This is a genomic window from Akkermansia sp. N21169 (genome assembly GCF_029854675.1).
Lineage (GTDB): Bacteria > Verrucomicrobiota > Verrucomicrobiia > Verrucomicrobiales > Akkermansiaceae > Akkermansia.
Genome location: NZ_JARWNC010000034.1, coordinates 1 through 57,671, shown reverse-complemented (window position 1 = coordinate 57,671; position 57,671 = coordinate 1). Strand labels below are relative to the sequence as shown.

Sequence of the window (57,671 nt, the reverse complement as noted above, 5' to 3'; positions counted from 1 at the left end):
GAAGCCCAACGCCGGGCCCAAAGCGGTGCCCAACGCCGGCTGAATTCCGAAAGCAACAGACAACCTTACGTTCCCATTTCTCCTGCCTCAGCCGAAGTCGCAGGATCAAGCTATGAGAGGCTGGAACATGAGAACATGCGTCTCAAGCTTGAAAATGAAGCCCTTATTAATGCTCTCAAGGAAACGAAGCAGGAACTCCTGATCGCCACCAAGCAGAAAGTCCTAGCCGAAGCCGGAGAAAAGGCGCTGCAGGAACGCTACAACGAACTGGAAGCCCAACTCAAACAGGAACGCAATTTTAACAACGAACTCGTGCGTTCTCTGACCAAGCAACTGGACTCGACCAAAAAGGAACTCGAAGAATCCAAAACAGCTCGCCAAAAGGCGGAAGACCAGGTCGCCCATCTCACCCAGCAGCTTGAACAAAGCCAGGAAATGCTGGCGGAAGTCACTCAGGATCGAGATGCCCTGCGCAAGGAAAGGGACCAGCTCGCGGCCATTATTGAACTCAATAGCCCGGAAAAAACAAAGAATCTCCTTGATACCAACCTTTCCCTCGCCGCACGTCTCAAAGAAGCCGAAGCCAAAATCGCCCAGTTGGAAAACGAAAAACAACAAAGCGAAGATATGCGAGCCGTCAATCTCAAAGAACTGGAAGCGACGCGTGCCGAAGTGGCACAGCTGAAAGTACGCCTCGCAGCTATGTTTGACGAGAACATCGGCTATCGCAGACGCATCTCGGAGTTGAACACTAAACTTGTCAACACGGAAGCCGAACTGGAAAAACTGGCAGCCTCTCCCAAAGCAGACCCTCTCGACATCGAAGAAAACCGGATCCTGCGTTCCGCCGTCAACAAACAAATGCGCCTGCTTGCCACCCAGGTCAAGAGCCGGGAACTTCTCATCGAATCCTATACTCGTCTCAAACTCAAAGATCCCAAGATGGCGGAAGCTCTCACTATGCTCAATGACGAGAGCAAGTTGAAACTGACGCCCGAAGAAGAAGAGCTCCTCGCCACTATTGACAAACGCAACAAGGAACAGCGTCGGGAAGAAGAGGCGGAAGCTCTCAAACTCGCCTCAGACCAAGACAGATTGCGCCAGGAAACCGAACTGGCAATCAAGCGCCAGTACGAAATGGAAGCCATGGGACAAGCCGCGGAAAAAGCCTTTAACAAAGGCCGTTACGCAGCGGCCGAACAACTTTACAAAACACTGCTCGACAGCAAGCCTGATCACTTTGCCGGGCGTGTCAACCTGGGAGCCATCCTGCTGAAACGCCGTCTTGTCGATGAAGCGATCATCCACCTCAAACGCGCTGTGGAAATCGACAAGGATTCCGCTCCGGCCCAGTTCCTGCTAGGCATCGCCCGGTACAGTTCCGGCCGCTACAAGGAAGCGACGGAATCCTTTACGGAAACCGTTCGGATCGAACCGGACAACGCAACGGCCCTGCTCTATCTCGGTAATATCGAAAGTCTCTACAACAACACCGACAAAGCCGTCTCCTACTACGAACAGGCTGTCAAGGTCAACCCGGCCTTTGCGGATGCCTATTTCAACATGGCTGCGACACTTGCCAAAGGCGGCAAATTCAAAGAAGCGCGAGTTTCCTACGACAAAGCCATCAATGCAGGGGCCCTGCCCGATCCCGAACTGCAGAAAGCTCTGGCAGAAGGAACAGCTCTGCCGGTTATCCAACCAGTCATCGCCAATACTCCGGAACCGGAGGCAGACGGTTCTTCTCAACCGAGCGGAGATGGTCTCCAGGTAACCAACCCTGTTACCCACAATCAGCCCGTTGCAGCCATCCAGTCTCCTCAGCCTGCGGCACAGGCAGTCGCCCCGCAGGAACCGGATCCCTCCAAGAATCAAGACGATAAAAAAGAGGACGCCACGCCAGATGTCCCCCAACCGGAATCCAAGCAGGAAGCCAAACCCAAACCGGAATCCAAGCAAGAAGAACAAAAACAAGAAGCCAAACCTGCTTCCCGTGAATCTTCCGGTAAAAAAGAAGAACAACCGGTTAAACCCAAAACCACCTCATCGTCATCTCCGAAGAACTCCGGTAAATCGACTGAGTCCAAAAATTCCTCTTCAAGTTCAACATCCACCGGCAGCAAAACTTCAGGCCACTCCGGCACCTCCGGCAAAAAGTCCTCACCCTCGACAGAAAAAGCGGTTCCTCAACCCGCCCCCGCGACAAAGAATAACGACCCTTTTGTCAACAGAAAACGCCGTGGCAGATTCTTTTGATCTTCCCTATCCCGTTCCGAGTAAAAAAGCGTGAAACTCTAGCGTGAAACGGCTAGAATCATTACATGAGCGACATTGCAATTCTCGGACTCGGAATCATCGGCTCCGGCGTAGCCGGAAGGCTTGCTTCACTCGGTCTTGACGTCACCGTCTGGAACCGTACTCCCAAAAGTACCCACATCGGAGCCGTTTCGTCCCCAGCGGAAGCCGCCGGACAGACACGTATCATCAGCCTGTATCTCAAAGACCGTCAGGCATGCATGGAAGTTTTTGAAGCACTGGCTCCGGCATTGACGCACGACCATATCATCCTCAACCACTCCACCATTGACCTGGAAACAGTCCATATTCTTGCAGAACGTTGCAAACAAATAGGTTGCAGCTATCTAGACTGTCCTTTCACCGGCTCGCGCATACCGGCCACCAACGGTACTCTGGCCTATTACGTGTCCGGCGACAAAAAGGTATTGGAACAGGTACGTCCCCTGCTGGAAAAATCCTCCAAGGCCATCATCTATACGGGGAAAATGGGCAACGGCACAGTCCTCAAACTCGTCACCAATCTCCTTTCCGCCACCATGGTGCAGGGACTTTCAGAGGCTCTCGCCATTACGAAAGCACACGGCATGACGGCAGAAAACCTGCTGGAAGCCATGACCCAGAACGTCGTCGCATCCCCCCTCGCCTCCTTCAAGGTACCCTATATGGATGCAGCGGATTTCTCCACCCATTTCTCCCTGGACAACATGCGGAAGGACAGTACCTACGCCATCGAACTGGCACGGGAAAAAGGCATTGATCCGCCACAGATCGGCTTGGTTTCCTCCATCATGGCGCGCCTCTGTGAGGAAGGACATGCCGAGGAGGATTTCTGTGTCCTGGCCTCTCAATTCAACCAATAATCAGAGGTCCCCTTGCTCGCCCATGAGCAAATGACAGACGGTTCCAAGAGATCAACTCCGGAACCGTCTGTTGTATGATCTATAAGGATTCGGAACAAGGGGAAGGAAAAAGCCTCTGTCCTACTTCTCTTCCGTGTAAAAGAATTTGTAGTATTTCAGTCCGTATTCCTTGTCAAAACCCTTCTGCATGAAGTTTCCGCTGCCGTGGACGTAGATGCTGAAGTCCTTGTCCAGCTTGATAACCTTCTTGAGAAACTTTGTGGACTTCTTCACTCCTTCTTCGGAAATAGGGAATTGATTCCAATCGTCCAGACCATCATTGCGGCAGGAAAGGAACTCCGAAAATTCCCGGCGTGTTTCGTCATCGGCAAAAACGGTTTCTTCATATTCACGACGGTCGAATCGTTCCTTGTCGCGGAAATATTCCATCGTCTTGTCCATCACGGATAATTCTTCATCTTTGGAAACCTCCTTCTTTTTGGGCAGTTCCTTGGTGATGAATTCCTTAACGCTTTTCACCGTGTTTTCCGTATAGAACTTGCTGTCGCGCTGAAGCCTGGCATCCAGAAAGTCTTCGATCCAGAAAGCGGCCTTGCGTCCCTTGCCCGTTGTATCGAACACACTCAAGATGAACCCTTTGTCTCGTTCCGCGTTACAGATCAGGCATCCCTTGTCCATCTTGTTGACACTAAATCCTTCTCCGCGTTCGATATGGAAACCTCTGTCGTCCTCCACCAAATGGATGAAGGTCTCTTTCACCTCGGACTTGAAGAGCCCCAGGGAATCCACTTCCGTACCATCGACTCGGCACCCGGAAAAACGAACGACATAGAGGTCTCCGTCCTTCACCTGGGGATGCTTCGCGACGTCATGCAGAATCTCCGCTATAGAAACGGATGTTTGCATGAATTCGGCTTCGCCGTCGAAAAGAGCCCGGGCACATGAACATACGGATTCCGGCTCCTCCATGGCACCGGCATAAAAATTGTAAATTTCTCCCGGATTCAGGGATGAAAAGAAGAAACGCATCAGTAACTCCTTCATCTCCGAGGACAGAGTCACCTCTTCATTGGCAAATTTATTGCTTTGGTCACTGGCTTGGTTAACCACGCGGTGAATAACCAAAGATTCGATCCTGGCTTCAGATACATCTATCATCATGTTGGCGGGATTATGCCGAGATCATCTCCGGAGGCAAGGAGGAATCGTATCCGTCATGTCCGGCATGACAGGCGTTCTATCTCTGGAACAAGCACCCGGGCAATTTCCCGATATCCGTCCCGGGTAGGATGGAGTCCGTCGCGCGTCAGTCCCGGTTTCAAGTGACCCGATGCATCCGCCAGCACAGAACCGATGTCTGCATAATACAAGCGGGACATCGCGGAAGATTCTACGGCATAACGGATTAAATTGTTGGTTGCGATCAATTTTCCATGCATCTGTTCCCCTTGGTCATCCCGAGGATAGATTCCCTGTAGCAGAATGGAACAAGCGGGCAGACATTCCCTGACAGAAGCACACAAGGCCATGAGACCGGCAGAGATATCCTCCGGCGACGAAGCAGGCAGATTGTTCGTTCCCAGAAGGACGACGCAAAGGGAGTCCGGTGCGGCTCCGTCCAGTTCTCCGTGTTCCACTCGCCACAAGGCATTCTCCACCCTGTCATTGCCGAATCCGAGATTGACGGGCTTAAACCCCTCCAAGTACTCCGTCCACAAGGCAGGAGCCGTCGCCACATAATCCAAGGGAGAATCGTCATAGGGTTCCCCTCCCCAGAAATGAGTAATGGAATCCCCCAACATCAGGAGACGGGGAGAGAGCTTCCGCACGGCACGGCACACCGCCCCATGGCGTATAGCCCAGTCGTAGGCCATAAAGTCCCTGTTCTGCGTCCTCCTCACCAGGATTTCCGGAGTCGGCAATGACGGAGGCATCCCCGGACGGGTGAAGGCCTGGACCTCTGAAATTCCCTTGCGTCCCAGAAAGATTCTGGCCCGGATTTCCGTCCCCGGATCGCATGCGACGGGAGCCAGGTACTGCCCCTGCAAAAACAATAAACGGGGACCGTCCCAAGGGAAACAGTAGCGGATCACCGCCCCTTCGGGTACATTGCCGGCAAGCGAAAGCTCTAATTCTCCGGTTTCCGTCCAAAGCCCATGTATCGTTGCATGATGTTCTCTCATCGCCGGCATTCCTTCGTTCGTCCAACAGGATTCAGAGTTTAAGAGATATCCCTCATATGATCGCGCATCTGCTGGCGCGATACGGAATCAGGCTGAGTTCCCTCACGATCTCCATAATTGATACCCCGGCTGATACCGGCGCCGTGGGGTGCTCCGAGGCGCACATCCGCTTCGCTCGGCAGCAAGTGAACAGGGCGCTTGCTCCTAAACCAGAAATATCCCGTTGCAAAAAGGATCACCCCCACCAGTCCGATGAGCAGCAAATCCCGGTACGCCAGCATTTCCTCCTCCCATACCTTCACCAGAGCCCCAATGGAATTCTTTTTGACGCCCTCAGGTTCCGTAATTTCTACATTGACAGAAGGAATATTGGTTCCGGACAAGGAGATACCAGGTTTGGTCTGCGTCATGGCCTCCCGGCTTTCCTCCCGCGCATAATGGGCCATAGCCGCCATCGCTTCCAGCAATTGATCCATGGGATCGGTAAACACGGAAGCATTTTCCTTGATGTGGTGAAGGACAATGCGCCTGCGACGATCCCCCATCGCATCGTTCATTTCCTGATCGGCCGCAATCTGCATGGACTGGACATCGCCCAGATGTACGTGAAGCAACATGCTGCGTTCCCCCGGTTGAAACACCTGGCGAGCAAGCGTTGGAGCATTGACTTCCGGCGGCACTGACTGCCCCTTGGCAAAGATGCTTACATACACATGAATGCCAAACTGCTCCTGAAGCCTGGCCATCAGGAGCAGGACGTCATCGCGTTCAACCTCCGTCAACAGTTTTTGCGGATCAATTAATCCGATACCGGATGGACGGATATACTGCGGCAGGAACTGTTCGTCCACTCTCTCGAAATTTTCCGGGAAAGGATCCACGGGACTTGTCTCGGATGCCGATACGGCGGGAATGGGAGCATCTTTCTCATCATCCGAAGGAACACCCGGCAACAAGGAAGAGACAGAATCCCACCATTTGCCCAGAAGAACAGATTTTTGATCCTTCTCCGTCCATTCCGGCATCGAACTCCCTTCCGGCCGATCTTGAGGATCGGAAGGTTCCGGTTCCCCCGGAGCAACAACCGCCCCCATCAACAATACGGCGGCTAACATGCCGGGCAGCCACCGACCATAGGATCTTACAATTCCCATTTTCTCTTTCCCGCCTCCTTATCCGGAATTTTCCCCTCATTCCTAAAAGAGATTTTCGTTTCCTTCCCTTCGATGAAAGGCATTTCTTCTTTTTTGAAAACCACATTGTATTTGCCGGGATGGCGCAACACAGGCCCCGCTTGTGAGACCACATGACGAACTGCATCTTTCATCACTTTCCTGATGCCGGCCATCAACAGCCCGTCGCGCAGAAGAAGTCGCGACTTCACGATACTGGCATTAATCCGTTCGATATGAATATAGGGATCAAGCTGGTAACCCCAGATGAAACAGGCCGTGGCCGTCCTCACATCAATCACCAATACCAGAAGCCACTGGGGATCCACCCCGAGTTTTTCCCCACGTTCTCCAAACCCGGCCACTTGGATATCCATGTGATTAAACATCCAAAACGTATGACGCATCAAGCTGAACGGCTCCGTAATATTCGGAAAATAAACAGCCAGTGCCGCCGGAAGAATACGCCGTTCATATTTTTCAAGATCCCGCGCCAGCCGAATGCGGTCATGATGCCTCAGCGCCCCTGCATGATCGCAAATGCGACGAAAGGGCACCTTAGACTTCCCATACTGCTGGTTGACAGTGTCCAAAGAAAACCCGCAACGCGGACAAATAGAGTCCGCCCCACGGTGAAACGCTTGAAGACATTTAGGACACGTCGGCACGTGCTTTATGATAGACTTTCCAAGCCATTCTGGAAAGTATTTATTAAAACATATATTGCAGTTCCGTCACAAGTTATCCGTCCATTCCGGAATCAGATTTTCGGAATGGACAGCTACTCAAAAAGAAAAGGATCCGCACTCTGTCCACCAACGGTACCCATCTGTAAAAAAGATTGCAGACGTCAATCGGAAAACAGGATTTCAGCAGAGGTTTATTCCCCGTCTTTCTTCTCAATCATGTCGCGGGTGACAGGATAAACGGCCCCGCATCTCGGGCAGGTGACTTCAAAAGATTTCTCCCCGGCAAACAACTCGTCAAGTTTGTCTTCCATCGCCTTCAGCGTCGGCAGAATACGCCCTATATTACAGCCGCAATTGAATTTGAACTTCCGCGTTTCCAAAAGCTTGGTTTCTTCGACGGAATCAATTTCCTTCATCATGTCCACCGTCAGCGAGCCAAGCCACTCCTCATCGGCGTCCGGCTGGGCAGTCACCATGGTAAAGCACTCATCGGGCAGTTCCAGGCAGCGAGCCAGCCTCTGCTCGCTCTGCTGGTAGAATTCCTCCACCCACTCTGCGGGAGTATCTCCTTTGATATCGATGACCGATGAACGGATTTCCCTGCCGTCCTTGTACATCTGGGCATAAAACAGATTATTTTCCGGAATGCGGATATCATTGACGAAAGCCCGTCCGACCACGGATTCCGTCAGGGATGATCCCGTGACGAATAGATTGGCGGGACCGGGCGATTTGAGGTTCACCGTCCAGGCATGTTGTTCCGCCCATGGCCGGGCCACCAGATACAGAGTGAAATACGCCAGCAAATCCTTCAGCATGCTGTCGCACGGTTCCTCGTTCCTCAGGCCGTACTGCATCAGGTGCAGGTAATAATCCGTGTACATGGGGGAAAAATGCGCACGGAGCAGATGGCAGTTGCGATGCCTCACGAAGATGGATTCCACCTTTACGAATTCGTCAACAAATTCTTCGCTCATGGTGACAGTTTCCATCTGGGCGAGCCAAAGACAATACCTTCCCCCGTCATCGGCATTCCGCAATCCGAACTTTACCCGTCATCGCTCCCTATCTATGATCCCCGCATGGCTACAGACAAAAACATCACCATCAAAACCTCCAAGGGCGATATCAAACTGACCGTATTCGCCTCCCAGACTCCCGTCACGGCGGCATCCTTCCTGAACCTGGCCTCCCAAGGCTTCTATGACGGTATTACCTTCCACCGCGTCATCCCCGACTTCATGATTCAGGGCGGCGACCCGACCGGTACAGGCATGGGTGGCCCCGGCTACAAGTTTGAAGACGAATTCCGCAGCGACCTCCTCCACGACGGAGCCGGCATTCTTTCCATGGCTAATGCCGGAGCCGGCACCAACGGATCCCAGTTCTTTATTACCCATACCGCCACTCCCTGGCTGAACGGTAAACACACCGTGTTCGGCAAAGTGACGGAAGGACAGGATGTTGTCGATGCCATCGCCAAGGGCGACACGATCAACAGCATCGAAATCCATGACGACACCGCCGACCTGTTCGCCGAACAGGCCGACAGAATCGCCGTGTGGAACAAGGCTCTGGCGAAGTAATTCCCAACCAGGTACTTCTCAACAATCCTTGGAGGATGTTTCTCCGGATCGTACAATCCGGACGACAACATCCTCCTTTTTTCTGCCCCGTTCGACGGGATATCCCCATCAGGAGGCAACTACATCCGTAATCTTCCGGAAGCGGTACATGAATGTTACCAGACAGGCAAACAAAACGATACTCAGGAGACTCAATCCTGCAGCTCCCCACATATAAGGAACCACGACATGCAAGACTTTCTCATTCAATTGTTGTGAAGAAATCCCTTGTGCACCGATCCCTACAACAGAGGATACGATCGACATGAGTAAAAAGCATAACTGGGACAGGATCGTAATGGAGGCAAACCCTGCACCCATCCACCGGGCTATACGAAAATCATCCTCAATCCCCCGTCTCGACAGAAATATCCGAGCATATTTCCATAACGAACAGTACGATACAAAATTCCAATACCAGTTGAATAAAGGAATAAACTGAAACCACACGGCCACGCCTGCATCGGGCATATCCATGCACCTAGACGGATCTTCTTTCTTCAATACCTGAAGACGCTTCCAAACACGGTATTGGAGCATCCATGCAAAAATACAGCCAACAAACCCTACGAAGGAAACCAAAATCGACACCAAGGCTACCATCAATACGAATATGATATCGCTCTTCCCCTGTAATTGCTCAAGCGCCTGCCAGAATTGCATGACGGAACCAAGAATGCCGAAGGGAATACCCAGGAAAAAGAAAAGATAGTAAAGAGTCTTGTCCTTCATAACTACTATGCCCCGTACTCCAAAATTCTAACGATATCAAGATCTATCCGTTTGTAAATTCATCTTTTGAGACAAAAGCCACCCTTGAAATCCAGAGAAACATCCCCTATCCTCGCGCGCCCATGGTTCTGTCCGTCCAAAACCTGAAAGTCCAATTCGCCGCCCGGGTTCTCTTCAAGGAACTCTCGTTTACCGTCGAAGCCGGGGAAAGAATTGCCCTCGCCGGTCACAATGGCGCCGGCAAATCGACGTTGATGAAGTGCATCGCCGGAATTCAGGAACAAGACGAAGGAGAAATCATCCTGCCGAAGCATTTCCAAGTCGGCTATCTGCCGCAGGAAGGCATCCACATCTCCGGTATCTCCCTGATAGACGAAGCTCTTTCCGCATTCTCCGACCTCTGGGAACTGCAGAGGGAAATCGACGAAATGACGGAAGCCCTCCAAGAATTGGATCCGCGCTCCTCAACCTACTCCGACCTGCTCGACAAGATCGGCGCCCGCGAGCTCGTCCTCCACAACCACGACCTTGCACGCCTGAAACCCAAGACAGAATCCATCCTGCGCGGCCTCGGCTTCAAGGACTCCGATTTCACTCGCGATTGCGGAGAATTTTCAGGAGGCTGGCAAATGCGCATCGCTCTGGCAAAGCTTCTGCTGCGCGAGCCGGAAATCCTGATGCTGGACGAACCGACCAACCATCTGGATATCCAGTCCCAGCGATGGATGGAACAGTATCTTCACAATTACAGGGGGGCGATCATCATTATCTCCCACGATATCTCCCTGCTTGATGCCCTTGTCACACGCACGATCGCTTTCTACCATGGCCGCGCTGAAGAATATTCCGGCAATTTCTCTTTCTTCCTCAAGGAAAGCGCCGCCCGCAAGGAAATCCTCCTGCGCCAGAAAAAAAACCAGGAACGCGAAATCGCCAAAACCAAACAATTCATCGACCGCTTCCGTTCCAAATCATCCAAGGCAACACTCGTCCAATCGCGTATCAAGATGCTGGATAAGGTGGAACTCATCGAAATTGAAGACGATGACGCCATCATGAATTTCCGCTTCCCGGAACCTCCCCAAGGCGCACATTCCGTCGTCAAGCTGGAGAATGTCTCGAAAAACTACGGTCCTATTTCCATCCTCGACCACTACAACCTGGAAATTACCAAAGGAGACCGCATTGCCATCGTCGGTGTCAACGGTGCCGGCAAATCGACCTTCTCCCGCCTTATTTCCGGCACAGAGGAACCCTCCGACGGCAAAGTTGTGATGGGATACCACACGCACATCGCATTCTTCTCCCAGACACACGCCGATGACCTGGATCCCGACCAGACGGTTCTCGAAAGCGTTGAAGCCGCCGCCTCCAGAGAAACTGCCCCCATCGTCCGCAATCTTCTGGGATGCTTCCTGTTCCGAGGCGACGACGTGTTCAAAAAAGTAGGAATCCTCTCCGGGGGCGAACGTTCGCGAGTAGCTCTTGTGCGCATGTTGTTACATCCCGCCAACTTCCTGATCCTCGACGAACCGACCAATCACCTCGACTTTCAATCCCAGCAGGTCCTTCAACGGGCACTGCTGGAATACCCCGGTTCCTACTGCATCGTCTCCCACAACAGAAGCTTTCTGGATCCCATCGTGACAAAGGTCATCGAATTCCGTCCGGGATGCCCGCCCAGAACGTTTATCGGCAATGTCTCGGACTATATCGCCAAAACCGAAGAAGAAAACACCATCAAAGCTCGCCTGACAATCCTGCCCGACTCCGCCTCTTCCGCAACTCGTGGTACTATCGTTCCACCGGTTGCCGATCGCAAGGTTCAAAAGCGGATAGAGGCTGAACTGCGCCAGTTGAAAGCGCGCTACCTGCGCCCCCTTCAGCAAAAACTCGAAGAGTTGGAAGAGGCCATCGCCCGGCACGAACAGAGTAAGGAAGAAATTGCCGCCGCATTGTCCGAGCCGGACATAGCTTCCGATTCCGACAAGATTCTGGAACTGACACGCCAATTTCAGGATGCCGACCGCGCCCTGGAAAACGCCTACACCCAATGGGCAGATGTTTCCGAACAAATAGAACACAAGGAACGGGAATTAGAAAACTCCGTTCAATCCTGACGCCCCGTCCCCTCCGCTAGATCAAAACCAGAGCCATTACCAGCATGCCGAGGATGATGCCGTAGATGGACAAGTGGTGGTGCCCCCACTTCTCCGCCATTGGCAGGAGTTCATCGAACGAAATGTACACCATAATCCCCGACACGCTCGCAAAAAGCACTGCCAGAAGAGTCGGCGACAGGAAGGGGAAAATCACCAGCATCGCCAGGATAGCCCCCACCGGTTCGGCAAGCCCCGACAGAAAGGAATAAACCACGGCTTTCTTCCGGCTACCGGTACCATAATACAAGGGAACCGCTACAATCATGCCCTCCGGAATATTATGGACGGCCACAGCCAGAGCAATGGAAGCTCCCATGGAAATCGAATTCATCCCTGCAGCAAACGTCGCAATGCCTTCCGGAAAATTGTGGATGCCGATGGCCAGCGCAAACAGGAATCCCGAACGCTTGATGCTCCCCGGAGGCGGCACGGAGGACGGCAGAGAGTTCAACTGTGACACATCCGGAAACTCGTGAGGGTTCTCGTCCGCCGGAACGCATTTGTCAATCAAGGCGGCAATGCCGATCCCTCCGAAAAATGAAATCAATGCCCAGACGGCCCCCATGCGGTCACCATAGATCCCCATCAAATCCTGCCGAGCTATGCCCAATAGTTCTACGAGCGATATGTACACCATCACACCTCCGGAAAATCCCAGGGAAAAGGTCAGCAACTTTGTGTCCGTCCGTTTCATGAAAAAAATAACGAATCCGCCGATCCCGGTTGCCAGACCGGCCAAAGTCGTCATCAGAAGAACATGAAGAATATAGGAAGAGTTGTAATCCATTTGATAATGATTCTTAAACATACACACAAACCCATGTCGATGCAAAAGTACGGCACGCCTAACAAGATACCGGACTTCCGAGAAATTAATGTGCCCTACGGACAGGAATTCCATTGACTTGCAGGCCGGATCAGGTGTTCTTGATGGACGAAATGACGATCACGATCCCCACTCCTGACCGGGAAGCCGCAGAACGCACCCGGGAACGCCTCAACCAATTGGCCAAAGTACCGGGAAGTCTCGGAAAACTGGAAACCCTGGCTATCCGCTTGGCCGCCATGACCGGAAATTCCGCCCCGGTTTTTCCCCGCAAGGAAGTAATCGTCTTCGCAGGAGACCACGACATCGCCCTGCAAGGAGTCAGTGCCACCGGGCAGGAAATCACCACAGGGCAAGTGCGCAACTTCGTCCGGGGCGGAGGAACCATCAATGCCTTTTCACGCAACGCGGGAGCCACCGTTACCGTTGTCGATGTCGCCGTCAAGGATGACATCAACAACTTGCCGGGACTCGTCAACCGCAAGATCATGAACTCTGTCCATGATTTCAGCAAAGGTCCGGCCATGACGCGGGTACAGGCGGAACAGTCCGTCCAGACAGGTATCGACATGGCTCGCGACGCGTCCTCCCGGGGTATCACCCTGTTGGCTGCCGGGGAAATGGGAATCGGCAATACGTCCCCGTCCTCTGCCATCGCCGCCGTCCTGATGGGCATTCCCGTCTCCTCCGTGACGGGAATCGGTTCCGGAATCAATACTGAAACCGTCCGTAAAAAAATCTCCCTGATCGAACAGGGTATCCGGTTAAACCAGCCCGATCCCGGCGACACCCTGGATGTGCTTGCCAAAGTCGGCGGAGCGGAAATAGGTGCCATGGCCGGTCTGATGCTGGGAGGAGCCTCGCTTCGCATACCTGTCGTCGTAGACGGTTTCATCGCTGGAGCCGCCGCCGCCATTGCACGAGGTATCAACCCGGAAGTGTCACACTACCTGGTCGGCTCCCATGTTTCCGTCGAGCCCGGTCATCAAATGCTGATGGATTACATCGGGGTGGAACCCTTTTTCGATTTCGGCTTGCGCCTGGGCGAAGGTACGGGAGCCGCCCTTCTCTTCCCCATCATCGATGCCTCCGTCAGGATTCTGACAGAGATGATCCTTTTCCGCGACATGGACTTCTAACCCGCTATTTCTCCTTGACTGCCATGCAAACCATCCGCGCTGCCTTCGGATTTTTCACCCGCATTCCCGTCGGATCACGGCCTCTGCCGGATAATTTCCGGGGCGTCCTTGCCTGGATTCCCCTCGTTGGGCTCGTCGTCGGTTGTCTGGCAGGCGGAATTGTCTGGGCAGCATCGCTAATCCTGCCTTCCCTCCTCTGCGGAGTCATCGGCTGTCTTGCGTGGGAAGCCATCACCGGAGGTCTGCACCTTGATGGAGTAGCCGACTGCGGTGACGGACTCATCGTCGAAGCTCCTCCGGAACGACGACTTGAAATTATGAAGGATTCCCGTCTCGGCACCTTCGGAGGAGCCGTCCTCTTCCTGACACTGATGATGAAAATCGCCGCCATTGCCTCCCTCGTGCAAACCGGCAACCCTTTCATCCTCCTGCCGGCATTCGCCATGGCCGGCCTGCTTTCCCGCAGCTGCATGTTCCTCTCTCTGCGCTACAGTACCGCACGACCGGGAGGCTTGGGAGAAGCCATCCGCCAAGGAGTCACTCCTTCTCACGCTCTCCCCGCCATCTTCCTCGTCACAGTGGGATGCGCCCTCTCCGGCCTTCACGGCCTTGTGGCTCTCGTCGCTGCCATTCTGGTGGCAGAATGCCTATTATCCATTGCTTCCAAGCGTCTTGGCGGTGTTACAGGCGATGTTTTCGGTTGCATGATTGAAACAATCGAATGGATCGTCCTGCTTACCTTCTGCCTCCGGTTCTGACTCCCATGACATCCCCGCCAGTTTCCTTCACACTGCCCGGTTTAACGCTCGGTTGTACTTCCTTTCTGGTGTACGAGCCGTACATTTCCGCATTCCGATATTCCGCATCAGTCTGCCGGGACGTCTCTCTCCTCCTCAATGAACCCGGACAAGACAACGAGTTCCTCATCACCGAGGAAGAAGTCCGTGAAATCGGCATCATCGCAGCCGGCGAAGGCACCGGTATCAATATTCACCTCCCATCCGACGGAAACTTCGACACCCGGGAAAACGCCCGGCTCTTCACCCGGCGCATTTGCCAGGCCATTAAACGCGCTCTCCCCCTGAATCCTCATTCCTGGGTACTCCACATTCCCGTCATGGCCTGTTCCGGCAACGGGCAAATGCCCACCGACGACTGCAACGTATGGACGCGGGAATGCCTGGAGGAAATTGCCGCCCACCTCCCCTCCCCGGATATGCTTTGCTTGGAAAACCTGGAAACATTCCGTACCGATATTTTGAATCCTTTGCTGGATGACACACCCTATTCACGCTGCATGGATATAGGACATGTCTGGAAAGACGGACTCGACCCCGTACCGCTTCTCCGGGAATGGTACCCCCGCATCCGTATGTTCCACCTTCACGGCATCGTCGGCCGCGACCATAAATCACTCAAACTCATGTCGGGCGAATCCATAGACTCCGTCATGCATCCATTGTGGAAACTCGGTTTCCCCGGCGCCATCACCCTCGAAGTTTTCACCACGGATGATATTGCCACCTCGCACGCCATACTCCTGCAATCCTATGAACGCTACCTCGCCAACAACGCTTCCCAACCTGACCTTCGTCCTCGGGGGTACCAAAAGCGGTAAAAGCGCTTTTGCGGAACAACTCGTTTCACGCCACGGAGGAAATATCCTCTACATAGCCACGGCCGATGCCAGCCTGAACGACGCATCCATGGAACGACGCATCCGCCTTCACCGAAAACGGCGTCCGTCCTCATGGAGTACTCTGGAAACGCCTCTTCATCCGGCGCAAGATGCGGAAAACCTCCTGCGATTCCAACCGGCAGACTCCGTCCTTCTGGACTGCGTCACTCTTTGGGTCACCAACATGCTTTTCTCCCGGGGTGAACAGGAAATCACTCCCGGCGAATTCGAATCTCTCATCCGTCAGGAAATTCACGACCTCCTGCGTCTCATCTCCCATAGTACGGCACAATGGACAATCGTCTCGGGAGAAACCGGCTTAGGAGGCACTCACGCTACCCCGCTGGAACGCCAGTTCTGCGATGGCCTCGGCTTGGCCAACCAACTCATCTCCCAAGCTGCCGGAAAAGCCTACCTCGTCGTCGCCTCCCGCCCAATCCCACTTCCTCCGCCATTTTAAAGCAACGAGCATCGACATCTCCCTCGAACTTTCATTCGCTTAATCGTTTCCCAGCAACGGCAGAAAGAGATTCCTACTTCTTCTTTTTTTTGCCAAACAGGCCACCCATACCGGGAAAACCGCCCATGCCGCCTCCCATGCCGGGAAAACCACCGGGAAGCCCCTTGGGCATCGACGGCATTTTCATCCCCCCCTTGCCACCTCCCATGCCGCCCATCTGTTTCATGAGAGCGCCCATTTTGCCTTTGCCGGACATCATCTTGCGCATATCCATGAAATTCTTGATCAGCTTATTGACTTCCAGTACGGAACGACCGGAACCGGCTGCGATACGGCGGCGGCGGGACGGATTCATCAAGTCGGGATTGTTCCGTTCCTTCGCCGTCATCGAAAGGATAATAGCCTCCATGTGCTTCATGCGGTCAGGATTCAGAGCATCGGCCGGAAGTTGTTTCTTGATCTTGTTAAAGCCGGGTAACATACCCAGAAGACCGTCCAGCGGTCCCAGATTGCGGATCATATTCATCTGATCCAAAAAGTCGTTGAAATCGAACTTGCCGGACATCATCCGCTCGGCAGATTTCATTGCCTGCTTTTCGTCGATTTTTGCGGCGGCGTGCTCTACCAGGCCAACGATATCCCCCATGCCTAGAATGCGGTCCGCCATGCGGTCCGGCACAAACGGGCCGAATTGATCCAGTTTTTCCCCTTCGCCGGAGAACTTGATCGGCTGTCCCGTCACGGAACGCATCGACAGGGCGGCGCCGCCACGGGCATCTCCGTCCAGCTTCGTCAGCACAATCCCGCTCAAGCCGACGGCGGCATTGAACGTTTCCGCCACCTTTACCGCCTGCTGGCCGGTAGCGGCATCCACCACAAGAAGCGTCTCACGAGGAGACACGCAGGCATGAAGACGCTTCAGTTCGTCAATCAGCGCTTCGTCCACCTCCTGCCGGCCCGCCGTATCGAAAATCGTCACCGTCGCCATTATGTCCCGTGCCCATTGCATGCCGCGCCGGGCCACATCCACCACATCGCTTTCTCCGGGTTCGGGGCAAAACACGGGCACATCAATCTGCTTGCCCAAGGTAGCCAGCTGCTCCACGGCGGCGGGACGGATCAAGTCGCACGCAATCAGCACGGGGCGCCGCCCCTCATTCTTCAGTCGCAAGGCCAGCTTCGCACTCGAAGTCGTTTTACCGGCGCCATTGAGTCCTACCATCATAATCCGGGCGGGATCCGTTAAATCCAGAGGGCTCGCATCCCCTCCCAGCAATTCGGCAATTTCATCATGGAAAATCTTGACGATTTGCTCCCCGGGCTTGACCGACTTGAGCACTTCCTGCCCCATAGCCCGTTCCTTGACCCGGGCGATAAAATCGCGGGCCACTCCAAATTCGACATCAGCCTCCAACAGGGAAAGTCGGATATCTCGCAGGGCATCGGCAATATTCTTTTCGGAAATTTTGCCCAATCCGCGCAATTTGCGGAACGTATCGTCAAGTTTATCGGCTAATAGAGAAAACATAATCGGCTGCTTGTGCCGCCAAGACTGCCACAAAGATTCCCCATCGTCAATCATCCGCCACCCCATCCGTATCCCTTCTTTTGATACCCTTTCGATTGCTACTACAGGAAAGTTCGATGCAATTATGTTTAATCTCTTCACTTTGTCCGGCAAGAAGTTCAAGGTGCCGTGTCTTTAACTTGAAAAACAGCCGCCGACTCTTCATGATACAAGCCCATGAACATCTGGATACTCAGCGATTCCAAACCAGGCCACCTGAACCAAACCAAGGGACTGGCGGCTGCGCTTTCCGCACGAAAGCCCGGAAACGTTGATATCATCGACCTGGCAGGGCAAGGCTTTTTCCAAAAGCTCCGCACCGTTTCCCGGAACAATGGTCATGCCCGCCCCGATCTCATCATCGCCGCCGGTCACAGCACCCACATTCCCTTGATCCGGGCAGCACGGCATTTTAACGCCGTTTCCATTCTCTGCATGAAACCCAGCCTTCCCTGTTGTCTCTTCGACCTGTGCCTCGTCCCCCGGCACGACCTCGGGAACAAGGAGTATCCCGGAAAGCACATCTTCCCCACTACAGGAGCCCTCCACTCCATCCGCCCCAACCCGGAAGCAGATAAAAACACAACACTCATCCTCATCGGAGGTCCCAGCAAGGCCTACGGTTGGGCTCCAGATTCCCTTCTGGGGCAGCTCCAAGCCATTGACGCCCATGTCTCCGCCACCGGCGGACAAGCCGTTCTGACGACCTCGCGAAGAACTCCCCCGGACTTCGCCCCGTCCATTGTCCGGGAATGCCCCCACATCAAGGTTGTTCCGGTGGAAGAGACCCGCCCCGGCTGGGTTGCCGCCCATTTGGAACACGCCCATACCGCCTGGGTCACACAGGACAGCGTCTCCATGGTGTACGAAGCCCTAGGATCGGGTGCAGCCGTTGGCATCCTCTGCATGCCCGTGCGTTCCTCCAAGCCATCCCGCGTTGCCCGCGGTCTCGACATGCTTCTTGAAGAAGGGCGCGTCACTCCCTGGGCTACATGGAAAACAACCGGCCACCTCCCGTCTTCCCTTCCCCTTGTCGAAACCGATCGCGCAGCCGACTATATCATCCAACACTTTTTTCCCTCTACTCCTTCCACATGAAAATTATCCACTTACTTCCCTCCATGGAATCCGGAGGAGTCGAACAAGTCGTTCTGGAACTCGGCAAGGGATTCTCCAATCGGGGTATCGATAATGTCGTCATATCCTCCGGAGGACGCCTCGTCTCCCAGCTAAAGCACGAAGGTTCCCGCCACATCAGAATGGATATCGGTAAAAAAAGCATCTCTTCCCTCCTGAAAACAGGCCGCCTCCGCAAGCTCCTTCTTGAGGAAAAACCGGATATCCTCCACCTCCACTCCCGCATGCCGGCATGGATCGGATACCTGGCCTGGAAAGGCATCCCGGAGGAATTCCGTCCCGGACTCGTCACCAGTGTCCACGGATTCTACTCCGTCAATGCCTACTCCGCCATCATGACCAAAGGGGAACGCATCATCGCCGTCTCCCGGTGCATCCGCGACTACATCACGGAAAAATACCCCAAGGCACAGGCTCGAAACATCCGGGTCATCCCCAATGCCATCACTCCGGAAACGCATTATTCCGGATATACTCCCACCAGCGCGTGGCTCCATACATGGCATGCAAACTATCCGGAACTCGCCGGCAAATTTACCCTTTGCCTGCCTGGACGCATCACCCGGGTCAAAGGACATCTGGACATGATTCCCATCATGAGAACTCTCCTCGACCAAGGTATCCCGGCCCATGCCGTCATCGTCGGAGAAGCCAAGAAGGGCAAGGAAGAATACAAGAACGAAGTCCTCAATGCCTATGACAATGCGGGTCTTACTCCGCACACAACATGGGTCGGTCATCGACGGGATCTTCGCGACGTCCAGGCAGCATGCTCAGTCACTCTTTCCCTCACTTCCATGCCGGAATCTTTCGGCAAAACCACACTTGAGGCCCTCGCTATCGGCCGCCCCGTCGCCGGGTATGCCCATGGCGGAGTCAGGGAACAACTCGAAGTCTTCTTCCCCCAAGGGCTCGTCCCCGTCGGAGACACCCTCTCCATGGCGGAACTCCTCGCCGACTGGTACAAAACGCCCGTTGCCCCGCCGGCAGACATTCCCTCCCCCTACCGCATGGACGATATGATCCAGTCTCATCTGAACGTTTACCGGGAACTCTGATTTTCCCACAGTTCCCCATGACGCCCCGTCTCGCCGCCATCACGCTGAATCTGATCCCAACGCTCGGCTCCATCCGCATCTGCCGTTTGCTGGACTTTTTCGGCAGCCCGGAACTCATTCTCCATGCCGACGAAACCATGCTCCGCCAAGTCCGGGGTATCGGTCCTGAACTCGCCGCCGCCATCCGCTCCTGGAAAACCACCGTCAATGCGGAAAAAGAACTCGAACTCGCCGACAAAGCCGGGGCATCCGTCACAACCATCTTTGACGATACCTATCCCGCCCCGCTTCGGGAACTCCCCGACCCGCCCATCGTACTCTACCACCACGGCCAGTGGTTCCCCTCCGACGGAGAACGTTCCGTTGCCATCGTCGGTTCACGGCAGGCAACACCGTACGGTCGCCTCACGACGAGAAAATTCGCCAGCGAACTTGCCGAATGCGGAGTTACCGTCATCTCCGGGCTCGCCAAAGGCATCGACACCGAGGCTCATAACGCGGCCCTTGTCACAGGAGGCCGTACCATTGCTATAATCGGTTCCGGCCTCAACCGCCTCTACCCCGTGGAAAACGCTCCGCTCGCCGCTAGAATATCCGACGGAAGAGGAGCTGTCGTATCCGAATTCCCCATGAATATGGGACCCAGCCGCACCACCTTCCCCATGCGCAACAGAATCGTCAGCGGATGGAGCAAAGCCACCCTTGTCGTGGAGGCACCTGCCCGCAGCGGCGCCCTGATTACCGCCCATACCGCCAACGAACAGGGCCGACTCGTTTACGCCGTCCCCGGCCCTGTAGACCGCACTTCATCCGACGGTTGCCACTCTCTTATCCGAGAAGGAGCCATCCTTGCCACCTGTGCCCGACACATCATTGACGATTTCCACTGGGCGGATACATCCCCCGCACAGCAGGAACTGGCCCTCTTTCCCTCCGAAGAACCCACTCCCTCCGTCTCTTCCCGTGCCCACTCTCTTTCCGAACAGGAACAACAGGTTCTGCACTCGATCAATATGGGGTTCCGCGATCTCAATACCCTGTGTTCATCCACCGGGCTCACGAACGGAGAACTCACAACCGCCCTTGTCCGATTACAAATGCAACGCCTCATCCTCCCGGAACCGGGAGGACTTTTCCGTCCGGCAGACTCCTGAGAAAAGAGACCCTACTTTTGATTGCCTTCCCGGGAAGGGAAACCCCCCCGGAAATATCAAAATAGTCACTCCCCCTCATACTTGATAGCGGCCCAAACCGGGATAATCGACATCGCACTCATCCCCGCACATAAGAAAAACGTTAAAACAGGTTTTATTCTCATATGATCGCCTTTTAGGCGAAATTATATTCAATCACAAGGATTCGATTCACGAAATCCTTCCCTTATTCTTCGTTTCCATCGTCATTTTCCACTTTTCTCTTGACGTAATAGTGAAACCAGGTTAACAAAAAACAGTTGAACAAACATTCAATCGTTCAATCGAATTATCCCTAGCCATGTCACGCCAGTACACCACGATCCACCTTGACAGCCACTGTACGGAAACCGGTATTGATCTGGATACCCCTGACATCAATACCCTCACCGACCTGTCCGACTTTTTCAAACTTTTCGGAGATTCCACACGTATCCGCCTTCTCTGGGCGCTCATTGACCACGAACTATGTGTTTGCGATCTCTCCTCCGCTCTCGACATGACCACTTCGGCCGTCTCGCACCAGTTGCGCTTACTGCGTCACAGCAAACTCGTCAAAACCCGCAAACAAGGCAAACACGTTTTCTACAGCCTTGCCGACAGCCATGTCCGTACCATCCTTGCCATGGGATTGGAACATATCTGCGAATAAAAACTCCCGTCCAATCTCCTTTCCGCCATGGACAATTCACATTCCCGACAGCCGGAAAATAAACATCGTCACAGCCAGGCCTGTTCCTCTTCGTGCTCATGCTGTACAAGCTTTTCCTGTACAGCATGCAATACAACATGTGGACACCAGACTTCCGACACATCTTCGCACTGGAAACGCCCGCTCGCAGGTCTCATCCTTTTCGCTATCGCCCTTGCTGTGGGTACCCGGACACCTGCCGGTATTGTTCTCGCCATCGTTTCCTATTTCGTCATCGGGTGGAACATCCTCGCCGATGCCGCCTCCAACCTCCTGAAGGGAAAAGTTTTCGATGAAAATTTCCTCATGGGAGTTGCTACTTTGGGAGCCTTGGCCCTCGGAGAATATGCGGAAGCAGTTTCCGTCCTTATTTTCTTCCAAATCGGAGAAATCCTTCAGGAACGCGCCGTCTATAAAACGCGGGAATCCGTTACCGGACTTATGGATCTCAAGCAGGACTATGCCCACCTCATCCAAGAGAAAGGTATCCAAACCGTCCCCCCGGCTCAAATCACTCCCGGGCAAAAAATCCTCGTCCGTCCCGGAGAGAAAGTCCCTCTTGACGGGGTCGTAACCGAAGGCCACTCTCACCTCGACGCCTCCGCACTCACCGGAGAATTCATTCCCCTAAAAGCCGAACCCGGTACCCAGGTACTCTCCGGCAGCGTCAACCAGGAAGAAGCCCTCACCATCCAAATCACCAAAACCTGGGACCAATCCACAGTCTCCCGCATCCTCAAACTCGTCCAGGAATCAGCCGAGCATAAGACGAAAACGGAAACTTTCATCCGACGCTTCGCCCGCTGGTACACCCCGTCCGTCCTCATCCTGGCCCTCCTTATTGCCGTGCTTACCCCACTCCTTCTTCCCATCGGGTGGACGGAGGGCATCCGGCGCGCCCTCATCCTTCTCGTCATTTCCTGCCCTTGCGCTCTCGTCATATCCATCCCTCTCAGCTACTTTGCCGGTATCGGACGCTTTGCCCGACACGGCATTCTACTCAAAGGCAGCAACTACCTTGATGCTCTTACAAGGATCGGTACAGTCGTCTTCGACAAAACAGGGACTCTCACCGGAGGTAAATTTACCATCACCCGCACGGAACCCGCCAACGAGTTTACGGATAAACAACTCCTCCGGCTTGCAGCTCTCGCCGAAAGCACCTCTAACCACCCCATCGCCCAATCCATCCTTGCCGCCTACGACAAACCCATTCCCTCCATGGAGAATGCCTCCTTCCGGGAAATAGCCGGGCGCGGCACAGCCGCTACTCTGGGAGCTAACCACATCCTCGCCGGCAACGCCGCCTGGATGCAAGAGAACGGCATCGACGTACCACCTCATCCATCCCTCACCGGCACCATCGTCCACATCGCCGTCAACAATCGATACGCCGGCAATATCCTGCTAGCCGACAGTATCAAGCCGGATAGCCTCCAAACAATCCGAAACCTCAAATCCCAAGGGATCGCCAAAATAGCCATGCTCACCGGAGACAGTGACGAACACGCCCAGGCTGTCAGCAAATACCTCCACATCAAAGACTGCTACTCCCAGCTCCTCCCGGAAGATAAAGTTCGCATTGTCGAACGGCTCCAGGAGGAAACCACCCCCGGTAAACTTCTCGCATTTGTCGGAGACGGAATTAACGACGCCCCCGCACTCACCCGCGCCGATATCGGCATCTCCATGGGAAGCATGGGATCCGACGCCGCCATGGAAGCCTCCGACATTGTTCTCATGAGCGGAGAACCTTCCCGGCTCCCCCTGGCTCTGCGCCTTGCCCACGGTACCCGCAGAATCATCCTCCAAAACATCGTCTTCATCCTCGGCATCAAAGGCATCATCCTCATGATGGCAGCCGCCGGGGAAGCCAACATGTGGGAAGCCATCTTCGCCGATGTCGGCATTTCATTGCTAGCTATCCTCAATGCCATCCGTCCCGTTCAAACGGGGACAAACGATCATTCCTGAAAAAACTTCAAAAATCTCTTGCATCCCATGAAAAAATACGTATAAACCTTCCCGCACACTTGCCTAATCAGTGCGGATGTAGCTCAGGGGTAGAGCGCAACCTTGCCAAGGTTGATGTCGTGGGTTCGAATCCCATCATCCGCTCCATTTTTTGCTATTGGGGTTATTGTAAACCCCTCATTTTACAAGGCCTCCCTTGGTAGCAGATTGTGTGATATTCAGTCCTATTACATGGTTTTGTTATGCACTATGCTATACATCGACTTTCCGGTGTATAGCAGATTCAAAACCGCTAACACTACAACATTATGGCTGGAATTATCAAAAGAAAAGACACTTGGTACGCCTGTTTCCGAGTTGGAGGCAAACTCAAGGTTCGTACCACCGGCATCAAGATCACTCCCTTGGTTACTCCAGGTAAATCGAAGAACGCCGCCATGAAAGAAGCTGAACTTCAGGCGCGCATCATTGCAGAAGAGCTGGAGAAGGAAGCAAAAGGGGCACTTCTAAATGTCGATGTTATCGTTTCACTCGCCGGGAACAAGGCCAAGTCAGTCCTGCGAAACAAAAAATACATGCCCAGCGTCAAGGATCATCTGCATCAATGGCTGGCGAACCGTCCCAACCGACGTACCAATCTTCGTTACGGGAAGGCTATCCGGTGTTTTCTCGACTTTCTGGGACCCAAACAGGAAATGCCCCTGGACACGGTGACGGAGGCCCAAGCGCAAAGGTTCATGGAAAAATATTTGGAATTGCTGAGTTCCAAGACGGTAAGCATTTACCTATACGGTTTGAATGCGGCCTTTCAACAGGCAGTCAACGAACGGCTTTTTCCGTACAATCCTTTCAAGGGGGTGCGTCCTAACAAGATCAACCGTTCCGATGCTACCGAAAGGCGCGCTTTCACAGTCGAGGAAGCTCAACGCTTGACCGAAATCCTGCCGGGAGAATGGCCCGACATGATACGCGTCTGCCTTTATACGGGAGGCCAGCGTTTGGGCGACATCGCTACCCTCCAATGGAAGCAAATTGACATGGAGGGTGGAATCATTTCGATGACGACCCAAAAAACCAAGAGACACATGAACAAGCCCATCATCTTGCCTTTGAAGGAAGTTCTGGACAGACGACTTACCAACCGTGCGAGCAATTACGTATTTCCGGTAGCGGCAATGCGTCACGCGCAGGCGGATCATACGTCAAGTAAACTTTCCATCGAATTCAACGCTCTGCTGAAGAAATTCGGATACATTGAAAAGAATCCTCCAGCTGCGAAAGGAAACAGGCGGAGACTTGCCCCTCTGAGTTTCCACAGTCTGCGCGCAACGGCAGTTACTGTTCTGCGTCTGGCGAATGTTCCTGCGGACTTGTGCCGGTTCATTGTCGGGCATGACAGCGAGGTCATTGAACGCATCTACTTTCGTCCGGATGATGAAGTGATAGCTGAAGCCATGGAAAAACTAGCCCTGCCCTAAACAGGGTTTTCGGATCGGAACATGAAAATCAGCCCCGCATCGCAAAAGGACGCGAGGCTGATTTTTAATGGCGGATTTTGTGGTTACAGAGAATGTCAGGAACCGAAGTTCGACTTAGTCGCATGGGAAACAGACAGGACATAGGCATCCACATCTTCCACATTGTACTTGCGCACTCCCCCGTTGGGCTGCCTTGTCCTGATCTTTCCCGTTTCCATTCCACCGGCCAACAGGCGGCACATGTTGGACTTGGACATGTCATAACGCTTGGCGAGTGTCGCTTGACTGGCCCACACCACCTCTCCGGAGCCTCCCCCCTGCTGGAATAAAAGATCCAGCAAATGGTGGATTTGGCGGAGTTCTTCAAGGACATCTTCAGCGGCAATAAAAGTTCCAGATAATGTTTTCATGGTCATGAGAGTATTTCTACATGTTTCTTTCCATATATGGAAGGGTTCGCCGAATGAATTTTCCCCCCTCATGGAATGAATGGGAGGGAAACCTCCCTTACCTCATCTCCACGGCGGCACGCTCATCCACTTCCGCCGTCAGAAAATCCCGGGGTCGAATCTGGGGCTGGAGGAGGGCTTTCTCCATTTCCTTGTCGGATGCGTTGTAATGGCAAAAGGCCAGCCCTTCCGGATCGGCGGTTACTCTCCGGGTTCCATGCCTCATCTGCCAGTACCAGTGGATGTCCGCCGCCTTGACGTCGCGTAAACGCACTAAATTCTTCTCTCCGCCGTCCGCCTGCGGCAGGTGCGCCGTGTCACGGCGGATGTCCCGCGGACCGTCCTTGCCCCATCTCCGGCGGAATTTCCAGGCTTTCAGCATGATCCGGGACACGTCGGGCGTTTTTGACTCCACCTGTTCCAAAATGGCGCCGACACTCGTTCCGGGTCGGCAGTAGAGATATTCGTCCACGTCCAGGAACGCGCACCAGTCCAGTTCCTTCCCCCAGCGGCGGATGAAGTCTTCATAGGCCTCCACCTGGCCGTGGATGATTTGTCCCGTCTCCGGATCTTTCGGCTGCCACGGCACGATGCGCACCCGCTCCCTTCCGTACCGGGCCGCCAGACCGTCGAGCTTGTTTTTAATATCCTCGTCACTCAAATCTGCCGTCAGCCTTCCATATTCCTCTCCCCTCTTGCTTGTTCCGCTACGCTGCAACTGGCCCGCCTGGAAGACGGAATCAACCCTGCGGCTCCCAGTGCTGCCCGTGTTGTCGTAAATCACAACGCGGAAGGCTCCGGCCCGCAGGTGAAATTCGATCCAGTCGCGCAGCCAATAGTAGGATTCCCTGGGCAAGGCCACCGCACACACGCCCCAGCGCACCGGAGGATCGGCCAAAGCCCTCTTCACCAGGTCAAAGGATTCCTGCCTCCTGCCGGGATTGCAGGCCGCCTTCCTGCGCAGGGCGGCGGTATGGTGCAGGCGGTAGGGTCCCTCCTCCTTGTCACGGATGAATTGTTCCCTTCCCCATCGCTCCCATTGCAGGACAAGCTCCCGCTCCGTGAAGCGCAGGACAGTCGCTTTTTCCGGGAGTTTCACGCGGCAGCCGTTCACGCCCAGGATGCGGAAGTTGTCCGTCCAGTACGGATGTTCCAGTTCCACCAGGTATTCGGCGCTGGCCGGATCGTCCGTGATGGCCTCATGCAGGTTTTCCTCCATTTCCACCAGGGGATTGTTCAGGCTGACCGCTGGAGAGGGACGTACCATGAGAAATATCTCTTTTTCGATGTCGGAGAGGTCCCAGCCTCCGGAATGGCGGACAAGCTGCATCATCAGGGCATCGGCATCGTGTCCGTAGGCCCCGTGTTCCGGGTCCTGCCGGTCGGGGTAAAGCCCGGCAATCTTCGCCGGGTTCCGTTCACATGCGATCAGGTATTCCGCCGCTTCCCTGGTCAGTGTGTAGAAGAGCGGCCTGGCGGGTTTGGCGGGAGGTTCCGCGTACTGGACGCCGTTGCGCGTCGTCAACATGCGGCATTCCCCCCGCTCACAGGAACAGTGATGCGGGGAGAGCCGGGCATGCAATCGGTTGATGCGTTCCAGAAGTCCGGAAGGGCACAGCAGTTCTTCCCTGGGAAAGACGAACAGGTCGTACGGAGACAGTTCCACTCCTCTTATCGTGTCAATCAGATCGGAAACCTGGTTCTTGCCCGGATAATGCCGGAGCGTGACGCGCCCCTGCCTGATCCAGTGTTCATAGCACGGCAGGACGAGGGAGGTGAAGTTGTCCGCCGTCATTCCCTTGACGGCGGCAAAGACATGGTAGTTTCCGTAAGGCTGGGCCATGAAGAGGGAGAGCAGCCTGTCCAGGTTTTCCAGATGACGTACGACCAGGCAGATGGCGATAGAGCTCTCCGGAGTATCGGATTCAGAGACAGCTTGAGTCCGTTGCGTCCTGGGCTTCTGGTAAAAGAGGTTGCTTTCCGCAATCCGGATGTTGAGCGTTCCCCGGGCGGCGGCCAGTTCCAGGGCGCGGTCCGGAGGCAGCGGCGTATGGCAGAAGACATCCGCCACTTTCTTCCGGTGAACGGAAGGAACGACGAAGGCGTGCAGGCCGGAGACGTAGAGGGAGGCCTTGCTCCGTTCCCTGCCGGGCTGAAAAGCGGAAAAACGCAGGGACGCCACCACTTTCCGGGGATCGTTGGGAGAATGGACCTTGTGATGGAAGAGGCGCAGGAGATGCGTTTCCGGATGAGCGTTTAGTTCCTTTTCCAGGGCGGCGCGCAGAGTAGCAGCTTCCACCAGCGGCACGGCGTCACTTTCTCCAAAGATGAGGAAATCCTCCTTCTGCCAGCGGAGATCGGCCAGCATCCGAGCCAGAGAGGCACGGCGGGAGCGGACCTCCGGCAGGTCGCCATGGCGCCAGCCGGGAGCATAGGCATGCAGAAGAAGAAGTTCTTCCGGTTCCGCATCATTCAGGCAGGAGGCGTCCTGCCTGGAAGGAAAGGCTTCCACGGCATACCCCAGCCGGAGGAAGTCTTTTTCACCTTCCAGGAGTTCTCCCGGCGTCTGGAGCAGCAGACAATGAAGAGGCGTATTCATGACTTTAAAGGTATAGTATTGAAATCCTGTAAGGAATCAATTCCAAATCATATTGTACTCTATACCGTAAAAGAGGTCTGAATTTTTAATCCAGACCTCTTTCTATTACTGTAAAAATAATACTATATAGATCAGTTTCTAATTTAATCTAAAATAGTAGGATTCATCTATTTTTTTTGCTGGTTTTTTATTGTCAATATATTCGTAGTAAAATGTAGTATCTTGTTTTGTTATTGCTCCATAAACACCAATACTGATGTTTCTTAATTTTTTTACGATATGAATTTTAGTCCAATCATCAATAATATTCAAATCTTCTACACATAGATCGTGAACAATATTTTTAATAATATCAAAATTATTTTTACCTATTTCTATTGATTCTCTAAAAATGAGTAAATTTGAAAAATAATTCATGAAATAATTAAAATTATCCGAATCCCGATACCTGCCCTGACGAAATGCTATCTCAATATTATCCTCCTGATCGTTGGGTAATTGCATATCATATACGTCAAAAACGCTTTTCTCAAGATTACTATCTGACTTCCTCTCGAACAGAATAATATTTTTTTGAGGGATAACAATTATCAAGGCGTTTTTTTTATATTCAAATGGCCTCAAAAAAGCTATCTCCATATTTTTCTGATCTTTCAAATTTAAATATGATAACAAACTATCATAATTTTTGGGAAGATTAGATTCTTTTTCCGAAGAAGGCGTGCAAGATATTTGCATAAATATTAGAATAAATATGATGATTATTTTATACATTGTTTTATATATAGTAATATTAAGGACAATCAATTTTTAAATTATCAGGATCTGACATCGTGGGAGGCGGCCATGATCTAGGATCTAATGGATTAGCCGGTAGCTCATTATTACGGATATTTGCAAAAAACGCTGAATTAGGTAAAGGATCTTTGTCTTCCTTATTTTTCAATTGATGGTTATGACCGATTTCATCCCTCAGCCATGTTACAATTTTTTCCTTATAAGTAGTTTGAATTTCAGTGGCTCGTGTTTGAGCAGAATCACCTGTATCAAAATCATCAATGTCCATATTTTTCAATTCCTTGTCTATGGAATTCATATAATCAACGGAATTAACCATATGTTGTTGCTCATGTCCGAATACACCCTTTATTTTACTTAAAGTCAAGTTTCCATTAGCATCTCTGGCTTGGTCTAATGAAAAGTCCATATAGGCATCGAAAATGAGACGACATGCAATCCCGAATCTTGGAGGAGTTTCCTGCAATTTCTTACAGCAGCATTTAATCTCAATTTTTATGTTTGTTATACTTCCATTTGCGAGAAGTGGATAAACAAGCGGAACTACGTTTGCAGGTTCTATGATTTTTTTGGCCGTAGAATCTATTTTTGTTAGGCCAATCCAATCAACACTGTTAAGTAATTTATTTAAGAGAAAGCTATATGGATTATTACTACCTATCGAGTTCATTGGATCTCTACTAATCCATCTGCCATCCATAGGATTGAGATAGCGGTAATTGTAATAAATCAATCCCATTTCGTCATCAGCATATTCGCTTGAGAAGCGGAATGGATTCTGTTCGGCAGCATTGCCCTCCATTTTGATTACGTTACCATAAGGGCCGTATTCGTACAAGGCCCTTCTTCCAGCCTGGATTCCAAACAATGCCGTCGTGTTTTTCAACAGGTCATGCGTGTAGTACAGGTCTTCCTGGTAAGTTCCCGCTTCATCAAACAGGCTCATGGCAAAAATGCGTGTCGCTGAAGATTCCATCGGGTCCCACAGGTAGGTCTTGCGCAGAATAGGTGTTGACTCCTCCGTTGTATCGGTTGCATCCAGTTCCGCAATTTGCAGGTAATTCCAGTACAGGAAACGTTTGCGGGCAACAAGGGCTTCCCCTTCGTACACGGATTTCTCCACACGCCTTCCCCGGTAGTCGTAACGGCATTCCACACGCTTGTCACCTTGCGTGAAGCTTACCGCCTGATTCAAGGCATTGTAGGCAACGAACCATTCTCCCGTGGCTGTCCTGATTTTCGTCTGGTTCCCGGCAGCGTCATGTTCCGGAACGAACACAGCCTGCTCTCCTTCCCCAATGGAAGTATACTGGTTGAGTTCATTGGTTTCATACGCAGTGGGAACAGCCGTGCCTTCCCGGGACATTTCCCGGTTGCCGATATTGTCATAGGCGTAGCTGTAGGTTCCTCCACGGCTCATGGCATCGGCAGTCAGCTCTCCACGGTCATTATACGTGTAGGCATGTGTCAAATCGGGACTGGGTGTGTTGAAATAATCCTTTTTCGTCACGGGGCGTCCCAGGGAGTCATAGGTGTAATCAACCTTGGCCGGGTAGTTCTGACCTCCCGGACGCAGATAATCCACTTTAATGACCAGATTCCGCTTTTCTTCCCGTGTGTACCATCTCTTCAGCGTATTGGGATAGTTCAGCGTCTCCAGCAGACCGTTATTGGCATTGTAGCCATAGGTAAACGGAGTTGCGGCTTCATTGAGGGCAACGGTGGAAAGCCTTCCGGCATCATCGTAACCCAGTGCCGTCTGCTGAACAGTGGCATTGCCGTAGTCCAGGCTGTAACCGCCGTCCCTGCCCAGGCTGTCCTTCCGGTACGTCAGGATGCCTGGCGCCAATCCCGCCGTTGTTTCCGCCTCCAGTTCATTGTACTGGTTGTAGGAGAATTCCCGGGTTCCGGCATCGTCCGTCACGCGGGTCATCTGCGCCAGATGGTTGTAGATATAGGCAATGCCAGGAGTTCCGTCACTGAACGTAACGGACGTGTTCACTCCCTTGGGCAAATCATATCCATAGATCGTCCTCACTCCACGGGTATCCGTGGTGTTGGCAACCATGTTCAGGATATTGTAAGCCGTATCTTCATGGGTTCCATCCGGATAGGTTTTGCGCATCAGCAAACCGCCAGCCTTGTGGTAGGTCCAGGTGGTCGTGTCCCCGTCCGGCCGCTCCCTGGGATCGGTCGTGATGGTTTCACCACTTGTCCGGAACGTGCGCAGGCTGGTGAGATGGTCGGCATTGTCATAAGAGAAGACGGCCGGCTGAAGGGCCGTTCCCCATTCTGCAATCTTTCTCCCCCTCATGTCATAGGCGTAACAGGAGGTATGCCCCAAAGCGTCCGTGATGACCGTAGGAGAGTCGATGGGTTCCCCATAAGCATAAGTAGTGGCATTGCCCGCAGCATCCGTTACGCTGACTGTCCGCCCGGAGACGTCCTGGACAGTCGTTGTCACATTGTCGCGGGCATCCGTGAAGACGAGAATGATGCCTGTTTCCGTGTAGCTGCGGGCAATACTTGTCGTTACTCCGGCATAATCAGTACGGGACACAGCCATGCCATCCACGATCAGGGAGCTTGCCGCAGTTTCACAACCCGGGATTTTGTTCTTGCTGATTCGCTTGGCATTTCCGGCATACTCCGTCCAGGAAACAGTTTCCTGCCCTCTCGGGTCAATAGAAACCGTCCTGTTTTCCAATGTCGCGGACAGGGAGGAAATCAATACCTTTTCCGTGAGAGAATAGGTTGTTCCCTGGCTGTTGTTCATAGTCGTGGTCTTGATCCGGTAGATGCCGTCATCCCCCTGTTCAGCCGCATAGGAATAAATCGTGATGCGGGAATTGGTGGCATCGGGATGATCGTCCAGCTTCCATGTTTCCTTTGCTACATTGCCGAAGGCGTCGTATTCCTTCAAGGTTGGAGCCATGGCGGTAGCAGGCGTTCCCGCATCCACCTCCGTCTTGACAAGATACCCCCGTTCATCATACGTGAACCGGCTGTAATAGAAACTGCCCAAGGCGTTGGCTGTAGCCGTGCGGATGATTTCCCCATAACCGTTGGTGATTTCCCGGAACGTTGCTACCGGGTCTCCTTCTGGCTGAGGTTCCAATGTTACTTTCCGGATGCCATCCTCAATGATGTCAATCCTGTAGGACAGTTCCTTCTGTCCCGTCCCTCCCTGGTAGAGAAGAGTACCGTCAGGGGCAGTCGTCCGAATCAGGGTTGCTCCATGGGGAAGCGTCGCCGTCGTCGTTAACCCGTCGTCGCTATAGGCGTAGGCTGTAATCCTTCCCAGTTCATCCGTCTCGGAGTTGACGCGCCCCAGAACGTCATAAGCCGTCCGGCGCACTGTGCTCATGGCTCCAATGTCCTTTCTCTCCTCAACCACACGCCCCAGGGCGTCCCTCGTATAGGAGATGATGGTTTCAGGGGTAGTCTCCGTCGCGGAGCGGATCATTTCCACCAGCCGCCTTGCGCTGTCATAGCCGTAGCTGGTCAGGATGCCGTCTTCGTCACGCTGCCATAAAACGCGCCCGTCGCACATCAGTTCCCGTTCCGTTATTCGTCCGTTGCCGCGCGTCTTCCTGGTCCAGCGGTTCTGGAGGTCGAACTCATAGTCGGCGCTGTCCAGCAGCGACCAGGTTCCATCCGTCAGCAGGATGTATTCCTCCGTCCTGACCGTGTTGCCTTCCGCCGAGATGAAGGACACCATTCGGCGGCTCTGCCCCGGTACGGGCGCTCCGTCGATTTGCGTTTCCTCCGTCACGGTATAGGCCGCTCCATGCCAGATTGTAAGTTCGTAAGAATAAACCCTCTGTACGCCGTCAATGCCCTGGCGCATCTTGAGGCGTCCCCTGGCATACGGATTGGGCGCGGAGGCCAGCCATGTTTCCGTCACTTCCAGCCGCGTTCCTTCAGCCCCAAGCGCGGTCGTCCTTTCTTCCACGCGCCTGACGTCGTTTTCTTCCGTATAGGTATAAAGCGTCTGGCTCAACTGCACGTCCGCCTTGTTCTTTTGCCGAAGTATGGTGGTCACTTCTGCGGGATCGTGATCGTTGAACTTCGCTTCGCAGTAGCTCGTCTTCACCCTCTTTTCCGCAAAGCCTTTATACGGTGTGGAAACGAGAGTCTGGCGGCCCAGACGATCCTGTTCATACTTGACTTCGGAACCGTCCGGACGCGTTTCTTTCGTCAGAACCCCGTTGGCGGAATATTCATAAGAAGTCGTGCGGGCCATGCCGGAACCGTAGCCTTCCGTTCTGCTCATCAGCAGATTGCCTTGCGGGGTGGATTTGTAGCTCTCCATCAGGCTGGAAACCGCCATTCCTTCTTCCCCCATCCGCACTTCCGTCAGCAGGTTCCATTCCTTTTCGGAGACCTCTGTGCGTGTTCTGACCGTATGAATGGCGGAGTCTCCCGTGCCCTTGCCCAGGCACCATACCTCTCCATTCTTCCACCAGGTTGTGACAAAATCATTCCTTCCGGGCGTTCTTTCCGTCAAGCTCGCCTTGTCCCCTTCTTCATTTCGGGCAAAAACAAAGCGCTTGAACGGCTCTCCCGTCACGGCATAAAGCCCCGTCGTCTCATCCTTGGCTCCCACCTGGGAGGGAAGGTACAGGGCCAGCGTATAGCCCGCTTCCGTCACGTCCTGCACGCTGGCAAGGCCGTCTGAAATATTGCTCACCTGCCGCAGGGAACCATCTTCCGCATACACCACATCCATGAAAGAATGAAAATCCTCTTTCGTGAGCTGCTGGCCGCTGGATGCCGTAAAACGCACGGGATCTCCCGTTTCCACGGAATAGACCACCTTGCTTCCATTGGCTTCCGCCACTTCAATGTAAACCGGATTGGAAACGACCGGTGTAAAATCTTCTCCCAGCATCCGGGCGCGGTTGGTCAGGCGCGTGTTGTAGCCGATGTTGCCTACACTGCCGTTGTCTTCTTCCCCCTGGGTGATGAAGTAATAGGCCAGCAGGGAACCTTTCTGAACAGCTACCATGCAGTTGTTGCTCAAGCCTTCCGTGGGTTTGAGCAATTTGCTGTGCAGCACATGGCGGAACAACAGGGCGGAGGGGGACCAGAGGCGTTCTGTAAATTCCTCCTCCACGATTTCAATCTGGCCTCCGGGTACGCCGGGCAATCCCCGGAACAGGCCGAAGTTGCACTGCCAGTACATGCTTTCCTGGGAGGCATCCGCCGCCACGTTCGTTCCCGCGGAGGAACCGGACACCGTAGAACGAGCCAGCCGGGAGGACATGCGGGCGGAGGATGGGGAGGAACTGGGGCTGGTTCCCCCGCTGGGGGCGTCCGGGTCCTCACAAACTTCCTTGCCGTCACATCCCTTCTTGCACACCACCGGCTTGTTTTCTGCGGGCACGATGTCGTAGAGCTCCACCTGGACTCCGTTGAGGTAGGAGTCGAAACGCGAGACGTTGCCGGATTCCGGCTTGTAGTCGATGTTGGTGTGGGAAAGGAAGGCCTGGTGCCATCCCGCTTCCAGTTCCACGGTGACAGGATCGGATTCCCGGTATTGTCCCGGATCGGCAATGCTGGCTGTCTGGCCTCCCAGCGTGAAATAGCCGTAATCATCCGCTCCTATTTTGATCTCATAAGAACCTGCGGTTTCAATTTTGATGTAGCCGTCCCAAAGGGTCGTCTTTTCGGGAGCGGGAGCTTCCACATTCAAATGGGGCTGGTCGCCTTTCAGTTGACCTTCCCATTTGTCCAAGGGATATTCCGCTTCAAGTAAAGTAATAGGGGTCTTCATGATTTTAATTTAATTTGTTGATGTTGATATGATGGTGCAGCCGCCCTGGAAAATGCCCGGAAGGCTGGCGGCTGCCAGGGACCTTTCCGGGAGAAATAAACAGAAAAAAAAGTGCAGTGGATTATCTCCCTCAGCAATTCATGGGGTGTGATAGCATAACGTTGGATATTTTGTAAAATAATGGATTTTTTGTATTGTCTGAATAATTGATGATCTTTACTTTACAGGCAAACATCCGGACACGTTATGCTATCGCACATTTGTACCTATGCCTCTTTGCAGGGCATCAGGAAGACGGTCTTGTTGTCCAGGCGCGTGGCGCCCAAGGCGGCTTTCACGGTGATCTGTTCGCGCACGTCCACGTATTCGGAACGGGCCTCCACGCGGAACTGCGCGTCCCGCCACACCCCGAACTTGACGCGCGAGCGCAGCCACGCGCAACAGAGCCGGTTGCCCTGCTCATCAATGGGCAGCATGTTGGTCACCAAAAATTTCACCTTCAAAAACTCGTTGACTTCCCCATTAGTCAGGGAGGAAAAGCCGTAGTTCCTGTTTTGCGTTTGTTCCATGAGCAACATATCCATGTGCTGCTTGGGGGAAATAGCCACCACAATGTCGTCCCCCTTTCCGGCGCGCCAGGCGTTGATGATCTGGTAGCGGCACTTCAGTTCGGCAATCTTGTCGATGATCATGCCCGCAACTGTCTTGGTGCCTTTGGCGACAAAATCCACCGGGATCACCTGGAAAGAATTTTCTGACGTGTCGATGGCCTCCACCGTGGAACCGTCGTCTCCCGTGTAATTGATTCCAAAAATTCCGCCGCAAATGCCGTCCTCCTGGGTGCGGATGCGATAGGTGTTGTCCGTGTCCTCCGTCACGCCCAAAATCACCTCGTCGTGCATCCGGGAGAGGGCGTTGCGCTGCTCACCCATCACTTCCGCGGCCCGCAGGTCCAGCGTGTCCATTTCCAGCTTGTCGTCCTCGGAGAGAGGAATGGAATCGTAAAACTTGCGCGGCTTGATGTGCCGCTTGCCAAAATCCATTTCGCTCCATTCGATCTTTAAGAGGCGCCCCGTATATTCCTTCATCTTCGTCTTGCCGTGAAAGGGCAGTTCCACGCTCTTGCCCCGGCAGTTGGGGTGGAGGGTGACGAAGGGCTTGATGAGTTCCATATCCTGCTGGATGACTGTATTCCACAGAGTTTCCTGCTTGGTGCGGAACATCTTGGTGATGTCAGGTGTGAGTTCCATGGTTTTTGATATTCCATGGTTTCTGAAAAACGGGAACTGCTCGCGGAATGAGGGGTAGGTGCTTGCGGAATACCACTGTTATTTGTCATATGGAGGCAAGAGAAATGAAAAGAGGAAAAGTGTGTTCCTCTATTATTCCCTCGTTCAACCAACCCCAATCATGATGATGAAACATCCTTCACCAATCCTGCATTTAGCAACAACCACGGAACGGTTTCTGTTCCACTGCCGCTATGAAAAAAATCTCAATGAGAAAACAATTAAAGCCTATTCCACTGATTTGGAGCAATTTAAAAATTATATGGCCGAATCATTAAACATAAAAGATTTACGCAAAATCAGACCTGATTCCATGAAGCACTATTTAAAATCACTATCGGAGTTCCAGCCCAAAACTATCAAAAGAAAAATGGCATCCGTTAAGGCAATGCTCAACTTTGTCGAAATGGAAGATGAGAGTTTCTATAATCCGATGAGAAGGCTTCGAATTCAGATTAAAGTTCCATTCCTGCTACCTGATGTCATGAATGCAGACGAAGTTGCTTCTCTGTTAAGGGAGCTGTATCAGGAAAAAAAATTATGTAGAAGGAAGGAAGACTACAAATATTTCGAGATATTGAGGCATATTGCTATCGTGGAATTACTATTCGGAACAGGCCTGCGTGTTTCAGAATTGTGTTCTTTATCTGTAACGGATGTCGATTTAAAAAGTTGTTTTGTCAAAGTGTACGGAAAAGGCAGCAAGGAACGCATCGTTCAGATCTGCCAACCTGCTATTCTGGAGGCTCTCAGTGAATATAGAGAACAGTTTCAAAAACTGCCTGAAAAGTATTCCAAAAATATAAATTTCTTTGTAAACAGATTAAATGGCGGAATTTCTCCTCAATCGGTCAGAGTGCTGGTAAAGAAACTTGCAGATAAAGCAGGTATCAATAAACATATAACTCCACATACATTTCGACATACATTTGCCACACTTTTACTGGAAGAAGGGGTAGATATTAAATATATTCAAACGATTCTGGGGCATAGTTCTCTGTCTACAACCCAGATTTATACGCATGTCAGTTCCACTCGACAAAAAGAAATTTTGAGGGATTACCATCCCAGGCGAAATTTAGATATCTCCTTTTGAAGAGAAGATAACTAACTATTATGGAGGAAAATGATTTAAATTTAATTGATAATATTTATGGTTCACAGGGAGACACTTCTTCCAAAAGAAATCCTAAAAAATTTTTCTATGGATCTACAGACCATTTCTTAATTGATGAAAAGGGAATACAATATTTAGACTTCCAAATGTTCAATAGTGCTGCAAATTTTGGATATAGAAGTCCTATTCATATAAAAACTATTCATGATCAAATAAAAAAATTACCCTGTCTCAGTTCTGAATTTTTGAGTGAAGAAAGAGTATTGCTATCTGAAAAAATCTGTCGTTCAATTGAGAAGAGTTTCAATTTACCCGGAAGAGTCCATTTCAGTGTAGGAGGTGCCCAAGCAATTGACACCTCTCTTATGGTTTTAGGTGCGTATACAGGGAAAACAAGAGTGTTCGCTTTTGAAGGAAGTTATCATGGACGTACTATTGCAGCTACTCAAATAAGTGCGAGTTATAGATACCGTAGCAATTTCAAAGGAACTACAAACAGCATCTTCATACCATTCCCATATTGTTACAGATGCCCATATAATAAAAAATATAATGATTGTAATTATTTTTGTGTTGAACAAGTTCGGCGTATGTTTTCATCGACATCTTTTGGTTTAACAGATTCTCAAGGGAGAACGGATATGGCAGCGTTTATTGCGGAACCTGTGTTGGGTAGAGGCGGCTATATCCCAGCACCCCCACTATATTTCAAAAAGTTAAAAAAAATTCTAGAGGAATATCATATTTTATTTGTTGCCGATGAAATTCAAATGGGATTCTATAGGACAGGAACTATGTGGTCTTTCGAAAATTACAACATTGCTCCAGATCTCATTGTTTTTGGCAAGGCACTCACAAATGGTTGTTATCCTCTATCAGGAGTATGGGCCAAAACTCCAATATTGGACCAAGAAAATTGGCCTTCAAGTTCTGCACAGGCAACTTATGGAGGATCTCCATTAGGTTGTGCCTTAGGCAATGCAACTTTCGATTTGTTGGAAAATCATCCAATGAGATATATTATTGAAGAGAAAAGCTGCAAAATTTACAAAATTCTTCGAAAGTTAAAAGAAAAATATGACATCATAGGCAAAATCAACAATCTAGGTTTGGCATTCTCTCTAGATATTGAATACGAAGGCAAACCAGCACCTTCTCTGGCCAACTCAATAGTAGAAACTGCATTGTTTCCTAAAAAACTTTCTTATGGTCTTATTATCACACAAGGAGGCCTATATGATAATATGATCATGATGTCTCCTCCTATCTTTATCAAGGACGAAGAAATTAGTTTATTCAGTCAACTTATTTTCAGCATTTTCGAACATGTCTATTCCGATTTAATGAAACGATCTAGGTGAAAACACCCACTTAATAGCTTCATAGAGGCTTTGGCTCTCAATGATCTTCTTCAATGCATTGTAGAATTGATTTCTATGATTAAATAACACGGTAAGAAAGAAGTGAGCTATATTAGCCCACTCTAAATCTTCTATTTGCCTATATCCAATTTGTGGGTCAATACGAATTTTCAATTTTCCGATTTCATCATCGCTGAGTTCACAACCATATGTTCTTAAATATTGCAATGTTTGAAGAGGGTATCTGTGATAACACTCGGAGAGCATTCTGATATATGCTCTTCGTATGAGAGGGTTATTGGATTTTGCAATAAGGGGCAAATAGGAAAAGCCTTCTTCAGGCCACAACATGATATGAGAGGACAATGCATGAATAATACGTAGTGCTTTGCTTATTTCTCCATTCTCCAAGAAATTATTCAAATACGAATAATATAATGAGTTTTCTATGAAATGACAACTTTTCTGGTACTGGCAATAACTTAATAATTGCCTTCTTGCTACAGGCTGAAGATACATATAGGATGCTATCGGATTAAATCCATCCTCAAAGATTTTATCAAAATCGTCACTCATATTCCTCCATCGACTCCTGATAAGTCCAGGTGCATATTCCAAAATTTGGGGCCAGTCTTCAAGTACCCTTTTGAAATATGTATCAAAATCATGTGTGTATAAAACCTCATTGACTACAAGTAAATAAAGAAGAGTAGCTAGCATGAAATCCACTTCTTCTGGAGGGGTATATTCGTTGAACGATTCGAATATATTTTTCCAGAATTCTATTGTTTTTTCTAAATCATTCTTTGAAGATAAAATAAAGGCTAGTTTGCAAAGATGAAATTCACAGTTATTACCTATTTTTGTTATATAATTCTTAAACCCTTCATAATGATTTTTTTCTAAAATATTACCGCTCTTTAAATGTTCAAATAATGAAATAAAAAATTCTTTAGTTCGTATATTATCATTAAAAAATTCTTGAATTTCTATTGATGATGCATTAAAAAATAAACGATTGCAAAATTTCAAGATATAATCCGCAAGCGATTTATAATCATTTTCCGAACATGAGTTTGCATAAAGAAATATAATAGGAGAAATTTCTTTAATCAATTTTTCATGTTCTAATTTATTCTGATTAAACGGTCCCAGTTTTTCAACAAAGCTAAAACAGCGTACCATTTTTTTCCAAACAGGAAGACATGGATCGTTAAAATATTCGGCAAAGGGTTTATCCGACAGTAGATTAACTTCTTTTTCTAATGAGCAATAATAATCCAAAATGTAATCTGTTAAAAATATTTCCGCTTCTAGAGAAGAAAGATCCTCTCGGTTATGGATAATTTTTTGAAATAAGTGCATTCCATTTTCACGGGGTAAATGGACGATGATCAAATTAATACTACGAATTAGCTCTGTCTTTAATTCTTTGATTCTTTCCTTTTGCAATACATCTTCTAATAAAGAATTTAATAATGAAGGATTATCAATAGATAGTTCTATTAAAACCTCTTTAATGAATAAAAAAAGAGCATCCTTACTTACTAAAGAATCATATTTGTCATTTTCAAAACAAGTATAAAGAGCACCTTCCAGAGTATTCATCTCATCTGGATTTAGTAGAAAATACATTTTAGCAGCTGAAATCATCAAGGGTTCATCCTTGTGATCGACGATAAAATTCTGCAACCCTTGAACTGTAGAAATATTGGGAGCATCGCCAAACCCAAAGGATTTAGCTAAGAAATATTCATGATATCTATCGTGCGAGAACCGCAGTTTTCCCTCATCCGTTCTTGTGATAAATCCCAGATCTATCAATTTTTGTTCTAAATCATCAGAATTAGAAACCCTGCAAAAATTTGTCAATGTAAAAGTTTTATTTCCACTAAAACACTTGAGTGCTATGTTCGATAAACTGCTTTCTATTAGATTTATATGAACAATGTTACCACATGTAGCTAGCTTGTCTTCAATGCTATATTCAAAGATATGCGAAAGAGACTGACGCATGTCCATCGTATCAATTTTATTACAAATAGCATTAAAAAAGAAAGGGTCTCGCAACTGCTCATATCCCATTAATATGGCTGTCTTGTCCAAAACGTTCAAATTCGAATCGGACAACCTAGAAAGCGCTTCATTGAATTCTTCATGAGAATACGAAGTAATGTTTATTATAGAATAAGCTTTATCTTCTCCTTCTCTTCTTAGAATCGTATTGAGAAAAAAATGATCTACATCTTGATAAACTTTATGCCAGACTTCCTCTCGTATAGTAATAATAAGCCTTATAGGACTGTTAGGTTTAAGTTGCAATATTAGTCTTAATGTATTTCTGAAAAGATCTACACATCCTTTTGTGGAAGAACAGTATTCATTCAATCCGTCGAGAAAAATGATCAGATTATGGTTTGTTTCTACTAGCCAATTTTCAATGGAAAAAATGACAGAAGCCGCTTCACTACCTATTCCTCCCAGACTTTCTGCTATATAAACATCAAGTTCTGGCTTATCCAGACTTTTAGCTTTTATAAAAAAGAAAAGATTGCGATCGGAAGTTTTTTGCCAATTGTAAGTATTAATTCCAATAATTGATTTTCCAACGCCGCTCTTACCTGTTATAATCAATAACGGGCATTTCGATATTAAAAAATCTTTTATCTGAGTTTCCGCTTTTTTTCTAGCTATAGGTTTCTTAAAAAATGTCAACGAGAGATGGTCGTTACAGAATTGTTCTTTAAAATATTCTAATCTCCATTTAAAAAGTTTCTCAATAATTGTTGGAGAAAATCTCAAAAATGATGGTTTATTAGTATGGACTTTGAGACGTTTTCAATAAATGAATCGAAAGTTGACTGAATAAATCTAATTTTATGACTAAGCTTCAAAAACAAAGGAGATTTTTTATTCAATCTAACATTGCAATCATATATATAACCTTTTTTGGCATTTTTTTCAATGATTTCAACTACTTTGTCATCAAATCCGCTATATCCCGCCATGATTAATGTATGGGATTTCAGTATTTCTTTAAACAAGATCAAGATGTCGCGGTCATAATTGCCCTTCTTTATTTCTTCTCTTGTAAGCACGATATGGCTTCGCGCTGAAAGATCCCCATGCAGTTTTATGTAGGGAATGAGAAAAGAATTGGAATGATGAAAATTATATGGCTTGGATATTCCAGGACTAAATATTTGAAATATTGGTAGTCCTAGAGATTCCGCTGCACGTTCGAGCATGTTGTCAAAATTTGTAGTAATGATGGCATTGATTATCCTTTTTTGAGCCATCAAAACTAAAATTTTATAAGCGTCGGACGGTTCTAGTTGTTTCAATCCTTGAAAGAGCTGATCAATAATATGAGCTCTGTTTTCAGGTTGAATTATATTTTCAAAATAACTGTCAAATATTTCATCAATAGTGTGTTCCGATGTATGAACAAAAATGGGATGATTCTTGGCGTATTGTTGGCAAAATTTTCTTTTAAAAGTTGAAAAAGAGATACCGCCAGAACTTATGTCTGCTCCGGCTCCTAAAAAAAGGGCTATTTTAGGACTTTCTAATGGATTTTTAAATTTTTCTAAGAATATGGAACTTAGCTCTTCGATAGTCATATCCTCCATAATAGTTAGTTATCGTTTATTGAGCGACAGCCGAGAATCCAACCTTTATTCTCAACGCGACTTACGCTCATATCCTTGAGCGTATAACAGTCTCAGTATTCATCAAGTAAAAACTACCGGAATCAAATCCAAAAATTCTAATTCCGTTAACTCTTCTCTTCCCCCCCTTCACATCACGCACACCACCCCTGCATGACATGACCCCTCCCCCCGGAACCAGGCAGCCCCCCATGCTGGGGGGATGAAACGCATCTCCTTTAACGCCGGAGAACTCTCCCCGGAACTCCTCCAGCGCTCCGACCTGGACGCCTTCCACCGGGGCGCCTCCACCCTAATCAACTGGGACGTTTCCCAGATGGGAGGCATCCGACGCCGCAGGGGCATGCTTCCCTTCGCGGAGGCCTGGGAACGTTCCCGCCTCGCCCCCTACATCTACTCCAACTCCGACAATGAACGCTTCCTCATTGAAGTCTCAGGGGATGCCCTGCGCGTCCTCTCTCCGGACTCCGGCGAGGAACTGGCCCGGTTTGACGCTGAATTCGGAGAGGTGGAATCCCTGCGCTGGAAGCAGGTCAACAACCTCCTCCTCTTCACCCATCCGGCATGCCCTCCTCATGTCCTGAAACGGGAAAACAGCCAATGGAAGTTTGAGCCCTTCTCCTTCAAGGCCCACCCCTGGCGGCACACCGGCTACCGGGACGATCCCGTTCTCATCCTCACCCAGGCGGACGGCTCCTATTCCGTCGTCCTGCCGGACTCCCTCCCGGACGCGGAACGCTCCATGGAAAGCGGAGACATCCTGCGCGCCTCCTTCTACACGGAACAACAGGAAGCCTTCTCCTACCGTTCCTCCCTGCTGACCGGAGTCCGCAAAACGGAACTCCTCTCCCCTACCTCCTCCTTCGCCTCCGGCGCCAGGCTCGCCCTGCGCGGAGACTCCAGTTTAGCCTACTACGTCTGCATCAAGGATCTGGAAGCGGGCAGCTTCATTAACGGACTCAACGCTCCAGAAAACTACCCGGACAACTTTTTGAAAGCGGAAAGCACGGACGGATTCGATGCCCTTACCCCCATTTCCGGCCTCTCGGAACGCAACTACACCAAGAACGAAAAACTCGTCCTCAAGTCCGGCTACTGGGAATACTTCACCTGCATCCGCGCCTTCTCCGGTGCGGACGACTACGTGGAAGGGGCCGTTTCACCTGCCGACTACCCCGGCCACTTCGTCAGGGGCCTACCCATCGGGGATGCCCTGCCGTGCAAGGGCAACTGGGAATTCTACTGTTCCGGCGGCTGGTACGGCTCCTACGAGGTCCGCCGTTCCTATGACGGCCCCGGCCTGGACCGGGAATGGGAAACGCGCGGCTCCTCCTTCTCCCGCCTGGGCGCTTCCAGCAATACGCTCATCACCGGCACGGAATCCGGGGAGGAATGCCATGTGCGCCTCTTTCTCACCCGCAGCAAATACGTGGATGACTCCCTGGAAAACGGGTTCCCGGACGACACCTGCTCCAACAAGCTCGTCGTCTCCTCCTACAAGCACGACATGCTCCTGAAATACACGGAAACCATGGACGAAGACGCGGACGTTCCCGTCGCCTCCGGCTGGCAGTACGTCAGCCCCATCAAGCACGGCTTCACCGGGCGGAGGGAGGTGATCGACTGGAGCTGGTGCGCTTTCCGCCCCGCCTACGGCTACCCCATCCTCGCGGAAATCTTCGCCCAGCGGCTCGTCTTCGCTTCCACCGCCGCCCAGCCGCAATCCCTCTGGATGTCAAAAACGGACGACCTCAACAACTTTGACACCGGCACGCAGGATGACAGCGCCCTGGCCCTTACCCTCTCCACCACCTCCCAAAACGGCATCTGCTGGCTCATGGCCCACTCCTTCCGCCTGCTGCTGGGCACGGCGGACGCGGAATACATCATCTCTTCGGGCAACGCCGCCTCCCTGACGCACGCCACCGTCCGGGTGGAAAACCACGGTTACGTCGGCAGCGCCCCTGTTCCGGCCATCATGGCCGTGGACAAAGTCCTCTACTGCGAACGCGGAGGAGGCCGCCTTTATCAATACGGCTATGATTTCCAGTCAGACTCCTACGTCTCGCGGGATCTCACCGTCTTTGCCGATCACATCCTCGCGCAAGGCGGCGGCGTCACCGGGGGAACCATCCTGCGCAAGCCGGAAGCCCGCGCCGTCTTCACCCTGAAAGACGGGACGCTGGCCCTGATGACCTACAACTCCATGCACGAAGTCCACTGCTGGCACAGGTATGAGACTGCGGGGAAAATCACCTCCGTCGCCTCTCTCCCCAACGGTACGGACAGCGACTCCCTCTTCCTGGCCGTAGACCGGGAAGAGGGGCGGTATCTCGAAGTCATCCGGGACGATGACGTATATGTGGACCATGACCGGCTGGACTACACCTCCACCCTCATCACCAACGCCCTTACCTCCGTAGAGGCCAAAGTGCAGAAAGCCCCCGTCGCCACCGTCCAGGTCTGCCTGGCCGGGGAAACGCTGGTGGACGGCGTGGAAGTCTCCTGCGACGGCGTGCGCTGGGATAAGCTGGACCGCAACGACAGGACACTCCCTACCGGCTGGAACAACCTCATCACCTCCGGCCACTGGGATTACGAAACCGTCGTCGGCCTCCGCGTCCGTGGGGACCGCCCCCTGCGCCTTCTCGCCCTCCAGGGCTGATAACCGCCTGTCCGCCTCCCGTATCCTTCCTCTCCTCGCTCATGGAACTGACTCCGGAACAGTACCAGGAAATCAAGACGCTGCTCGATGACCGCAAGTGGCGTCTCAACAACCTCTACTGGATCATTGACAAGGAGGGGCTGCTCCAGCGTTTCTGCATGAACTGGGCGCAGGAAGAACTCTACGACAAGCTCCACTACCGCAACGACATCCTGAAAGTGCGCCAGCTCGGCATCTCCACCTTTGCCGCCATCCTGGAGCTGGACGCCGCCCTCTTCACCCCCAACATCACCTGCGGCGTCATCGACCGCACCCGCCCGGAGGCGGAAAAGAAGATGGATAAGATGCACTTCGCCTTCGACCACCTGGACTACCTTCCCGAAAATCCCACGGAACGGGACCGCCTCATCGCCTTCATCGGCTCCCTGATCAAGGACGAGATGAAAGGGGCGGCCTTCACCCAGTCCGATGTCAAATTCCCGAACGGCTCCACTGTCTATGCCGCCACCTCCCTGCGCGGCGGAACCCTTCAGATTCTCCATATCTCGGAACTGGGAGCCATTGCCGCCCACGATCCCAAAAAGGCCTCGGAAATCATGACCGGCGGCTTCAACACCATCTCCAAAACCGGCATCATCATCAAGGAATCCACCCACGAAGGAGGCCAATACGGCCTCAACTACTCTCTCACGGTGGCCGCCATGGACATGGTGGGCAAGCCCCTCTCCCCTCTGGACTTCCGTTTCTTCTTCTTCTCCTGGATTCGTCAGCATGAATACCGGCTGGAAGGCTGCAAGCCCTCCGGCGACCGGGAAATGCAGAAATACTTCAAGTCCCTGGAAAAGGACTATAACATCATTCTCGATGATGAGCAGAAAGCCTGGTATGAATCCATGGCCCGCACCCAGGGCTGGCTCATGCGCCAGGAATACCCCACGGTTCCGGATGAAGCGCTCAATCCCATCGCGGCAGGCACCATTTTCGGGAGTCAAATCAACCGCCTCCGGGAACTGGGTCGCCTCACGGCGGAGTTTGAGGTGGACGCCTTCTTGCCCGTCTATGCCGCGTGGGACATCGGAGTGGCGGATTTCATGTCCATCTGGATCATCCAGCCCGGATCGGACGGCAAATTCTACTTCCTGGACAACATCACCGCCAACGGCCTGACACTGGACTGGTACATCGCTGAAATCCACAAACGTGAAGCCCGGGACGGCTACCACATCCGTGACTGCCTCCTTCCCCACGACTGTGAAAACCGCGTTCCTGGCGGCACCTCCTTCCTAGCCTCCCTGGAGCGCGCCGGGTTTTCCTGCTTCCGCATCCCTTGTACCCGGGACCGCTGGGCCTCCATTGACGCCGCCCGCCGCCTCCTGCGCCACGCCGTCATCCACGCCAGATGCTCCGAGAAAACGAATGTCGAGGGCGTCAAGGAAGGCTACCTCTCCGGCGTCAGCGCCCTCTCCAATTACAAAACCGCCCCTCCCGGAGCCAACGGTACCCGGAAAACGGAACCCCTCCATGATGTCTGCTCCCACGCCGCCGATGCTTTGCGCACCTTCAGCGAAGCGCACGAAGCCGGTTATATCTCAAAACAACTCGGCTGGCGGCAGGATGAAGTGGAGGAACATCCCTCTCCTTACAAGGGCCTTGCCAAGGGCACGGACATACTCTGGTAATGTTTAAAGAAGCAATAAAGATTATAATCAATCATCTTTACTCAACATATTACTACACCAACCACAATAATTATCATCTTCGCTAACTTCTTCAATGGGAATTGAAGAACCACAACGCTCGCAACAATTAGATTGTTCATATCCACAGTTGTCGCATTTGAAAATCATTTCATCGCCGTCTTCTTCCAGCGTTTTTTCACCGCATTGAGGGCATATCCCTAAAGTAGGATCACCGCCGTTCTTGATATTGTAGTGCTCATCATGCTCACTCTGGATTATTTCTATCGGAGAATATTTCTCTTTGCAATAACGGCATTCCATAACCGGATCATCCTTCTTTCCAGTCGGACTCAATAAGGAAGAAAAACAATTAGGACATAACGAATGTTTCATTCTCGCTTCTAACTGTTCTGAGAAAAAACAAAAATTCACATACTCCTCTTCTATCCTCTTTTTTTCTTCCTGAACAAGTTGATAGGATTGCTCAATCTTTTTCCACTGATCTCTGTCTATCCAGTTTTCAATGGTTTCATCTTCAAATCCGTTGATGAAATCTAAAATAATATGATGAGCTTTCACCAAAAGCTCTTCCAGATAATCATCGGAAACATCCGCGCTGAAATGTTCCAATTCATTCCGTGCCTGATTGAGTTGTTCCAAATACTTTTCCTGATAATCTACATGAAATTTCTTGAATAATTTTTTGATATCATGGACATTGACGGTTTTTGCCTTTCTATTCAGCATTTTCTCATTCAGCCATGCCTTGTTTGATTCCTTGTCCGATTCCAGAAAGATGAGACACCTGTCTGTAGACAGTCTCAAAAGCCGTTCCTTGAACATGATTAGAATCCCGGCATAGATATTTCTGAGCGCGGAAATCATGCGGAATTTCTTATCCCGGTCATGCTTGTCTTTCGCCAGAAAATAATCTTCTATTCCTATTCGAATACTTCCCTTGGCATTCTCCATAAGGGGGCTTGGCTGACACGGTATATAGCTCATCACAAAAAATAGTTGTTCTTATACTGATAACACATTCCAACATGCCCGTCCATCCCGGAGCCAACGGCACCCGGAAAACGGAACCCCTCCATGATGTCTGCTCCCACGCTGCCGACGCCCTGCGCACTTTCAGCGAAGCGCACGAAGCCGGTTATATCTCAAAACAACTCGGCTGGTGGCAGGATGAAGTGGAGGAACGTCCCTCTCCTTACAAGGGCCTTGCCAAGGGCACGGACATCCTGTGGTAGAGCGAACAATGCCATCTCGGGCAACGGGGCCGGCTGGTTTTTTTTGCGCCTGGAAGGGAAAAAATGTAGAGGATTCTTGGCGGCGCGTGGAGGATGTGGTAAGGTGAGAGTCTAATCAACCATGAGCAGGGCGTTAAAAAGGATTTTCGTGCATGGGTTCCCGTCGCTTTACGGCGGGGCGGGGACGGAGCTGCACCACCAGATGATCGTGTGGCGGAAGATGGGAATGGATGTCCACCTCATCCCGACCGGGGACGGTTTCTACCCGGAAGGCCTTTATGTGGAACTGCTGCGGCTGGGGGTGGTCATCCACGCGGCGGACGACTGGACGGCCCTGGAGCCGGGCGACCCGGTGATGGGGTTCTGCAACAGCGAGTTTCTGGACGCCATCCCGGAGATCCGGAAACATACGAAGCGCACCGTCTTTGTGAACTGCATGACATGGCTCTTCGACAAGGAGAAGGAATTGATGAAGGAAGGGCTGATTGCCATGTTCCTCTACCAGAACGAGGAGGTGAGGCAGAAGAACATGCCCCTCCTGCAAGGGCTGAACGCGGACCCGTCCGTCCGGTTCATGACGTTTAAGCCGTACTTCCACAGCGACGCCTTCCCCTTTATTACGGAGAGGACGGACGAGTATTTCGGGTGCGGGAGGATTTCCCGCCAGGACGCGGACAAGTTCGCCCGGAACACGCTGCAAATCTATGAATACTTCGTCTCCCCGGTGCCCAAGCGCGGCCTCTTCCTGGGGTTCGACCACCGGAGCGAGGAGAAGATCGGCAAGCCCTACGACTGGATCAGGACGGCGCGGGACCAGACGGAAGTCTCCCAGCAGGAGTTTTACAAGCACTGCAAGATCGTGCTGCAACCCACGGACACGACGGAGAACTGGCCGCGCGTGGGCTTCGAGGCGATGGCCTCCGGCAGCGTGCTGATTGTCGATAACCGGGGCGGGTGGCGGCAGATGGTGGAACACGGCAGGACCGGCTGGCTCTGCGACCATGAGAGGGACTTTATCTACTACGCCTCCCGGATGGCATACGAGCCGCACTGGCGCGACGACATGGCGGAGGCGGCGCGGGAGCGCGGCCTGGAACTCGGCGGGCTGGAAGCGTCGTCCGCCAGTTGGGAGGAAGTGTTCGACGCGATGGCGAAGCTGCCCGAATAGGGACAGGAGGGCAGCGAGTCCCTACATCCGAAACCTTGGGTTCCCCCTCAATGACACGAAACGAGCTTATGAACGAGAAGAAGAGAGTTTCCATCCTGGTGGGCATCTGTTCCGGCCAGGGGCTGGAGGAACGGCGCAACGCCGTGCGGGACTCCTGGCTCCGGCACCCGCAGAAGGGCGTGGAGTGCCTGTTCTTTATCGGCGGCGAAGCGGCGGAAGAGGAACGGGGCGATACCGTAGGGCTGGGCGCCCCGGACACGTACAACGGGCTTCCGGCCAAGGTGCTGGCCTTCTTCCGCTACGGACTTGAGCACTACGACTTCGACTGGATTTTCAAGTGCGACGACGACACGTACCTGGACCTTTCCCGGCTGCCTGAACTGGCGGACTCCCGGTACGGCCTGATCGGGGATGCCCTGCTGGGCGAGCGGAAAGCCCCCAGCGGCGGGGCGGGCTACTTCCTCTCCCGCGCGGTGGTGGAGGAAATTGCCGCCAGGCCGGACGTGCCGCTCACGGGGGCGGAAGACCTCATCTTCGGGAAGCTGGCCCTTGAAACCGGGGCGGAGTACCTGGTGACGCCGAGGCTCTTCCTCTCCAACGTGCGCTACCCGCTGCCGGACAACGACACGGTAACGGCGCACTGGTGCATCCCCTCCGTGCTGCGCGCCATGGACGTGCTGCGTCACGGTACGCCCGCCGCCGTGTACAGGGGCATCCACCCCCACTGGGACGACTCCTTCCTCTTTTACCGGGAGGGGGTGTTCCGGAGGGCGTCCTCCCCGGACTTCGGATGGTGGAAACTCGGCGGGGAGACCCGGGACACGCTGACATTGGCCTGGAAGCGGTGGGACCCGATGGAACTGGAATGGAAGGGGGAAAACTTCCAAGGCCCCTCCGTGACCCTGGCGAGGCTGGATGGTTCCCGCTCGCTCTGGGAACTGCCGCCTCCGGACGAAGGAGCGCTGGAATGAGAAGGCAATTCCGGGCGTGACAGCACTTCCAAAAAAAGATAAAAAGGCGGGATGGAAAAGAGTTCTGACGGTACGGAGCCCAAGGAGATCAAGGCCTATATCTACATGACGTATGAGAACATGCTCAAGGTACTGGCCGGAGGAGCCCTGAAGGTGCGCACCATCGACGAGTGCAACGATCCCTATGAGTTCATGCCCGCCGGACCGGAAGGGGAAAAATGGTCAAAAGAGTATGAGATGGCGTTTATCTGCTTTTCCTCCCTTTACAATTCCGGAGCGATGTGGGCGCACTACGGCGACAAGCACAAGGGGGTATGCCTGGAGTTTACCTTCCCCCTGCGCCAGCTAAACGTTGAAGACGAGTACTCCTATTATATTCTGGATATTGAACTGAAAGAAGACTCGCTTATTTCGTTTAGCTGGAGAAAGCGGGATAAAACCCATCTCTATTATTGTGTGCTGTTTAATATGAAATATAAGAAAGAGCGCCAAAAATTTGAGTATGGCATGGTCGGAACCAGCATGATGGGTGACCGCCTGATGTGTGATGTAGATAAATGTCTCTTAACAAAAGATAAGTCTTGGCACTATGAGGAAGAACTGCGGATACTCGTCTCCTTGCCAGAGAAGGATGTTAGGAAGGAGGAGGACTATTTCGTAGATTGCTTCCACAAGTATTTGACGGGGATTATCCTGGGAATCAAATGCCAGAAGGACGCGGAAAGCGTTGAAAAGATTGTCGAACTTTTCCGGAAGGACGGGGACGGACCTATCCAGGTGTACCAGGCCCAGTATTCCGAAAAGACATTTGACGTTCTCGTTCCCGGGATCGACAAGGCCCCGGAACCCCCTAGAGCCGGGGATTGAGACAACAGCAAAAGAGCGGATGCCATGTACAAGATACTCGTCGTAAGTTTGCCCGGCTCCCCGAAGAGGGAGACCCTAAGCGCCCGGCTCCTGGAACAGGGGCTGGCCTGGGAGTGGGTGGACGGCGTGCGCCTGGAAGCCGTGGAAGAAGCCGCGCCGGAGGAGTACAGCGACCTGGAGGCCTACCGCATTCCGCGACTGAAGACGGACCCGGACTACATCCGCCGCGCGGTGGGCTGCAAGCGGGCCATGCGGAATGCGCTGGCGTGGGCCGCGTGCTGCGAGGAGGAATGGGTGGTCATCCTCCAGGACGACGCGCGGGTGATGCCGGAGTTTGACGTGAAGCTGCGGGATCTCCTCAGCAAGGCGCCAGCCAGCACTGGAGCCGTGATGCTGCATTACGAGGGAAGCGCCGTCCTTGACTGCGGGGAATGGAAGGAAGTCACGGGAGATTTGCGCAGCATGGCCGCCTTTGCCGTGCGCCCGGCGTACGCTGAGGCGATGGAAGATTTCCTCTCCTCCTGGGGAGGCGAGGACGACCGCATCTGGACTCCCCTTGTCCGGCGAGGCGACCTGATCCTGGCCGCCAAGCCGATGCTCGTCCGGACCAACCACAAGGGAAGCGACATAACCAGCGGCATTCCGGAACTGACCGGGTATTGGAAATAGGTTTCTCAGGAAGAAGCTTTTGTGTGGAAGAGACGTTCCAATGCTTCCTTAGCTTTTTCATGTCCCTGGTCCGCCGCTTTTTGAAGCCATTTCTGTGATTCCTGGATATCACGAGGAATATCTTTAAAATATGGTATTTCCCCGGAATAACAGCCTCCCAAATGATATTGCGCTTCCGCGTGTCCTTGTGTTGCCGCTTTTTTCCACCATTCTAGTGCTTTAGTTATATCCATACGCAATCCTCCCAATCCCAACAGATAGAATATTCCCATATTGTTCTGGGAATTAGCATCCCCCTGTTCCGCGGCTTTGTTGAACCAATAGACCATTTTTTCAATCTTGCTCTGTACTTCAGGATCTATTTGCGAATATTCTTTTTGGACAAGTTTTTGTGCTTGGTCTTTTGTTTTTTCAAATATTAGCGTAAATGTTTTAAGAACAAATTCTTGCACATCTTTTTCATTGAGGTATAAGCAAGCCAAATTATATTGAGCATCCGGATGGCCTTGTTCCGCTGATTTTTCCAACCAATAAAATGACTGAGAGATGTCTTTTTTTACACCTTTCCCCAATGAATAACATGCTCCCATATAATATTGAGCATTTCGGTCTCCTTGGTTTGCTGATTTTTCAAACCAGAAAAAAGCTTTCTTCTCGTCTTGAGGAACCCCTTCGGCTCCCAAATAATACATTAAGCCCAGATTATATTGAGCATCCGGATCGTCTTGATTTGCTGATTTTTCAAACAAGGGGAAAGCTTTTTTCTCGTCTTTGGGAACTCCTTCAACTCCGTAATAATAAATCGATCCCAAATTATATTGCGCTTCAGCATCCCCCTGTTTGGCAGCTTTTTGAAGCCATTCTACCGCCAGGGGCATGTCTTTCCTAGTTCCTTTCCCTTGCAGGTAACAGCCAGCCACAATAGATGCTCCCTTGGCATTCCCCTGTTCGGCAGATTTCATCGCCCAGGTAAACGCTTTCCCGTAATCCTGAGCGACGCCGTTACCCTTCCCATAGCAGATACTCACTTGAGTCTGCGCATCCGCATTGCCCTCTTCAGCAGCCTGTAAGAGCTTCTCAAAACTGCCATATGTACCAAACGGAGATTCCTGCGTAACAACTGTTTTTTCAGGTGTTTCCTGTTGCTGGGCTAATGCAGCAGGCATTTGAAGAAACAGCCCCGAAACGAGCAAATAGAGAGACAGCCGGGCAGGAAAACGCCAGAGGATGTCTTGTGGAGTTCTGTCTTTGGCAGCAGCCAAAGACAAGTTGAATGTCATGTTTTTCATAATATATTTATTTTCATGGTTCAATTAATCAAAAAGTGCGTTTAAAAAACAAGCCCGCTGAATGATTACCTCTAAAATCTGTCGCTCCTGCAACGTTTACACTCCAATTTTTAGTAATATTTCCACTAATTGTCACTGAGCCCATTGCACCGATTTTTGTATCATACACTGCTCCAGCTTGTCCTTGGAAACCACCTACAGAAGCTGACGCATCAACTCCTGCTGAACCGCTGCCACCACCAGCTGATGACCCCGAACCTGTTATACCTACATCTATTCCTCTTAGAGGCTCTGTCACAGTTACTTTTCCTCCAACATCCCCATTTGTGTTTAGAGTAGAAGTTCCTTGAATTTTTGTTCCTCCAGGAGTTTTTCCTGTTCCTGTTACACTCACACCATCATCAGTAAGCTGAACTTTAATAGGTGGATCTCCTTTAGGTTTTTCCCTAATTGCGCTGGGGGGAACTTTGGTTTCTCCACCATCCCCACCATCCCCACCGTCCCCACCATCTCCATCGTCTCCTTTTTCTTTCTTCTTCGAGTCGTCCTCGTCTTCCGGGGTAGTCGGATCATCAGTTTCATCATCATCATCGTTTTCCGCATTTGGTTCTTCGGGTTCGGGTTGAGGATTCGGGCAGGTCTGGCCGTTTGTCGGCGCGGGCGTGCCGGGATCTCCGGGAACGGGGGTGGAACCACTGCCCGATTCTTCTTCCAGGCCCATCCAGTCCGACACCATGCGGTTCCCGGCGAAGGCGTAGAGGTTGAGGCCGCCTTCCTCCCCGAGGGGATCGCGGCTCACCCACCTGCCGTCCTGCGGGTTGTAGTAGCGGTAGTTGTAATAGACGAGGCCCGTCTCTTCGTCACAGACTTCACTGCCCCATTGCACGGGGCTGGCGACTGTGCCGGAGAAGGCCTTTTTCCCGAAGGGGGAGTAGTCGTACTGGCCGACGAGCCGCCCGGTGATGTCGAACACTTCCGTGACGTTCTTGTTCTGGTCATGCCCGAAGAGGTAGGCCTGGTGGTTTTTCACCAGCACGAGGGGACGCGTCGCCCGGGGGGCGGTCGGGTCCCACAGGAGGGCGTGGTTCACGGAACTGCCGTTCTGGAGGTTCAGGGAGGCCACCTGCACGTACCCGCGGTAGAGGTAGCGTTCATGCAGGATGATGACGGAGCCTTGGAGCGTCACTTTTTTGGAATGGCGGCGTCCTTCGGCGTCGTAGCCGCATTCGACGACGGTGGCACCGTCCGACGACGTAAAGCGGACGGGACGGTTCCACGCGTCGTAGAGGACGTTCCAGATACCGGTGGGAGTCAGGATTTTCGTCTGGTTGCCGTCCGCATCGTAGGCCGGGGTGAAGCTTTCCGCCGTCTTCTCAAGCAGGGTGTACTGGTCCAGGGAGTTGGCCGTGTAGGCCGTGGAGGTTCCCGTCTCCGTGGCCGTCTGCCGGTTGCCGATGTTGTCGTAGGCGTACTGGTAGGCGTACTGGTAGGCGTCCGTCCCCAGGGTGGCCCCGGTGAGTTCGCCGCGGCCATTGTAGGAGAAGGAATGGGACGCCGCCGCACCGGAGCCGCGCTTCTGCGAACGGGCGGTGAGGCGGGAGAGATCGTCATAGGAGTAGGAACGCTCCGCCAGGGGGGAGGAGGAAGAGGATTGCCTGATCCGGGCGGATGCGAGCAAGTCGCGGTCCGGTTCGTAGGAACGCTCGTCCAGGAGGCTTCCGGGGAGCGATATGCTCCGGATGAATTCGGAGCCGGGCAGGTAATCGAAGGCGAAGCTCTGCTCCAGGGTGCCGGAGGTGAGGACTGCCGTGCCGATCCTGCCGTCCGCCGCGTAGCCGATGGCCGTGGAGAACAGGCTGGAGGTGGCCGACGAGAGGCCGTATTCATCCAGCCGCCCGTGGGCGTCGTAGCTGTTGAGGAGGCTGTAGTCAGAAGCATTCGACGCGAAGGTCTCCCCGGTGATGTCCCCGTAGTGGTTATACTCCACGGTGCGGGTTCCGGAACCGTCCGTCACGCCCGTGATCCAGCCGAGGTGGTTGTACGAGTAGGTGACGGAAGGCGTGGCGGCATCCGAAGAGACGATGGAGAGGAGTTCCCCAGTCAGGGGGTTGTAGGTGCGGGAGGAGGTTGCCCCCCGGACATTGGTGGTGGAGATCAAACGGTTCATGGCGCCGTAGGCCATGTGCTCGGAAGTGGCGTCCGGGTAGTTTTTTTGGATGGGGAGGTCCCCCTGCCAGGCGTATACCCAGGTGGTCGTGTCCCCGTCGGTGCGCCCGGTGGGGTCCGTGACGATGGAGCCGGAAGGCACGCGGAAGGTCGTCAGCGAGGAGAGGTTGCCGTTGGCGTCATACCCGCAGCAGACGGGCTGGACCCCGGTGCCGTATACGGCGGTGAGGCGGGCGCAGGAGTCGTACTTGTAGCAGGTGGTGAAGCCCAGGGCGTTGGTGACGAGGGAGGGCAGGCCCGTGACGGGATCATAGGCCGTGGCGGTTTCCTTCCCGGCGCCGTCCCTGACGAGGACGACGCGCCCGGCGGGATCGCGCTTGACGGTGACGGCAATGCCGCGGCCATCCGTCTCCGTCACCGTCGTACCGGCAGAGGTGAAGGAGCGCGAGGCGGTCGTCACGGTTCCGGAGTGGTCCTTGCGGTAGGTGGCGAAGCCGTCCTCCAGGCGGATTTCCGCCGTGACGGAGGAGGTGGGGATGGTGCGCCGCCACGTGCGCTTTCCGTCGCCGTCGTATTGCGTCCACTCGATGATGACGTTGCCGTACAGATCCGTCGAGACGGTCTTGCTTTCCAGCGTGGGGCTGAGTTCCGAAACCAGTTGCGCCCGCGACCGGGAGAGGGGCTGGCCGGAGGCGTCATACGAGGTGGCGGTCACAACGGAGTACACCCCGTCGGCACGCTCTTCATAGGTGCGGACGTATTCCACGATGCGGGAATTCTGCGGGGTGGGCTCGGGAGAGAGAGGCATGAGCTTGCGGGAGAGTTTGCCCATGGCGTCGTATTCGTAGAGGAAGGGGACGCCGAGCCTGCTCTCCGAGACGAGCTGGTTTTTCGCGTTGTAGCTCTTCTCCGCGACGAGCTGCATAGCGAGGGAGGAATCGACGGGGGCGAGGTATTCACGGCGTTTTCTGCCGAGCCAGTCGGTCTCCTCGCTGCCGGGAATCTGGGAGGAGGAATAGCTGCGGATGGTCGTACAGAAGGCCTCCTCGGCGGCATAGGAGTAGGAGACGGGACGCTTCCCGGCGGCAGCCAGGGCGTGCAGGGAGGAGTCCTTGTTGTAGTCGGTCGTTTCCTGGGCGCCCGCCGGAAGGGTGACGACTTTGCGCAAGCCCTTGTTCTGGTAGCTGTACGCGGTGGTGAGGCCCCGGGCGTCCGTCTCCGAGGTCAGGCGTCCGAGAATGTCGTAGGTCCTGGCGGTCGTGCGGCTCATGGCGCCGATGTCTTCCCGGATGGAGAGGGCGCGGCCGAAGGAGTCCCGCGTGTAGGTGGTGATGGATTCCGGAGTCGTCGCCGTGGCGGAGCGGATGATTTCCACAAGCTGGCGGGCGGAGTTGTAGCCGTAGGAGAGAATCACGCCATCCTCGTCCACACGGCGCAGAGGGCCGCAGCATCCCCATTCCGCCGTGCTGACGCGTCCATTGCCGCGGGTGGTCTTGATCAGGCGTTTTTCCCCGTCGTACTCGTAACCGGCGGATGAGACGAGGCTCCATCCCTGGCCGGTGTGGACGTATTTCTCATTGCGCAGGAGGGTTTCATCCTCCGCGATGTACTGGATTGTGCGTTCGCTGCGGCCCGGCATGACGGCGCCGTTGACGCGGGTTTCCGTCGTAACCTTCCACCGGGCGCCGTACGAGGTTGTGTCTTCATAGACAGCGACCTTCTGGACGCCGTTGAATCCCTGTTTCATCCGGGTGCGCCCCCGGGAGTATTCATTGGAGGCCTGTTCCCCGTAGAGTTCCCGGATTTTGACGAGGGGAACGGTTTCCCCGGCTGCGAGGATGCTGGTCGTGATGCGGTTGAGGAGGGGGGAGTCCTCGTAGGTGAAGGTGGTCGTCTTGAGCACGGTCTCCTCCCCGGTGGAAACGTGTTCCAGGGAGACCTGCCTGGTGGCCGGGCGGCAGTCGTTGAAGCGCAGGTCGGCGTAGGTGGTGCGCACGACGTATTCGTAGTCCCCGTCCGTCCAGGGGGAGGCTTCCATGGTGACGCGCCCCTGGGAGTCGTACTCGTAGCGGGTGTAGCCTCCGTCCGGCAGGGCCTTGACGGAGACGCGGAACTGGCTGTTATAGGTGTAGGACGTGGTGCGGGCCAGAGCGGTGCCGTAGCCCTCCGTGCGGCTCAGGACGAGCCATCCGCCGTCCGTGTACTTCTTCACGACGCGCTCGCAGAAGGAGGGGGCCGTTTCCCGGAATCCCTGGACGGTCTTGATCTCCTCCCACTTGTCTCCGGAAAGCATGTTGCGCTCATAGGTGGTGACGATGCGCTCGTCCCCCGAGCCTTGGGTGATGATGGTCTTGTTCCCCTCGATGCGGCGTTCCTTGACGAGGGCTTCGTGCCCGGCCTCCTGGGTGGTGATGCTCATCGTCCTGACGGAGGGGTTCCATTCATAGGTGTAGACCTTGACGGGAGTGCCCTGGGGGAGGGTTTCCCCGCGGGCGTTCCTGGCGAGCCGTGCCGGGGGGAACTGGGAGATGGTCAGCCTGTTGGGCGTGCGTGCAAATTCCAGCACGCCGTCCCTGGAGCTGGCGATGCGTTCGATGTCGCCCAGGGAGTTCCTGGTGACTTCCACCTGGGAGTCAAACGAGCTTTTCGGAATGACGGCCCCGGTCCTGGTGGTCATGGAGTGGACCTGCCCGGAGGCCAGGTCAAGCGTCTGGGAGGAACCGTCTCCCTGGACGATTTTGACGAAGGCCGGGGAATTGTCCGTACAGGGGGTCATGTCCGCCTTGAGGAACTGTCCGAGGGCAATGCCCCGGCGCGTGATTCCGTCGCGGTTGGCCGTCGCGTTCCCCGGAATGCCCTTGAAGAAGAGGGAGCCGCCCGCGGACTGGTTGACCTGGACGGACTTGGTGGAAGCATCGTAGCGGACGGTCATGCCCATGGGAGTGGCGAAACCGACCTT

42 protein-coding genes and 1 tRNA gene (1 of these 43 running past the window's edge) are annotated in these 57,671 nt (G+C 52.6%); 24 read left to right on the top strand and 19 right to left on the bottom strand.

Annotated elements, in window-relative coordinates:
* On the top strand, positions 1-2,256 hold the 3' portion of the coding sequence (locus QET40_RS04725) for a tetratricopeptide repeat protein (protein WP_280126016.1). 435 nt of this gene lie to the left of the window's left edge; the window shows 2,256 of its 2,691 coding nt (coding positions 436-2,691); the start codon falls outside the window, past its left edge; its stop codon occupies positions 2,254-2,256.
* A gap of 65 nt (positions 2,257-2,321) precedes the next feature.
* Positions 2,322-3,158, top strand: coding sequence for an NAD(P)-dependent oxidoreductase (locus QET40_RS04720; protein WP_280126015.1), 837 nt, complete (start codon positions 2,322-2,324; stop codon positions 3,156-3,158).
* 120 nt (positions 3,159-3,278) lie between these two features.
* Here the strand turns inward: QET40_RS04720 and QET40_RS04715 are convergent, their stop codons facing one another.
* From QET40_RS04715 to QET40_RS04695, 5 genes are all read right to left on the bottom strand, one after another.
* Positions 3,279-4,319 carry a nucleoid-associated protein gene (locus QET40_RS04715; protein ID WP_280126014.1) on the bottom strand — a complete coding sequence of 347 codons (1,041 nt, stop codon included), beginning with the start codon at positions 4,317-4,319 and terminating at the stop codon, positions 3,279-3,281.
* Between the two features lie 53 nt (positions 4,320-4,372).
* Complete coding sequence (locus QET40_RS04710) at positions 4,373-5,341, bottom strand: GDSL-type esterase/lipase family protein (protein ID WP_280126013.1); 969 nt, start codon at positions 5,339-5,341, stop codon at positions 4,373-4,375.
* A gap of 38 nt (positions 5,342-5,379) precedes the next feature.
* Entirely contained in the window at positions 5,380-6,456 is a 1,077-nt protein-coding gene (locus QET40_RS04705; protein WP_280126012.1) for a hypothetical protein, read from the bottom strand.
* A 26-nt stretch (positions 6,457-6,482) separates the two neighbouring features.
* Positions 6,483-6,890: a hypothetical protein gene (locus QET40_RS04700; protein WP_280126011.1), complete on the bottom strand. Its 408-nt coding sequence runs from the start codon at positions 6,888-6,890 to the stop codon at positions 6,483-6,485.
* Positions 6,891-7,393: 503 nt separating this feature from the next.
* Positions 7,394-8,179 (bottom strand): Hsp33 family molecular chaperone HslO, encoded by a 786-nt coding sequence (locus tag QET40_RS04695; protein ID WP_280126010.1) that lies wholly within the window; start codon positions 8,177-8,179, stop codon positions 7,394-7,396.
* 105 nt (positions 8,180-8,284) lie between these two features.
* Between QET40_RS04695 and QET40_RS04690 the strand changes: the two genes are divergently transcribed.
* A complete protein-coding gene (locus QET40_RS04690; RefSeq protein ID WP_280126009.1) occupies positions 8,285-8,788 on the top strand; it encodes a peptidylprolyl isomerase in 504 nt (167 codons plus the stop codon).
* A 108-nt stretch (positions 8,789-8,896) separates the two neighbouring features.
* Here QET40_RS04690 and QET40_RS04685 read toward each other — a convergent pair whose 3' ends face one another.
* Complete coding sequence (locus tag QET40_RS04685; RefSeq protein WP_280126008.1) at positions 8,897-9,490, bottom strand: hypothetical protein; 594 nt, start codon at positions 9,488-9,490, stop codon at positions 8,897-8,899.
* Between the two features lie 191 nt (positions 9,491-9,681).
* On the opposite strand from QET40_RS04685, the gene QET40_RS04680 reads away from it, so the two are divergent.
* Positions 9,682-11,679, top strand: coding sequence for an ABC-F family ATP-binding cassette domain-containing protein (locus QET40_RS04680; RefSeq protein ID WP_280126007.1), 1,998 nt, complete (start codon positions 9,682-9,684; stop codon positions 11,677-11,679).
* A gap of 16 nt (positions 11,680-11,695) precedes the next feature.
* Here QET40_RS04680 and zupT read toward each other — a convergent pair whose 3' ends face one another.
* Positions 11,696-12,529 (bottom strand): zinc transporter ZupT, encoded by an 834-nt coding sequence (gene zupT / locus QET40_RS04675; protein WP_280126006.1) that lies wholly within the window; start codon positions 12,527-12,529, stop codon positions 11,696-11,698.
* Between the two features lie 122 nt (positions 12,530-12,651).
* Between zupT and cobT the strand changes: the two genes are divergently transcribed.
* Genes cobT through QET40_RS04655 form a run of 4 tightly spaced genes read left to right on the top strand, consistent with a single transcriptional unit; the run spans position 12,652 to position 15,824 of the window.
* Positions 12,652-13,686, top strand: a complete 1,035-nt coding sequence (gene cobT, locus QET40_RS04670; protein ID WP_280126005.1) for a nicotinate-nucleotide--dimethylbenzimidazole phosphoribosyltransferase — start codon at positions 12,652-12,654, stop codon at positions 13,684-13,686.
* Positions 13,687-13,709: 23 nt separating this feature from the next.
* Positions 13,710-14,444, top strand: a complete 735-nt coding sequence (gene cobS, locus QET40_RS04665) for an adenosylcobinamide-GDP ribazoletransferase (RefSeq protein ID WP_280126004.1) — start codon at positions 13,710-13,712, stop codon at positions 14,442-14,444.
* Positions 14,408-15,304 (top strand): cobamide remodeling phosphodiesterase CbiR, encoded by an 897-nt coding sequence (gene cbiR / locus QET40_RS04660; protein WP_280126003.1) that lies wholly within the window; start codon positions 14,408-14,410, stop codon positions 15,302-15,304. The genes cobS and cbiR overlap by 37 nt, the downstream gene beginning before the upstream one ends.
* A complete protein-coding gene (locus tag QET40_RS04655) occupies positions 15,237-15,824 on the top strand; it encodes a bifunctional adenosylcobinamide kinase/adenosylcobinamide-phosphate guanylyltransferase (RefSeq protein ID WP_280126002.1) in 588 nt (195 codons plus the stop codon). Before cbiR ends, QET40_RS04655 begins: the two co-directional genes overlap by 68 nt.
* A 73-nt stretch (positions 15,825-15,897) precedes the next feature.
* Here the strand turns inward: QET40_RS04655 and ffh are convergent, their stop codons facing one another.
* Positions 15,898-17,352 (bottom strand): signal recognition particle protein, encoded by a 1,455-nt coding sequence (gene ffh / locus QET40_RS04650; RefSeq protein ID WP_280126001.1) that lies wholly within the window; start codon positions 17,350-17,352, stop codon positions 15,898-15,900.
* Between the two features lie 216 nt (positions 17,353-17,568).
* Between ffh and QET40_RS04645 the strand changes: the two genes are divergently transcribed.
* The 7 genes from QET40_RS04645 (at position 17,569) to QET40_RS04615 (ending at position 24,922) form a co-directional block, all read left to right on the top strand.
* Entirely contained in the window at positions 17,569-18,489 is a 921-nt protein-coding gene (locus QET40_RS04645; RefSeq protein ID WP_280126000.1) for a mitochondrial fission ELM1 family protein, read from the top strand.
* Positions 18,486-19,586 (top strand): glycosyltransferase, encoded by a 1,101-nt coding sequence (locus QET40_RS04640; RefSeq protein WP_280125999.1) that lies wholly within the window; start codon positions 18,486-18,488, stop codon positions 19,584-19,586. Before QET40_RS04645 ends, QET40_RS04640 begins: the two co-directional genes overlap by 4 nt.
* A gap of 17 nt (positions 19,587-19,603) precedes the next feature.
* Complete coding sequence (dprA, locus tag QET40_RS04635; protein ID WP_280125998.1) at positions 19,604-20,740, top strand: DNA-processing protein DprA; 1,137 nt, start codon at positions 19,604-19,606, stop codon at positions 20,738-20,740.
* Positions 20,741-21,080: 340 nt separating this feature from the next.
* Positions 21,081-21,431 carry a metalloregulator ArsR/SmtB family transcription factor gene (locus tag QET40_RS04630; RefSeq protein WP_280125997.1) on the top strand — a complete coding sequence of 117 codons (351 nt, stop codon included), beginning with the start codon at positions 21,081-21,083 and terminating at the stop codon, positions 21,429-21,431.
* Positions 21,432-21,458: 27 nt separating this feature from the next.
* A complete protein-coding gene (locus QET40_RS04625) occupies positions 21,459-23,444 on the top strand; it encodes a heavy metal translocating P-type ATPase (RefSeq protein WP_280125996.1) in 1,986 nt (661 codons plus the stop codon).
* Positions 23,445-23,516: 72 nt separating this feature from the next.
* A tRNA-Gly gene (locus QET40_RS04620) sits at positions 23,517-23,591 on the top strand.
* A gap of 161 nt (positions 23,592-23,752) precedes the next feature.
* Entirely contained in the window at positions 23,753-24,922 is a 1,170-nt protein-coding gene (locus QET40_RS04615; RefSeq protein ID WP_102727159.1) for a tyrosine-type recombinase/integrase, read from the top strand.
* Positions 24,923-25,017: 95 nt separating this feature from the next.
* Here the strand turns inward: QET40_RS04615 and QET40_RS04610 are convergent, their stop codons facing one another.
* The 5 genes from QET40_RS04610 to QET40_RS04590 form a co-directional block, all read right to left on the bottom strand.
* A complete protein-coding gene (locus QET40_RS04610; protein WP_146019388.1) occupies positions 25,018-25,332 on the bottom strand; it encodes a hypothetical protein in 315 nt (104 codons plus the stop codon).
* Positions 25,333-25,429: 97 nt separating this feature from the next.
* Positions 25,430-27,970, bottom strand: coding sequence for a glycosyltransferase family 92 protein (locus QET40_RS04605; RefSeq protein WP_280125995.1), 2,541 nt, complete (start codon positions 27,968-27,970; stop codon positions 25,430-25,432).
* Between the two features lie 138 nt (positions 27,971-28,108).
* Positions 28,109-28,708 (bottom strand): hypothetical protein, encoded by a 600-nt coding sequence (locus tag QET40_RS04600; RefSeq protein WP_280125994.1) that lies wholly within the window; start codon positions 28,706-28,708, stop codon positions 28,109-28,111.
* A gap of 55 nt (positions 28,709-28,763) precedes the next feature.
* Positions 28,764-34,547: an RHS repeat-associated core domain-containing protein gene (locus QET40_RS04595; RefSeq protein ID WP_280125993.1), complete on the bottom strand. Its 5,784-nt coding sequence runs from the start codon at positions 34,545-34,547 to the stop codon at positions 28,764-28,766.
* 266 nt (positions 34,548-34,813) lie between these two features.
* Positions 34,814-35,797 carry a phage capsid protein gene (locus tag QET40_RS04590; RefSeq protein WP_215453566.1) on the bottom strand — a complete coding sequence of 328 codons (984 nt, stop codon included), beginning with the start codon at positions 35,795-35,797 and terminating at the stop codon, positions 34,814-34,816.
* Between the two features lie 160 nt (positions 35,798-35,957).
* On the opposite strand from QET40_RS04590, the gene QET40_RS04585 reads away from it, so the two are divergent.
* Positions 35,958-36,932 carry a tyrosine-type recombinase/integrase gene (locus QET40_RS04585; RefSeq protein ID WP_102729502.1) on the top strand — a complete coding sequence of 325 codons (975 nt, stop codon included), beginning with the start codon at positions 35,958-35,960 and terminating at the stop codon, positions 36,930-36,932.
* A gap of 20 nt (positions 36,933-36,952) precedes the next feature.
* A complete protein-coding gene (locus tag QET40_RS04580) occupies positions 36,953-38,314 on the top strand; it encodes an aminotransferase class III-fold pyridoxal phosphate-dependent enzyme (RefSeq protein WP_102729263.1) in 1,362 nt (453 codons plus the stop codon).
* Here QET40_RS04580 and QET40_RS04575 read toward each other — a convergent pair.
* Both QET40_RS04575 and QET40_RS04570 read right to left on the bottom strand, forming a co-directional pair.
* Positions 38,294-41,116: a hypothetical protein gene (locus tag QET40_RS04575; RefSeq protein WP_280125992.1), complete on the bottom strand. Its 2,823-nt coding sequence runs from the start codon at positions 41,114-41,116 to the stop codon at positions 38,294-38,296. The genes QET40_RS04580 and QET40_RS04575 overlap by 21 nt on opposite strands.
* Complete coding sequence (locus QET40_RS04570; protein WP_280125991.1) at positions 41,113-41,946, bottom strand: SIR2 family protein; 834 nt, start codon at positions 41,944-41,946, stop codon at positions 41,113-41,115. Before QET40_RS04570 ends, QET40_RS04575 begins: the two co-directional genes overlap by 4 nt.
* Before the next feature lie 241 nt (positions 41,947-42,187).
* Between QET40_RS04570 and QET40_RS04565 the strand changes: the two genes are divergently transcribed.
* Together QET40_RS04565 and QET40_RS04560 are read left to right on the top strand one after the other, a co-directional pair.
* A complete protein-coding gene (locus QET40_RS04565) occupies positions 42,188-44,650 on the top strand; it encodes a hypothetical protein (protein WP_280125990.1) in 2,463 nt (820 codons plus the stop codon).
* 41 nt (positions 44,651-44,691) lie between these two features.
* A complete protein-coding gene (locus tag QET40_RS04560; protein ID WP_280125989.1) occupies positions 44,692-46,329 on the top strand; it encodes a hypothetical protein in 1,638 nt (545 codons plus the stop codon).
* 27 nt (positions 46,330-46,356) lie between these two features.
* Here the strand turns inward: QET40_RS04560 and QET40_RS04555 are convergent, their stop codons facing one another.
* On the bottom strand, positions 46,357-47,301 hold the full coding sequence (locus QET40_RS04555; protein ID WP_280125988.1) for a hypothetical protein: 945 nt from the start codon (positions 47,299-47,301) through the stop codon (positions 46,357-46,359).
* Positions 47,302-47,375: 74 nt separating this feature from the next.
* Here QET40_RS04555 and QET40_RS04550 point away from each other — a divergent pair, with 74 nt between their 5' ends.
* Entirely contained in the window at positions 47,376-47,582 is a 207-nt protein-coding gene (locus QET40_RS04550) for a hypothetical protein (protein ID WP_280125987.1), read from the top strand.
* A gap of 121 nt (positions 47,583-47,703) precedes the next feature.
* Positions 47,704-48,750 carry a glycosyltransferase gene (locus tag QET40_RS04545; protein ID WP_205575410.1) on the top strand — a complete coding sequence of 349 codons (1,047 nt, stop codon included), beginning with the start codon at positions 47,704-47,706 and terminating at the stop codon, positions 48,748-48,750.
* 47 nt (positions 48,751-48,797) lie between these two features.
* Here QET40_RS04545 and QET40_RS04540 read toward each other — a convergent pair whose 3' ends face one another.
* Positions 48,798-49,436 (bottom strand): hypothetical protein, encoded by a 639-nt coding sequence (locus QET40_RS04540; RefSeq protein WP_280125986.1) that lies wholly within the window; start codon positions 49,434-49,436, stop codon positions 48,798-48,800.
* Here QET40_RS04540 and QET40_RS04535 point away from each other — a divergent pair.
* From QET40_RS04535 to QET40_RS04525, 3 genes are read left to right on the top strand one after another with little or no spacing between them, the layout of a single operon-like run.
* Positions 49,419-49,721 (top strand): hypothetical protein, encoded by a 303-nt coding sequence (locus tag QET40_RS04535; RefSeq protein ID WP_280125985.1) that lies wholly within the window; start codon positions 49,419-49,421, stop codon positions 49,719-49,721. The genes QET40_RS04540 and QET40_RS04535 overlap by 18 nt on opposite strands.
* A 51-nt stretch (positions 49,722-49,772) precedes the next feature.
* Positions 49,773-50,588, top strand: a complete 816-nt coding sequence (locus QET40_RS04530) for a DUF2971 domain-containing protein (protein WP_280125984.1) — start codon at positions 49,773-49,775, stop codon at positions 50,586-50,588.
* A 24-nt stretch (positions 50,589-50,612) separates the two neighbouring features.
* Positions 50,613-51,257 (top strand): hypothetical protein, encoded by a 645-nt coding sequence (locus QET40_RS04525; RefSeq protein WP_280125983.1) that lies wholly within the window; start codon positions 50,613-50,615, stop codon positions 51,255-51,257.
* Positions 51,258-51,262: 5 nt separating this feature from the next.
* Here QET40_RS04525 and QET40_RS04520 read toward each other — a convergent pair whose 3' ends face one another.
* Both QET40_RS04520 and QET40_RS04515 read right to left on the bottom strand, forming a co-directional pair.
* On the bottom strand, positions 51,263-52,546 hold the full coding sequence (locus QET40_RS04520) for an SEL1-like repeat protein (RefSeq protein ID WP_102727172.1): 1,284 nt from the start codon (positions 52,544-52,546) through the stop codon (positions 51,263-51,265).
* Positions 52,547-52,574: 28 nt separating this feature from the next.
* Positions 52,575-57,644 (bottom strand): RHS repeat-associated core domain-containing protein, encoded by a 5,070-nt coding sequence (locus QET40_RS04515; protein ID WP_280125982.1) that lies wholly within the window; start codon positions 57,642-57,644, stop codon positions 52,575-52,577.
* Positions 57,645-57,671: the final 27 nt, after the last annotated feature.

Excerpts from the sequence above, each read along its gene's own strand:
- QET40_RS04720 (WP_280126015.1), top strand. The coding sequence starts at position 2,322 with ATGAGCGACATTGCAATTCTCGGACTCGGAATCATCGGCTCCGGCGTA.
- QET40_RS04715 (WP_280126014.1), bottom strand. The coding sequence starts at position 4,319 with ATGATGATAGATGTATCTGAAGCCAGGATCGAATCTTTGGTTATTCAC.
- QET40_RS04710 (WP_280126013.1), bottom strand. The coding sequence starts at position 5,341 with ATGAGAGAACATCATGCAACGATACATGGGCTTTGGACGGAAACCGGA.
- QET40_RS04705 (WP_280126012.1), bottom strand. The coding sequence starts at position 6,456 with ATGTTAGCCGCCGTATTGTTGATGGGGGCGGTTGTTGCTCCGGGGGAA.
- QET40_RS04700 (WP_280126011.1), bottom strand. The coding sequence starts at position 6,890 with ATGGATATCCAAGTGGCCGGGTTTGGAGAACGTGGGGAAAAACTCGGG.
- QET40_RS04695 (WP_280126010.1), bottom strand. The coding sequence starts at position 8,179 with ATGAGCGAAGAATTTGTTGACGAATTCGTAAAGGTGGAATCCATCTTC.
- QET40_RS04690 (WP_280126009.1), top strand. The coding sequence starts at position 8,285 with ATGGCTACAGACAAAAACATCACCATCAAAACCTCCAAGGGCGATATC.
- QET40_RS04685 (WP_280126008.1), bottom strand. The coding sequence starts at position 9,490 with ATGCAATTCTGGCAGGCGCTTGAGCAATTACAGGGGAAGAGCGATATC.
- QET40_RS04680 (WP_280126007.1), top strand. The coding sequence starts at position 9,682 with ATGGTTCTGTCCGTCCAAAACCTGAAAGTCCAATTCGCCGCCCGGGTT.
- zupT (WP_280126006.1), bottom strand. The coding sequence starts at position 12,529 with ATGTTTAAGAATCATTATCAAATGGATTACAACTCTTCCTATATTCTT.
- cobT (WP_280126005.1), top strand. The coding sequence starts at position 12,652 with ATGGACGAAATGACGATCACGATCCCCACTCCTGACCGGGAAGCCGCA.
- cobS (WP_280126004.1), top strand. The coding sequence starts at position 13,710 with ATGCAAACCATCCGCGCTGCCTTCGGATTTTTCACCCGCATTCCCGTC.
- cbiR (WP_280126003.1), top strand. The coding sequence starts at position 14,408 with ATGGATCGTCCTGCTTACCTTCTGCCTCCGGTTCTGACTCCCATGACA.
- QET40_RS04655 (WP_280126002.1), top strand. The coding sequence starts at position 15,237 with ATGAACGCTACCTCGCCAACAACGCTTCCCAACCTGACCTTCGTCCTC.
- ffh (WP_280126001.1), bottom strand. The coding sequence starts at position 17,352 with ATGTTTTCTCTATTAGCCGATAAACTTGACGATACGTTCCGCAAATTG.
- QET40_RS04645 (WP_280126000.1), top strand. The coding sequence starts at position 17,569 with ATGAACATCTGGATACTCAGCGATTCCAAACCAGGCCACCTGAACCAA.
- QET40_RS04640 (WP_280125999.1), top strand. The coding sequence starts at position 18,486 with ATGAAAATTATCCACTTACTTCCCTCCATGGAATCCGGAGGAGTCGAA.
- dprA (WP_280125998.1), top strand. The coding sequence starts at position 19,604 with ATGACGCCCCGTCTCGCCGCCATCACGCTGAATCTGATCCCAACGCTC.
- QET40_RS04630 (WP_280125997.1), top strand. The coding sequence starts at position 21,081 with ATGTCACGCCAGTACACCACGATCCACCTTGACAGCCACTGTACGGAA.
- QET40_RS04625 (WP_280125996.1), top strand. The coding sequence starts at position 21,459 with ATGGACAATTCACATTCCCGACAGCCGGAAAATAAACATCGTCACAGC.
- QET40_RS04615 (WP_102727159.1), top strand. The coding sequence starts at position 23,753 with ATGGCTGGAATTATCAAAAGAAAAGACACTTGGTACGCCTGTTTCCGA.
- QET40_RS04610 (WP_146019388.1), bottom strand. The coding sequence starts at position 25,332 with ATGAAAACATTATCTGGAACTTTTATTGCCGCTGAAGATGTCCTTGAA.
- QET40_RS04605 (WP_280125995.1), bottom strand. The coding sequence starts at position 27,970 with ATGAATACGCCTCTTCATTGTCTGCTGCTCCAGACGCCGGGAGAACTC.
- QET40_RS04600 (WP_280125994.1), bottom strand. The coding sequence starts at position 28,708 with ATGCAAATATCTTGCACGCCTTCTTCGGAAAAAGAATCTAATCTTCCC.
- QET40_RS04595 (WP_280125993.1), bottom strand. The coding sequence starts at position 34,547 with ATGAAGACCCCTATTACTTTACTTGAAGCGGAATATCCCTTGGACAAA.
- QET40_RS04590 (WP_215453566.1), bottom strand. The coding sequence starts at position 35,797 with ATGGAACTCACACCTGACATCACCAAGATGTTCCGCACCAAGCAGGAA.
- QET40_RS04585 (WP_102729502.1), top strand. The coding sequence starts at position 35,958 with ATGATGATGAAACATCCTTCACCAATCCTGCATTTAGCAACAACCACG.
- QET40_RS04580 (WP_102729263.1), top strand. The coding sequence starts at position 36,953 with ATGGAGGAAAATGATTTAAATTTAATTGATAATATTTATGGTTCACAG.
- QET40_RS04570 (WP_280125991.1), bottom strand. The coding sequence starts at position 41,946 with ATGGAGGATATGACTATCGAAGAGCTAAGTTCCATATTCTTAGAAAAA.
- QET40_RS04565 (WP_280125990.1), top strand. The coding sequence starts at position 42,188 with ATGAAACGCATCTCCTTTAACGCCGGAGAACTCTCCCCGGAACTCCTC.
- QET40_RS04560 (WP_280125989.1), top strand. The coding sequence starts at position 44,692 with ATGGAACTGACTCCGGAACAGTACCAGGAAATCAAGACGCTGCTCGAT.
- QET40_RS04555 (WP_280125988.1), bottom strand. The coding sequence starts at position 47,301 with ATGGAGAATGCCAAGGGAAGTATTCGAATAGGAATAGAAGATTATTTT.
- QET40_RS04550 (WP_280125987.1), top strand. The coding sequence starts at position 47,376 with ATGCCCGTCCATCCCGGAGCCAACGGCACCCGGAAAACGGAACCCCTC.
- QET40_RS04545 (WP_205575410.1), top strand. The coding sequence starts at position 47,704 with ATGAGCAGGGCGTTAAAAAGGATTTTCGTGCATGGGTTCCCGTCGCTT.
- QET40_RS04535 (WP_280125985.1), top strand. The coding sequence starts at position 49,419 with ATGGACGTGCTGCGTCACGGTACGCCCGCCGCCGTGTACAGGGGCATC.
- QET40_RS04530 (WP_280125984.1), top strand. The coding sequence starts at position 49,773 with ATGGAAAAGAGTTCTGACGGTACGGAGCCCAAGGAGATCAAGGCCTAT.
- QET40_RS04525 (WP_280125983.1), top strand. The coding sequence starts at position 50,613 with ATGTACAAGATACTCGTCGTAAGTTTGCCCGGCTCCCCGAAGAGGGAG.
- QET40_RS04520 (WP_102727172.1), bottom strand. The coding sequence starts at position 52,546 with ATGAAAAACATGACATTCAACTTGTCTTTGGCTGCTGCCAAAGACAGA.
- QET40_RS04515 (WP_280125982.1), bottom strand. The coding sequence starts at position 57,644 with ATGACCGTCCGCTACGATGCTTCCACCAAGTCCGTCCAGGTCAACCAG.